At 50.7% G+C, this 57,542-nt stretch carries 58 protein-coding genes, 1 pseudogene and 1 other annotated feature (1 of these 60 running past the window's edge); of the genes and pseudogenes, 22 read left to right on the forward strand and 37 right to left on the reverse strand.

Features of this window, described 5'->3' with window-relative positions:
• Both DW922_RS08810 and DW922_RS08815 read left to right on the forward strand, forming a co-directional pair.
• A protein-coding gene (locus DW922_RS08810; RefSeq protein ID WP_118726366.1) for a putative ABC transporter permease crosses the window boundary here: on the forward strand, nt 1-321 show its final stretch. Its footprint begins 747 nt before the window's first position; only the last 321 of its 1,068 coding nucleotides appear in the window; its start codon lies off the left edge, out of view; the stop codon is at nt 319-321.
• Nucleotides 322-387: 66 nt separating this feature from the next.
• The gene (locus DW922_RS08815) at nt 388-1,350 is read left to right on the forward strand and encodes a LysR family transcriptional regulator (protein WP_118726367.1); all 963 of its coding nucleotides are present in this window, start codon (nt 388-390) and stop codon (nt 1,348-1,350) included.
• Between the two features lie 83 nt (nt 1,351-1,433).
• Here DW922_RS08815 and proS read toward each other — a convergent pair whose 3' ends face one another.
• From proS to DW922_RS08835, 4 genes are all read right to left on the reverse strand, one after another.
• Nucleotides 1,434-2,867, reverse strand: a complete 1,434-nt coding sequence (gene proS / locus DW922_RS08820; protein ID WP_118726368.1) for a proline--tRNA ligase — start codon at nt 2,865-2,867, stop codon at nt 1,434-1,436.
• Between the two features lie 128 nt (nt 2,868-2,995).
• Nucleotides 2,996-3,217 (reverse strand) — a binding site (T-box leader).
• Between the two features lie 88 nt (nt 3,218-3,305).
• Entirely contained in the window at nt 3,306-3,620 is a 315-nt protein-coding gene (locus DW922_RS08825; RefSeq protein ID WP_118726369.1) for a DUF3837 family protein, read from the reverse strand.
• 6 nt (nt 3,621-3,626) lie between these two features.
• Nucleotides 3,627-3,902, reverse strand: a complete 276-nt coding sequence (locus tag DW922_RS08830; protein WP_118726370.1) for a diguanylate cyclase — start codon at nt 3,900-3,902, stop codon at nt 3,627-3,629.
• A gap of 9 nt (nt 3,903-3,911) precedes the next feature.
• Nucleotides 3,912-5,189: an L-serine ammonia-lyase, iron-sulfur-dependent, subunit alpha gene (locus DW922_RS08835; protein WP_118726371.1), complete on the reverse strand. Its 1,278-nt coding sequence runs from the start codon at nt 5,187-5,189 to the stop codon at nt 3,912-3,914.
• Between the two features lie 184 nt (nt 5,190-5,373).
• Between DW922_RS08835 and DW922_RS08840 the strand changes: the two genes are divergently transcribed.
• The gene (locus DW922_RS08840; protein ID WP_118726372.1) at nt 5,374-6,258 is read left to right on the forward strand and encodes a LysR family transcriptional regulator; all 885 of its coding nucleotides are present in this window, start codon (nt 5,374-5,376) and stop codon (nt 6,256-6,258) included.
• A gap of 33 nt (nt 6,259-6,291) precedes the next feature.
• On the opposite strand, the gene DW922_RS08845 is transcribed toward DW922_RS08840, so the two are convergent.
• The 3 genes from DW922_RS08845 to DW922_RS08860 all read right to left on the reverse strand — a co-directional run bounded on the left by DW922_RS08845 (nt 6,292) and on the right by DW922_RS08860 (nt 8,303).
• Entirely contained in the window at nt 6,292-6,549 is a 258-nt protein-coding gene (locus DW922_RS08845) for a TIGR03905 family TSCPD domain-containing protein (RefSeq protein WP_118718792.1), read from the reverse strand.
• A gap of 103 nt (nt 6,550-6,652) precedes the next feature.
• On the reverse strand, nt 6,653-6,928 hold the full coding sequence (locus DW922_RS08850) for a type II toxin-antitoxin system HicB family antitoxin (RefSeq protein WP_118533499.1): 276 nt from the start codon (nt 6,926-6,928) through the stop codon (nt 6,653-6,655).
• Between the two features lie 502 nt (nt 6,929-7,430).
• Nucleotides 7,431-8,303: an RluA family pseudouridine synthase gene (locus DW922_RS08860; RefSeq protein WP_118726374.1), complete on the reverse strand. Its 873-nt coding sequence runs from the start codon at nt 8,301-8,303 to the stop codon at nt 7,431-7,433.
• Nucleotides 8,304-8,437: 134 nt separating this feature from the next.
• Here DW922_RS08860 and DW922_RS08865 point away from each other — a divergent pair, with 134 nt between their 5' ends.
• Entirely contained in the window at nt 8,438-9,088 is a 651-nt protein-coding gene (locus tag DW922_RS08865) for a hemolysin III family protein (protein WP_118726375.1), read from the forward strand.
• On the opposite strand, the gene DW922_RS08870 is transcribed toward DW922_RS08865, so the two are convergent.
• The 5 genes from DW922_RS08870 to DW922_RS08890 form a co-directional block, all read right to left on the reverse strand.
• Nucleotides 9,063-9,326, reverse strand: coding sequence for a GIY-YIG nuclease family protein (locus DW922_RS08870; RefSeq protein ID WP_118726376.1), 264 nt, complete (start codon nt 9,324-9,326; stop codon nt 9,063-9,065). The two genes, DW922_RS08865 and DW922_RS08870, sit on opposite strands and share 26 nt — an antisense overlap.
• 372 nt (nt 9,327-9,698) lie before the next feature.
• Entirely contained in the window at nt 9,699-11,261 is a 1,563-nt protein-coding gene (locus tag DW922_RS08875) for an SPOCS domain-containing protein (protein WP_118726377.1), read from the reverse strand.
• Between the two features lie 68 nt (nt 11,262-11,329).
• On the reverse strand, nt 11,330-11,980 hold the full coding sequence (cysE, locus tag DW922_RS08880) for a serine O-acetyltransferase (protein ID WP_118726378.1): 651 nt from the start codon (nt 11,978-11,980) through the stop codon (nt 11,330-11,332).
• A 39-nt stretch (nt 11,981-12,019) separates the two neighbouring features.
• Nucleotides 12,020-12,454, reverse strand: coding sequence for a protease complex subunit PrcB family protein (locus DW922_RS08885; RefSeq protein ID WP_118726379.1), 435 nt, complete (start codon nt 12,452-12,454; stop codon nt 12,020-12,022).
• Nucleotides 12,455-12,555: 101 nt separating this feature from the next.
• Entirely contained in the window at nt 12,556-13,521 is a 966-nt protein-coding gene (locus tag DW922_RS08890) for a D-2-hydroxyacid dehydrogenase (protein WP_118726380.1), read from the reverse strand.
• A gap of 279 nt (nt 13,522-13,800) precedes the next feature.
• Here DW922_RS08890 and DW922_RS08895 point away from each other — a divergent pair, with 279 nt between their 5' ends.
• Nucleotides 13,801-14,529 (forward strand): histidine phosphatase family protein, encoded by a 729-nt coding sequence (locus DW922_RS08895; RefSeq protein ID WP_118718783.1) that lies wholly within the window; start codon nt 13,801-13,803, stop codon nt 14,527-14,529.
• A 93-nt stretch (nt 14,530-14,622) separates the two neighbouring features.
• Here DW922_RS08895 and spoIIID read toward each other — a convergent pair whose 3' ends face one another.
• The 6 genes from spoIIID to DW922_RS08925 all read right to left on the reverse strand — a co-directional run bounded on the left by spoIIID (nt 14,623) and on the right by DW922_RS08925 (nt 18,725).
• Nucleotides 14,623-14,901: a sporulation transcriptional regulator SpoIIID gene (gene spoIIID / locus DW922_RS08900; protein ID WP_118726381.1), complete on the reverse strand. Its 279-nt coding sequence runs from the start codon at nt 14,899-14,901 to the stop codon at nt 14,623-14,625.
• Nucleotides 14,902-15,053: 152 nt separating this feature from the next.
• The gene (locus DW922_RS08905) at nt 15,054-15,227 is read right to left on the reverse strand and encodes a chorismate--pyruvate lyase (RefSeq protein WP_118726382.1); all 174 of its coding nucleotides are present in this window, start codon (nt 15,225-15,227) and stop codon (nt 15,054-15,056) included.
• Nucleotides 15,220-16,278: an FUSC family protein gene (locus DW922_RS08910; RefSeq protein WP_118726383.1), complete on the reverse strand. Its 1,059-nt coding sequence runs from the start codon at nt 16,276-16,278 to the stop codon at nt 15,220-15,222. The genes DW922_RS08905 and DW922_RS08910 overlap by 8 nt, the downstream gene beginning before the upstream one ends.
• A gap of 167 nt (nt 16,279-16,445) precedes the next feature.
• Nucleotides 16,446-17,168: an amino acid ABC transporter ATP-binding protein gene (locus DW922_RS08915; RefSeq protein ID WP_118726384.1), complete on the reverse strand. Its 723-nt coding sequence runs from the start codon at nt 17,166-17,168 to the stop codon at nt 16,446-16,448.
• The gene (locus tag DW922_RS08920; RefSeq protein WP_118726385.1) at nt 17,152-17,820 is read right to left on the reverse strand and encodes an amino acid ABC transporter permease; all 669 of its coding nucleotides are present in this window, start codon (nt 17,818-17,820) and stop codon (nt 17,152-17,154) included. The genes DW922_RS08915 and DW922_RS08920 overlap by 17 nt, the downstream gene beginning before the upstream one ends.
• Before the next feature lie 20 nt (nt 17,821-17,840).
• Nucleotides 17,841-18,725, reverse strand: a complete 885-nt coding sequence (locus DW922_RS08925) for an ABC transporter substrate-binding protein (RefSeq protein ID WP_118726386.1) — start codon at nt 18,723-18,725, stop codon at nt 17,841-17,843.
• A gap of 332 nt (nt 18,726-19,057) precedes the next feature.
• Here DW922_RS08925 and DW922_RS08930 point away from each other — a divergent pair, with 332 nt between their 5' ends.
• The 14 genes and pseudogenes from DW922_RS08930 to DW922_RS08990 all read left to right on the forward strand — a co-directional run bounded on the left by DW922_RS08930 (nt 19,058) and on the right by DW922_RS08990 (nt 33,045).
• Nucleotides 19,058-19,927, forward strand: a complete 870-nt coding sequence (locus DW922_RS08930; RefSeq protein WP_118718777.1) for a polysaccharide deacetylase — start codon at nt 19,058-19,060, stop codon at nt 19,925-19,927.
• Nucleotides 19,924-20,760, forward strand: coding sequence for a polysaccharide deacetylase (locus DW922_RS08935; protein ID WP_118726387.1), 837 nt, complete (start codon nt 19,924-19,926; stop codon nt 20,758-20,760). Before DW922_RS08930 ends, DW922_RS08935 begins: the two co-directional genes overlap by 4 nt.
• The gene (locus DW922_RS08940) at nt 20,753-22,147 is read left to right on the forward strand and encodes an MATE family efflux transporter (RefSeq protein ID WP_118718775.1); all 1,395 of its coding nucleotides are present in this window, start codon (nt 20,753-20,755) and stop codon (nt 22,145-22,147) included. Before DW922_RS08935 ends, DW922_RS08940 begins: the two co-directional genes overlap by 8 nt.
• Before the next feature lie 12 nt (nt 22,148-22,159).
• Nucleotides 22,160-22,744 (forward strand): TetR/AcrR family transcriptional regulator, encoded by a 585-nt coding sequence (locus tag DW922_RS08945; protein WP_118726388.1) that lies wholly within the window; start codon nt 22,160-22,162, stop codon nt 22,742-22,744.
• 520 nt (nt 22,745-23,264) lie between these two features.
• A complete protein-coding gene (gene putP, locus DW922_RS08950) occupies nt 23,265-24,800 on the forward strand; it encodes a sodium/proline symporter PutP (protein WP_118726389.1) in 1,536 nt (511 codons plus the stop codon).
• Nucleotides 24,801-25,069: 269 nt separating this feature from the next.
• Nucleotides 25,070-25,249: pseudogene (locus tag DW922_RS18400) on the forward strand (hypothetical protein); the annotation flags it as partial.
• Nucleotides 25,223-25,384 carry a hypothetical protein gene (locus DW922_RS18405; protein WP_347560293.1) on the forward strand — a complete coding sequence of 54 codons (162 nt, stop codon included), beginning with the start codon at nt 25,223-25,225 and terminating at the stop codon, nt 25,382-25,384. The pseudogene DW922_RS18400 and the gene DW922_RS18405, both read left to right, overlap by 27 nt.
• A 162-nt stretch (nt 25,385-25,546) precedes the next feature.
• The gene (locus DW922_RS08960) at nt 25,547-26,449 is read left to right on the forward strand and encodes a LysR family transcriptional regulator (RefSeq protein ID WP_118726391.1); all 903 of its coding nucleotides are present in this window, start codon (nt 25,547-25,549) and stop codon (nt 26,447-26,449) included.
• A gap of 202 nt (nt 26,450-26,651) precedes the next feature.
• Nucleotides 26,652-28,277, forward strand: coding sequence for a nickel ABC transporter substrate-binding protein (nikA, locus tag DW922_RS08965; protein ID WP_118726392.1), 1,626 nt, complete (start codon nt 26,652-26,654; stop codon nt 28,275-28,277).
• Between the two features lie 127 nt (nt 28,278-28,404).
• The gene (opp1B, locus tag DW922_RS08970; protein WP_118726393.1) at nt 28,405-29,346 is read left to right on the forward strand and encodes a nickel/cobalt ABC transporter permease; all 942 of its coding nucleotides are present in this window, start codon (nt 28,405-28,407) and stop codon (nt 29,344-29,346) included.
• Nucleotides 29,347-29,348: 2 nt separating this feature from the next.
• The gene (gene opp1C, locus DW922_RS08975; protein WP_118540213.1) at nt 29,349-30,170 is read left to right on the forward strand and encodes a nickel/cobalt ABC transporter permease; all 822 of its coding nucleotides are present in this window, start codon (nt 29,349-29,351) and stop codon (nt 30,168-30,170) included.
• Between the two features lie 3 nt (nt 30,171-30,173).
• Nucleotides 30,174-31,112 carry an ABC transporter ATP-binding protein gene (locus DW922_RS08980; protein ID WP_118726394.1) on the forward strand — a complete coding sequence of 313 codons (939 nt, stop codon included), beginning with the start codon at nt 30,174-30,176 and terminating at the stop codon, nt 31,110-31,112.
• Nucleotides 31,106-31,936 (forward strand): dipeptide/oligopeptide/nickel ABC transporter ATP-binding protein, encoded by an 831-nt coding sequence (locus tag DW922_RS08985; RefSeq protein WP_118726395.1) that lies wholly within the window; start codon nt 31,106-31,108, stop codon nt 31,934-31,936. The genes DW922_RS08980 and DW922_RS08985 overlap by 7 nt, the downstream gene beginning before the upstream one ends.
• Before the next feature lie 32 nt (nt 31,937-31,968).
• The gene (locus DW922_RS08990) at nt 31,969-33,045 is read left to right on the forward strand and encodes a succinylglutamate desuccinylase/aspartoacylase family protein (RefSeq protein ID WP_118726396.1); all 1,077 of its coding nucleotides are present in this window, start codon (nt 31,969-31,971) and stop codon (nt 33,043-33,045) included.
• 39 nt (nt 33,046-33,084) lie between these two features.
• On the opposite strand, the gene DW922_RS08995 is transcribed toward DW922_RS08990, so the two are convergent.
• A complete protein-coding gene (locus DW922_RS08995; RefSeq protein WP_243032159.1) occupies nt 33,085-33,870 on the reverse strand; it encodes an SLC13 family permease in 786 nt (261 codons plus the stop codon).
• Nucleotides 33,871-33,884: 14 nt separating this feature from the next.
• Nucleotides 33,885-35,039 (reverse strand): PrpF domain-containing protein, encoded by a 1,155-nt coding sequence (locus tag DW922_RS09000; protein WP_118726397.1) that lies wholly within the window; start codon nt 35,037-35,039, stop codon nt 33,885-33,887.
• Between the two features lie 250 nt (nt 35,040-35,289).
• Here DW922_RS09000 and DW922_RS09005 point away from each other — a divergent pair, with 250 nt between their 5' ends.
• On the forward strand, nt 35,290-36,201 hold the full coding sequence (locus DW922_RS09005) for a LysR family transcriptional regulator (RefSeq protein WP_118718769.1): 912 nt from the start codon (nt 35,290-35,292) through the stop codon (nt 36,199-36,201).
• A gap of 27 nt (nt 36,202-36,228) precedes the next feature.
• On the opposite strand, the gene DW922_RS09010 is transcribed toward DW922_RS09005, so the two are convergent.
• From DW922_RS09010 to DW922_RS09070, 13 genes are all read right to left on the reverse strand, one after another.
• Nucleotides 36,229-37,281 (reverse strand): NUDIX domain-containing protein, encoded by a 1,053-nt coding sequence (locus DW922_RS09010; RefSeq protein ID WP_118726398.1) that lies wholly within the window; start codon nt 37,279-37,281, stop codon nt 36,229-36,231.
• A 33-nt stretch (nt 37,282-37,314) separates the two neighbouring features.
• Complete coding sequence (locus DW922_RS09015; protein ID WP_118726399.1) at nt 37,315-38,139, reverse strand: GNAT family N-acetyltransferase; 825 nt, start codon at nt 38,137-38,139, stop codon at nt 37,315-37,317.
• 14 nt (nt 38,140-38,153) lie between these two features.
• A complete protein-coding gene (locus tag DW922_RS09020; RefSeq protein WP_118726400.1) occupies nt 38,154-38,672 on the reverse strand; it encodes a peptidylprolyl isomerase in 519 nt (172 codons plus the stop codon).
• 163 nt (nt 38,673-38,835) lie between these two features.
• Nucleotides 38,836-39,339 carry a flavodoxin family protein BilS gene (gene bilS, locus DW922_RS09025; RefSeq protein WP_118726401.1) on the reverse strand — a complete coding sequence of 168 codons (504 nt, stop codon included), beginning with the start codon at nt 39,337-39,339 and terminating at the stop codon, nt 38,836-38,838.
• Between the two features lie 139 nt (nt 39,340-39,478).
• A complete protein-coding gene (locus DW922_RS09030) occupies nt 39,479-39,733 on the reverse strand; it encodes a hypothetical protein (RefSeq protein ID WP_118726402.1) in 255 nt (84 codons plus the stop codon).
• A 2-nt stretch (nt 39,734-39,735) separates the two neighbouring features.
• The gene (locus DW922_RS09035; protein WP_118540225.1) at nt 39,736-39,933 is read right to left on the reverse strand and encodes a helix-turn-helix transcriptional regulator; all 198 of its coding nucleotides are present in this window, start codon (nt 39,931-39,933) and stop codon (nt 39,736-39,738) included.
• 111 nt (nt 39,934-40,044) lie between these two features.
• Nucleotides 40,045-40,566 (reverse strand): hypothetical protein, encoded by a 522-nt coding sequence (locus tag DW922_RS09040; RefSeq protein ID WP_118540226.1) that lies wholly within the window; start codon nt 40,564-40,566, stop codon nt 40,045-40,047.
• A 179-nt stretch (nt 40,567-40,745) separates the two neighbouring features.
• Nucleotides 40,746-42,167, reverse strand: a complete 1,422-nt coding sequence (gene mgtE / locus DW922_RS09045; RefSeq protein WP_243032160.1) for a magnesium transporter — start codon at nt 42,165-42,167, stop codon at nt 40,746-40,748.
• A gap of 547 nt (nt 42,168-42,714) precedes the next feature.
• A complete protein-coding gene (locus tag DW922_RS09050; RefSeq protein ID WP_118726403.1) occupies nt 42,715-44,010 on the reverse strand; it encodes a TolC family protein in 1,296 nt (431 codons plus the stop codon).
• Nucleotides 44,011-44,023: 13 nt separating this feature from the next.
• Nucleotides 44,024-45,298 carry a TolC family protein gene (locus DW922_RS09055; protein ID WP_118726404.1) on the reverse strand — a complete coding sequence of 425 codons (1,275 nt, stop codon included), beginning with the start codon at nt 45,296-45,298 and terminating at the stop codon, nt 44,024-44,026.
• A 77-nt stretch (nt 45,299-45,375) separates the two neighbouring features.
• A complete protein-coding gene (locus DW922_RS09060; RefSeq protein ID WP_118726405.1) occupies nt 45,376-48,390 on the reverse strand; it encodes an efflux RND transporter permease subunit in 3,015 nt (1,004 codons plus the stop codon).
• A 14-nt stretch (nt 48,391-48,404) separates the two neighbouring features.
• Nucleotides 48,405-49,772, reverse strand: coding sequence for an efflux RND transporter periplasmic adaptor subunit (locus tag DW922_RS09065; protein ID WP_347560290.1), 1,368 nt, complete (start codon nt 49,770-49,772; stop codon nt 48,405-48,407).
• Nucleotides 49,773-49,853: 81 nt separating this feature from the next.
• Complete coding sequence (locus DW922_RS09070) at nt 49,854-50,276, reverse strand: hypothetical protein (protein ID WP_118726406.1); 423 nt, start codon at nt 50,274-50,276, stop codon at nt 49,854-49,856.
• A gap of 397 nt (nt 50,277-50,673) precedes the next feature.
• Here DW922_RS09070 and DW922_RS09075 point away from each other — a divergent pair, with 397 nt between their 5' ends.
• A complete protein-coding gene (locus tag DW922_RS09075; protein ID WP_118726407.1) occupies nt 50,674-51,360 on the forward strand; it encodes a response regulator transcription factor in 687 nt (228 codons plus the stop codon).
• Nucleotides 51,338-52,822 (forward strand): HAMP domain-containing sensor histidine kinase, encoded by a 1,485-nt coding sequence (locus tag DW922_RS09080; protein WP_118726408.1) that lies wholly within the window; start codon nt 51,338-51,340, stop codon nt 52,820-52,822. Before DW922_RS09075 ends, DW922_RS09080 begins: the two co-directional genes overlap by 23 nt.
• Nucleotides 52,823-52,895: 73 nt before the next feature.
• Here the strand turns inward: DW922_RS09080 and DW922_RS09085 are convergent, their stop codons facing one another.
• From DW922_RS09085 to DW922_RS09100, 4 genes are all read right to left on the reverse strand, one after another.
• On the reverse strand, nt 52,896-54,296 hold the full coding sequence (locus DW922_RS09085) for a phosphodiesterase (protein WP_118726409.1): 1,401 nt from the start codon (nt 54,294-54,296) through the stop codon (nt 52,896-52,898).
• Nucleotides 54,297-54,342: 46 nt separating this feature from the next.
• Nucleotides 54,343-54,879, reverse strand: coding sequence for a shikimate kinase (locus tag DW922_RS09090; RefSeq protein ID WP_347560291.1), 537 nt, complete (start codon nt 54,877-54,879; stop codon nt 54,343-54,345).
• Nucleotides 54,880-55,216: 337 nt separating this feature from the next.
• Nucleotides 55,217-56,089: a DMT family transporter gene (locus DW922_RS09095; protein ID WP_118726432.1), complete on the reverse strand. Its 873-nt coding sequence runs from the start codon at nt 56,087-56,089 to the stop codon at nt 55,217-55,219.
• 69 nt (nt 56,090-56,158) lie between these two features.
• On the reverse strand, nt 56,159-57,511 hold the full coding sequence (locus DW922_RS09100; RefSeq protein ID WP_118726411.1) for an FAD-dependent oxidoreductase: 1,353 nt from the start codon (nt 57,509-57,511) through the stop codon (nt 56,159-56,161).
• Nucleotides 57,512-57,542: the final 31 nt, after the last annotated feature.

Genomic DNA, 57,542 nt, shown 5'->3' on the forward strand with positions numbered 1-57,542 from the left:
TTTGTGGAAGCTGTGGAAGCACATAAAGAAGCTGTTGCTGCGCGGAAAGAGGAACTGGCAAAGGCAATGGAATTACACAAGGAAACCGTTGCTGCACGGAAAGAAGAACTGGCTGCATCGTTCGATGCCAAAAAAGCGGCTCTGGCTGCACGCATCAGCAGTCTGAACGAAAAGATTGCCGACACGACCAGCCGTTTAAACAGCAGAAAAGCCATCGCACGTCCCTCTATCCTGCAGCGCAACCCATCTGCAGTCTCCCGGCGTTTCGCTGATGCATGGAAAGAGCTGTATAAAGAATGGGAAGATGAAAAACACGCCTAGCCGGAAGCTTTTCTCTGAAAAGTCCGGTCCAGGAAAACGCCCAGTTGCAATACCGGAGGCATTGTTATGGATTTAAAACAGATCGAATATATTGTAAAAATTGATGATGAACACAGCATTACCCGGGCTGCAGAAAAGCTTTTTGTCACCCAGTCTGCCTTAAACCAGCAGCTTCTCCGTCTGGAAAAGGAGCTGGGTGCCCCGCTCTTCCACCGCAGCAAGGTCGATATGCGTCCTACCGAAATTGGTCAGGTCTACCTCGATAATGCGCGGGAAATCCTGCGGATCAAGCAGCGGACCTATAACCTGATCAACGATATGACTGACGCTAAAAAAGGCCGCCTTTCCATCGGCTTTACCCCGGGGCGCGGCAGCGAAATGTTCACACACGTCTACCCGGCCTTCCACCAGGCTTATCCCAATGTTATCGTAGAGCCCCATGAGCTGAGTGTACGCCGTCAGCAGCAGATGATCTCCCAGGGTAATCTGGATATCGGATTCCAGACACTCTCCGAACGCCAGCGGACCGACAGTGAATACATAAAACTTGGAGAAGAAGAAATCTTTCTTCTGGTCCCAAGTATTCACCCGGCCGTGGAAAAGCTCTCTGCTACACCTGCTTCGCCGCTTCCGCATTCAGCACAGACTACCGGACCGGCAGCTCCCCCGCTCCATTCCGCCACCTATCCGCTTGCCAATCTTAACCTGTTTCAATACGAACCCTTTGTGCTGATGTACAAGGAATCCACCATCCGGGCCATCACCGATGAGATCTTCCGCAAATCCGGCTTTACCCCGAATGTACTTTTTGAAACCGCCAGCAACAACACCGTGCTCTCCATGATCCAGGCAAACCTTTGCTGCGGTGTTGTTCCGGAGCATTATGTGCGCAATCTGCCCTCCGGGATCAGCTGCTTTGCGTTTTCTTCCCACCCGTCGTGGGATATTGTGGCCAACTACCGCAAGAACGGATATTTAAGTGAAGCCGCCAAATACTTTATTGAGCTCGTGCGGGAATTCTGGAAATGACAATATTGATAACTTAATAGGCCCGTGGAGGTTGCCAAAGGCAGCTTCCACGGGCCATTGTTTTACAATTATATTGTTATATTTTAGTATGCTCTTCCCCAGTATACCATCTTCTTCGCCGGTTTTCCGCAGCATACGCACTTGTCGGACAGATTCTCCTGTGCGAACGGCATGCAGCGGGAAGTTGCTGCGGTATCTTCTTTGATCTTGTCTTCGCAAGCCTGCTCGCCGCACCACATTGCCTTTACAAAACCAGGTTTCTCGTTGATGGTCTTTACAAACTCATCATAAGTGGTTGCCACATAGGTATGGGAATCGCGGTGTGCTCTTGCACGCTCCAGCATATCGTGCTGAATGGTGTCTAAGAGCTCGCTTACCTTTGTCTCGATCTCATCCAGGGAAACGGTTACCTTCTCGTGGGTATCACGGCGAACCAGAACCGCCTCGTTATTCTCGATATCTCTCGGTCCGATCTCGACACGTACCGGGATACCGCGCATCTCAGACTCACTGAACTTCCAGCCCGGGCTCTTATCGGAATCGTCGACTTTCACCTTGAAGTTGGAAAGGACATCTCTTAACTCGAATGCTTTGTCCAGAACGCCTTCCTTCTGCTGCTGGATCGGAACGATCACAACCTGGGTCGGTGCGATTCTCGGCGGCAGGACCAGACCATTGTTGTCACCGTGCACCATGATGATGGCACCAATCATACGGGTGGTCATACCCCAGGAGGTCTGGTGCACATACTGCAGGGTGTTGTCCTTTGCTGCGTACTGGATACCAAATGCCTTTGCAAAGCCATCGCCAAAGTTATGGCTGGTACCGGACTGCAGTGCTTTTCCGTCATGCATCAGAGACTCGATGGTGTAGGTTGCCTCTGCACCTGCGAATTTCTCCTTGTCGGTCTTCTGTCCGCGGATAACCGGGATAGCCAGAACCTGCTCGCAGAAATCTGCATACAGATTCAGCATCTGGATGGTTCTTGCCTCTGCCTCTTCTGCAGTTGCATGGGCAGTATGTCCCTCCTGCCATAAGAACTCTCTGGAACGAAGGAACGGACGGGTAGTCTTCTCCCATCTTACAACGGAACACCACTGGTTATATACCTTCGGCAGATCACGGTAAGAGTGAATATCCTTTGCATAGAAATCGCAGAACAGTGTCTCAGAAGTCGGGCGTACACACAGACGCTCCTGAAGCGGCTCAAGTCCACCGTGGGTTACCCATGCAACCTCCGGGGCAAAGCCTTCTACATGGTCTTTCTCTTTCTCAAGCAGGCTCTCCGGAATAAAAATCGGCATGTAAACATTCTGAACACCGGTTTCTTTAAAACGGCGGTCCAGCTCATGCTGGATATTCTCCCAGATTGCATAGCCTGCCGGCTTGATGACCATACAGCCCTTTACGCTTGCATAATCACACAGCTCTGCCTTTTTTACCACATCCGTATACCACTGGGCGAAATCTACGTCCATGGATGTGATCGCTTCTACCATTTTTTTATCCTTTGCCATGGTTAATCTCCTTTTTTCCGGAAACGCAGGTCCATTTCTGCCTGCAGGTTTCCTGTTTTATTTTTTCATGTTCATAGGGTGCAATTTCCTATGAACCAAAAAAGCCATCCGGTCCTTTGCCATCTCTGACAAGGGACCGAATGACCAGATAAATTCGGCGGTACCACCCTGATTAGTACTTTCCTTATAAAAAGCACTCGCTCTATGCTCCGTTAACGCCGGAAACTACGCTGCAGTTCACTGCAGGACTCCAAGGCCGGTTCAGCATCCAGGGACATGAAGGTCTTGCACCAGATGGCCTTCTCTCTGTAATGTAATGGCTGCTTACTAATCCTCTTCACGGTCATTGCTCCTATGAAGCCTTAGCTATCGTCCAGATAACCAGACGCAGTTATTTTGTAACTGCACGGTTGATTTTAAGCCATTTTCCAGCCTTTGTCAAGAGGCTGGAGCTTCATATCCCAGCTGCAGGGTGATGAGCGCATCCTGCGTCACAATGTCGCTGTCAAACCAGGTATAGTTCCGGACAATTTCTGACAGATTTCCATGCTCCGCGTCATAAACCGCCTGTGGAATGCTGCCGATCAGCTGTCCCAGATTGTCCCCCTCTTTGACACCGGGGAGCGGCTGCCCTGCTTTTTTATAAAGCATGCCGATGGCACAGGTTGCTTCACAGGTATTGATCAGCCTGGAGGGAGGTGTAAACAGTGTAGATTTTAATGTTACAGATTGTACGGTTAATTCATAAACCATGTAATATCACCTCGAAGCTTCCTGTCTCCGGTTATGCCCTTTCTTCTCGTAATATTTTTTCTTTTCCTCATACATTTTTTCATCAGCTTCTTTTAAGAGCTCATCCAGTGCCGCACACTCTTCCCTCCAGACTGCACCGCAGGAGATGCTGACATGATGCTGTCTGGCATTCAGCCGCAGCTGGCTCATAAGAAATTCAAACTGCTGTTCCAGGATATCCGGATAGATCACCACGAATTCATCGCCGCATTTCCATGCAAAATCATGTAAAAAAGAAGCCATAAAAGGAAATTATTCACCAATCATGATCTTAATGATCTCGTCGTTTGTCTCTTTCATTCCCTCTTTTCCAAGACGGCCGACATTCTGCAAAGTACTCTCGATTCCCTTGGATACGATTCCGTCTCCGCTGCGGAACTGCTGTCCGCGGATGTACATATTGTAACCGAGGATTCCAGCGTCTACCGCAGATGCGATCTTTGCAGCACAGGATGCCTTTGCACCATCACACACAATGCCGGAAACAATGGCAAGTGCGTTCACTACCGTATGCTCTACCTCCTTGAATCCGCCTCCGCAAAGATAGGCGATTCCGGCCCCGGCACCAGCTCCGGCTCCAACTGCCCCGCAATATGCTGACAGACGGCCGATCGGAGTTTTTACATGAATGGTCGTCAGGTTTGCCAGTGTCAGGGCACGGTAGCGTTTCTCCTCGCTAGCCCCCAGCTCCTTTGCATAAACAATGACCGGAACAGAAGTGGTAATTCCCTGGTTGCCGCTTCCGGAGTTGATGACTACCGGCATTTCGCAGCCATTCATACGGGCATCGGAGCCTGCCGCAGCCATGGCCTTTGCCCTTACGCGGACATCGTCCCCATCCATATCCAGCAGCACCTTGCCGATATTTGCACCGTAATCATTCTTCAGTCCTTCCTCGGCAATCGCAACATTAAAAGCAATCTGCGGATTCAGGATCTCTTTGACATCGTTCACATCGACCGTAGTAGCAAAATCCCAGATATGCTCCATGTCTAAGAGCGTGCGGTCTGTCAGACCGTCCTCGCTGTCATCGGACACAGCCTCCTTACGCAGGACTTCACCGTTTTTCTCGATGAGGACAATGTTAGTATGGTAATTTGCGATGCGCACCTTTGCGTAATCTTCCCCGTGATATACGGTTACGATGATATCGAAGGTACAGCCTCCTGCCAGATGCTCCACCTCGATCGGCACGTTTTCCATGAACTGCTTCATCTGCCCGGTCTGCTCCGGGGTAACCTGTGCGATAACCTCTAACTGCTTCTCCGGGTCTCCTGCCACGATTCCTGCTGCCACTGCCGCATTGATTCCCTTCAGGTGTCCGGTGTTCGGCACGATCACGGATTTGACATTCTTAATGATGCTGCCGCTGGCCTCTACCTTTACCTTGTCCGGCTGTGCACCAAGTGTTTTCTTTGCAACTGCACCCGCATAAGCCAGTGCGATCGGTTCCGTACATCCCATAGCCGGGATCAGCTCTTCCTTCAAAATCTGGATATATGCCTGATAACGTGGATCTGACTTTTCCATCTCGTTATCCCCTTTCTTTTGTTTTATGGGCCAACCATACTGATCAGGTATGAGACCCTGCCTCTTTCATCTTACGGCTTGCCTTGTTGATAATTTTATCGTAACATAGAGTCAGGCTAATGTAAAATTTAAAGTTTTTATCATATCGTTTAAAATTTTTTAACGATCAGAAGGAGGATTTGTTATGGAATTTCGAGAGATCACGACCTTTCTCCAGGTCGCACAGCACCAGAGCTTTTCCAAGGCTGCCAGGCAGCTTGGCTATTCCCAGGCAGCCGTGACCATTCAGATCAAACAGCTGGAAAACGAGCTGGGAGTCCATCTTTTTGACCGGATCGGGAAACAGATTTCCCTGACACACCAGGGGCAGGTATTTTACCAGTATGCCATCTCCATCCAGAAAGACCTGGCGCAGGCCCGTCAGGCAGTCTCCGACTCGTCTGAATTAAACGGAAAGCTCTGTCTCGGTACCATCGAGTCCATCTGCGCTTCCATCTTCCCAGAGCTTCTTTCGGAATACCACCGGCTATACCCGGAGGTAACCATCAGTATCGTGACGGACTCTCCCGATGTGTTGCTGGAGCGGATGAACGAAAATGCCATTGATATCGTTTACCTGTTAGACCGGCGCATCTACGACAACCGCTGGCACAAGACGCTGGAGATACCAGAGGAAAACATTTTTGTTGCTTCCCCCGGCCACGAGCTGGCACAGGCAGACCGGGAGTTAGAGCTCGACGAGGTTTTGCAGTTTCCGTTTCTTCTGACTGAAAAGGATGCCAGCTACCGCCATATGCTGGAGCAGTATCTTGCTGCCTCCGACCGCTCCATCAGGCCCTTTCTGGAGATTGGAAGTACTGAATTCATTATCCATATGCTGTTAAAAAATACAGGGATTTCTTTTCTGCCGGAATTTACGATCCGGCGGGAAGTAGAGCAAAAGCGTCTGACCGCCTTAAAGGTCCGCGGATTTCAGATGCAGACCTGGCGTCAGATCTTTTACCACAAAGATAAATGGGTCACCAGGGAAATGCAGGAATTTCTGCGTCTGGCCCAGAAAATGCAATAAATGCGGTAAAAATAAGGGTTAAGATTTCTTTTATTACTTCTGGCTTTCCTCGTAGCACTGGCGTACTGCCTGGGCCAGCTGGTCTGCACAGGAGGTATCCTTAAAGCCGCAGGTATTACCATGCAGGGTATTGTAGATCTGGTCTACGGTCATGCCGTCTACCAGCTTGCTGATCGCCTTTAAGTTACCGTTACATCCTCTTGTGAATTCTACGTTTTTTACAATGTTGCCCTCTAAATCAAAAGACAGCTCTGTCGGGCACACATTGTGCGGTTTTACCGTGTATCTCATAGTTCAACTCCTCCTCTTCATTATGCTGCTGTTCACATAAGCGTGCCCAGCAACGGGGTTTTGCCGGTGATTCACATTTCAAACCGGCAAAATCTGCTGCAGATCAGTCGCTGTCTGGCAGCAGCTTGATCCGCACGATGATCCGGCGGACAAAACCACCCTCCGGAACCTCGATATCTTCCTCATGGCTCTGCGCCGGGAACTCTCCGCCCTCTTCCAGCTCTAACATCAGCCAGTTGTAAGCTGCCTCCCGTGCATCGTCCAGAGCATCCTCAAGATCTGGTCCATCGCCCTCGCAGAGCTCCAGATCCGGGAATACAATGTGGAAACCATCATCATCTTTATGCGGTGTGATCACCGCAGGATACGTAAATGTCATGTTCCAGCCTCCCGTTTTTCCTTTGTTGCTACTGTCACGCGCCGCGCAGACAGCAGTTCTTTGTTTGCATACAGCGTTGTTTCCGTACTGCCTCGTTTGTTTGGATACAGCATTTGTTTCCGCGCTGCCTCGTTTGTTTGGATACAGCATTTTTTCCGTGCTGCTCCTGCTTTCAAAGCAGTACCAGTATACGACATTTTCATTTATATGTAAATGGATGCTTCGCGTTCATGGGCAGGATTTTTACCGTTTTTACGGCATACCGATAGCATTTTTCTGAACGTTTTCCCTTGCAAAAAGCTTTTATCTTCTGTGTCTTTCCCCGGTTTCCCATGGACTCACCTGCTTTTTGATTTGTACTTCCTTTGTACATTTTCTATTGTGTCCGCGTTGTTTTTATTTTATGCAAAGGCTCAGTGAAAATCCATGACCATAGCTGTACCATACGGATTTTCCGGCTCAGGAAATCCCAGCCATGTACAGCAGCATAGCAGCCACTGTATCAGGCCTGGGGTGGAAGCCCGAAGCTGCGAAAGATCCCGCCTGATGGATTATGGCGAAACGTCATAACTTCCCCGGTCCCCGGATGGGTAAAGCTAAGCTCATAGGCTGCAAGTGCCACATCGGCCCGGACTGTGCCGGAGCGGCGTGCTGCTGCCGGATCGCGGCGTGTTCCCATACCGATGGGTCTCCTTTTTCGTCCTGCCGGTCTTTCCCCGCCCGTTTTCTGCGCACCGGAAGCTTCTGTCTGCACACAGCCGTCCTGGCTCTGCAAAAACTGGTTGCCCTGCCGGAACTTAGGATTATAACGGTTATCGCCCCAGATTGGCAGTCCATGGCCGGACATCTGTACCCGAATCTGGTGATGGCGGCCCGTGAGCAGCTCGATCTCTGCGAGTGTCAGCTCCCCATAAGGCTGCACGGTCTTGCTTTCCAGGGTGCGACAGATAAGCTCAGCACGTTTTCCACCTTTTGTCCCCATATCCACAATTCTGGAGGTATTTTCTTTCTCGTCCTTCAACAGATAATCCACATACTTTTCCACATTATCCACAGGTTTTCCACAGAGCACCGTAAGATACTTTTTATGCATCTTTCCCTCCGCAACCTGCTTACTTAGCGCCGCTGCCGCCGTTTTTGTCTTGGCATACACCATGACACCGCTCACGGGCTTGTCCAGTCTGTGGATAACTCCCACATACGGCTCCACAGGCTTTGTGGACAAGTTGTGCTTATCCACCGGTTTCTTTGTGGATAAGTAGCGCTGGATCTCACTCACCATGTCTGCATCAAAACCACGGCCGGACTGGGACTCCACCCCAACCGATTTCCATACTACTAAAATCTCTTCATCTTCATATAATAGATTCAGCATGCTCATTCCCCTTTTATTTTGGCTTTCAAAGTTTTTCCGAAAATACCTTGCATTTTCTTTGCCGGAGCTGTATAGTATATAAAACAGTTATATGTAGTTTTGAAAACTACTTGTTTAAAAAAGGAGGTATTTTCATGACTCTGAAGATTAAAGATCCGGGCAGTGCCCTGACTCATTTTATCGCCATGATCCTGGCCTTGTGTGCCTCTTCCCCACTGATCATGAAGGCAGCCCGGGAGCCCGGCGCTTCCCATGTACTGGCGCTGTCCATCTTTATTACCAGCATGGTGCTCCTCTATGCGGCAAGCACCATTTACCACACACTGGATATTTCCCCAAGGATCAACCGGATCCTGCGCAAGGCAGACCACATGATGATCTTCATCCTGATCGCCGGCACCTACACACCTGTCTGCATGCTTGTGTTAGGTGACCGCACCGGCTGGATCCTGCTGGCCCTGGTATGGGGGATCGCGATTCTTGGCATTCTCATGAATGCACTCTGGATCAACTGTCCGAAATGGCTTTCTTCCCTTGTTTACATTGCCATGGGCTGGGTCTGCGTGCTCGCTTTCGGAAAGATCATCGCTGCACTCCCACGGCAGGCATTTGGGTGGCTGCTTGCCGGTGGCATCATCTATACCGCCGGTGGCATTATCTATGCCATGAAGCTTCCATTCTTTAACCAGAAGCACCGCTTCTTCGGCTCCCACGAAATTTTCCACCTGTTTGTGATGGGCGGCAGTCTTTGCCACTATATTATGATGTATGCATTTGTTGCCTGACCAGCTCAAGCTTTTCTTTCCTGCTTAGCTGCTTGATTTCCCATTCCCGCCGCATGGCCTCCTGCCTGGTGCTGAAGCTTTCATAGTATTTCAGCACCACCGGCCTGCGGCTTTTTGTATATTTGGCTCCCTTTCCCGCGTTGTGGGCTGCCACACGGCGGTCAAGGTTATTGGTCCAGCCACAGTACAGGGTTCCGTCGGCACATTCCAGGATATACGTGTAATTCTGCTCTGTCATAAAGTTTCTTTCCTAAAATTATTCATGATCCGGTACCATCGTACCACAAGAAGCTGCTCCATGCAATCTCCCGGCACGCTATACAGGCAGCGTCTGCTGGCTGCATGGACTTCCTTTTGCCAGAAATCTTCCTTCTCATCCGCACGCTATGTAGGCGGCGTCTGCTGCTTGCAAGTACAGCATACGCCGCCCAGGTTTCCCTGATCTATGAAAAGCACCGGCCTGATGCAAAATGCCAGGTTAACCCGCACCAAAAGCTTTCCTGCTTTCTAACCCTTATACCATAGCATACGCAGTTTTCCGGATTTTGTGCATTCCATATCAGATTTCAGATCAGATTTTATTTTTGTTTACGCGCTGCGCAAATATCATTTAGATTTCTTTTACCAGGATCAGGCAGTCTCCGGGACTGATCTCTGCTCCCGGTATCTCGTTTGCCGCAAGGATAGACGCCTCTGTCGTATGAAAGCGTTTTGCCACATCCCACAGGGTATCTCCCGGCTGCGCGATATAGCCGGTGATCCCCGGCATTGCCTTCATTTTTTCCATATCTGCCGGGAGGGTCTGGACATGCCGGATCACCTGCCCCGCTTCCGGCTGCAGTACAAACAAATCCAGCAGGATCACTGCCCGCAGCTCCGCCTGTCCGCCTCCTGCCATCACAGCAGTAAGCTGCTCCAGCCCCGGATCCAGATACCAGATGCTGTCCTCCCGGATCCCGGGCACCTCCGCTTCATAGTGAAATGGCACCATACGGGTAACAGCCTGCACCGGACGGGCATCATCATCTGTGAGGTAAAGAAGCTTTACCTCCAGCACGCCCTCGATCGCCAGGGCATTCTCCTTGCTTTCCACGCTGTCCAGTTTGACACTGCCGCTGCTGTGGCAGATCTGCAGGACTCTTGGCTCATTTTCTATCCTGGTCTTTTCTGTTACCTTACATTTCCCTAAATTGCGGGTCAGGATCCGGTCAAAAACAGCATCCGCCGTATCCAGGACCAGTTCCCGGTTTGTGGCATACAGGTCCGCAAGCAGATTGAACTCCTGCTCTCCGTACAGCCGTACATCCAGCTCTATCACCGCATCCACGGAAAGCTCCCGCATCTCCCCGTCGTAATCCGGTTTTTCCGCCAGCTCCCGGTGTACCAGCTTCAGCCCGGTCACCGGGATCATCTGCGCAAAAGACCCCTGCATTTCAATTTCCCCCGAAAACGGAATGCTCTCCTCCACCCACTGCACCATACCGCTCTCGCCGCCCTCGTAAAGTGCGAAGACCATCAGCGTACCCTCTAAGTGGATCTGGCCATCTAACGGCTTTGTCTGGCAGCCGGAAAGCTTCATTTCTGTCCACAGCATCCGCTCAATGGCCGGTTTGCTTCCCGGAAGGGTGATATCCTGCTTTAAACGGTAGGTATCCTTCCTGCGCAGTGCAATGGCCGCCACTAAACGCTGCTCCATTTTCACCTGAAGATGCACCCCCTCATCCGGGTCCGTATCCTTGATCCCGACAGCCACCTCTGTATCGTACAGGCTTTCTGCCTTTACCTCCAGCGTCACGATGGCCTTGATCCCAAGCTTTCTGGAATGGATCATCTCCGTGTTCAGATCATCCAGCTGCGGGGAAACGCTGACATAATCCTTCTCCTCCAGTTCCGGCACGTTGATGGTCTCTTCAAACGGGATCATTCCCCCTAACGTCTGCAGACCGCCCTCCTCCTTGCGGTAAAGCACATGAAATTCCAGCTTTCCCCTCACCGTGACCCGCTCCCGCTGCACCTTTACAGGCTCCAGCTGGAGACTGCCACAATCCAGGATGATTTCCCCAACGTCACTCATAGTATCCGGGACAATAAAATCATCGTCCAGCGTCACCTGTGTTCCTGTCTGGCCCTTCAGCCGGTTTCTGTGCAGGTTCTGTTTTTCCAGCTCCAGCATAAAAAAGCACCCACCTTCCTTTCCATAAGAAAACCCTTTACAGAAAGTCTATGTGGATGCTTTTCTTTTTATGATCTTTCCGAGGTTTCTGCCACCTCACCTCTTAAACGCTCCAGCTCCTCTTCCAGTTCCCGGATACGCTGCTCCATTTTCTCAAAATGCTCCATGGTCGCCGCCTTTTTCCGGTTTTCGACCGGGACACCGGCAACCTTCACCGGCTGCGCAGGAATGCCCACTGCCGTAGTATCGTTATCCAGCGGTTTTAAAAGGACCGCATTGGCTGCAATGTTACAGTTATCTCCCACCTCGAAGGCGCCAAGGATCTTTGCGCCGCAGCCCACCGTTACATTATTCCCAAGGGTAGGATGACGCTTTCCTTTATTCAGACCGACACCGCCCAGGGTAACACCCTGGTAAATGGTGCAATTATCTCCCACAACCGTGGTCTCTCCGATCACCACGCCGCAGCCATGGTCGATGAGGATTCCATGGCCCATCTGGGCTCCGGGATGGATCTCGATCAGAGTGAAGAAACGGGCAATCTGGGAGATCAGACGGGCGATAAAAAACATATGATGCGTATAAAACCAGTGCGCAAACCGGTGCCAGATCAGGGCATGGACTCCCTGATAAAGCAGCAGCACCTCCAACGCACTTCTCGCCGCCGGATCGCGCTCCTGCACTGCCTTTACATCCATCCAGATATCCTTTAAAATCATAAGTTCGTCCTCCGCATGTATTCTGTCTTGTATTTTAGGTCACGACTGGAAAATGACCGGATGTTCCAGATACTCGGTTTTCACAACCACATACGGGTAGGACTTCTCCACTCCCGTCTCCTCCCCAGACTGTGGACCGATCAGCTCTGTGTCTGCCACGATCGCATTTTCCGTCAGGTACAGCTCCTTCACTGCTATGCTGTAGCCCCCGCTTTCCTGCTCCCCGTAACCAACCACTATGTAAAGATTCTGGTCATCGGTATAGGTCAGCTTAAACGGTGCTGTTTTTTTCTCCCCGATCACATTCTTCAGTTCTTCCGGCAGATCTGCCTCTCCCACTACCGTAAACTCCAGATCCCGCACTTTTTCCAGTTCATCCTTCTCCACGCTGCAGGCCGTCAAAAAACGAACTACAAATACCCACGTTAACAGAGCAACGACCAGCAACACTTTTCCGCCTGTTTTCTTTCCCATAACAGCCTCCCCAGAAAAATTTGTCTACTACTAAACTATGTTTTCCGGGGAACTTCTATGCATTGCTTTCGTCTAAAATAAGCGTTCTATTAATGGCCGTACTATTTCCGGTTACCAGTCTTGACATCCACCTGGTTGCGCATCTTGTCCTTCTCCCCTGCCAGGTACTTCTCTAGGTTTTCCCCAGTAATGCGTACGATACGCTCAAAGGTTTCCTGCAAATGGAACTTTCCGGCACTGTGCGGGGTAATGATGGTGCGTGGCGCATCCCACAGCGGATAGTCAGCCGGAAGCGGCTCCGGCTCCGTTACATCCAGCGCACAGCCAGCCAGGCTCACACCCTCTCTTAAGACCATGTCTAACGCATCGCAGTCCACCGCGTCCCCGCGTCCTGCATTGATCAGATAGCTGCCCGGCTTCATGAGACGCAGTCTGCGCTCATCCATGATATGATGGGTTGCCGGGGTACTCGGTAAAATAAATACTGCAAAATCCACCTTCGGCAGGACCTCATCTAACTGATCCATAGTGTAGATCTCATCGATAAAATCCGGCTTGTCCAGCACATTGCGGCGGATTCCGATGACACGGCTGCCCAGCGCCTTCATACGCTTCGCATACTCGCTTCCGATATCGCCAAGACCTGCAACCAGCGTCGTGGAATTCCAGATAGAGGTTACACTTCCCTCCTCTTTCCACTCATGCTTGACCTGATTCTTCATATATAAATCCATCTTGCGGCAAAGCATCATGGACATCGCCACCATATGCTCGGAAACAGACAGGCCATACGCACCGGTCGCACAGGTTAAGATGGTATCCGGCCCGATGACACCCGGCTTGCAGTACTGGTCAGAGCCCGCGGAGTTTAACTGCATCCACTCCAGATGATCGTTCTGCTTCACCAGCTCCGGACTGATATTGCCGAAAATGATGTCGGCTGCTTTGACTTCCTCTGCCGTGGCAGTTTTGATCGTGGTGTAATGGAACTTACAGTCTGCTCCGATTTTTTCGATATATGTTTTATGGTTATCACCAAACGGCATTGCTACTAAGATATTTTTCATGCTGGACTCCTCCGTATTGAGATATTGTTGCAAAATATTTTGTTTCTCATTTTAGACCAATTTAAGAAAATACACAAGAAAAAACGACAAAATCTACTGCCAGAACTCTATCGGACGCAATTTTCCGTTTTGAAACTCACTATCCATGAACTATAACGCTTGTCTCAGCAAATACACGATGGTAAAATAATAAAACAAAAGCATGTAAAATGACGCTTGGCGAAAACGTAACTGTGATGATACAAAACAGTTACAACAAAACACGGAAAGGACCTCCCCATGAAACTTCTGATTGTAAGACACGCTGACCCAGACTATTCCATCGACTCCTTAACACCGACCGGCTGGAAAGAAGCAAAACTGCTCGCTGACCGGCTGGTCCGCACCCCGGCCGATGCCTGCTATGTTTCCCCGCTTGGCCGGGCAAAGGACACTGCTTCCCTGACCTTGGAAAAGCTGGGGCGCACAGCTACAACACAGGAATGGCTGCGGGAATTTTCCCCGCGCATCGTAAAGCCTGGCATGGACCGCACCTCCTGTATCTGGGACTGGCTTCCGGAACTGTGGACAAAGGAACCTCGTTATTACGATCCGGAAGAATGGTATCATACCGATGCCATGCGCTCTGTAAATGCAGAAGAAGAATACAAATGGGTCACATCCGAATTTGATCATCTGCTAGCTTCGCACGGTTACGAACGGGAAGGCTTATACTACCGTGCAGTCCGCCCAAACCGCGATACCATTGTGCTGTTCTGCCATTTCGGCGTAGAATGTGTGCTGTTAAGCCACCTGATGCACGTCTCCCCGATGCCGCTCTGGCACAGCCTGTGCGCGGCACCGTCCTCTGTCACGACCATCTATACCGAAGAACGCAGACAGGGGATCGCAAGCTTCCGCGTAAGCGCATTTGGTGACACCTCACACCTTTATGCGGCTGGTGAAGATCCATCCTTTGCGGCACGGTTCTGCGAAACCTGGGACAATAAAGAAGAGCGGCATGACTGAACATACCGCTCTTCTTCCTGCTGATCCTTCAACTGGTCCATGGCTTTCCGACAGCTTTTTCTGCTTTTTCACCATTGTGGCTCTCTGAAACGATCACCTTGTTTCTTCCCGGCTGCAGATAGCCACCCGGTGCTGGTACTTTTCCCGGGTGGCCATGCCGCCGCGGATATGCCGTTCCGACTTATTGATGTTTAAAACGATCCTGGCCCGGGCTGCTAACGCCGGGTTTATGTATTCCAGCCGGTCCGTGACATCCTTGTGGACCGTGCTCTTGCTTATCCCGAATTTCTTCGCAGTCTGCCGCACCGTGGCATTGTGGTCTATGATGTAATTGGCGATGGCAATGGCCCGCTCTTCAATATAATCCTTCAAAGGAAAACCCCTCGGAATTCTTTTTTACAGTCTATGAAGAATCCTGAGGGGTTATACTATTTATTCTCTTGAAATTGATGAAAACCACATATGTGCTCTGACAAAAAATTGCTGCCGGTCTGTTTCAGACATTCCAAAGCCTTTGCGGTTATCTACACCATACTGTACTCCAGCATTTCATATGCCACGCGGCAGCCTTCGCTGATCTCAGCCGGAAGCAGCGCCCTGGCCACGCATTTTTCTTCCGCAGACGGGTCATCCACCCGCTGCAGATACGCGTAATCTCCATCAATTTTTGCTACGGTGTACTCCACTCTCTCAAACATAACTTTCCCTCCTTTTCATCTCCCGGCCAAAGAGCCGGTTTAAAATCTGGTCGCATAACATCGTGTAGCATGCTGCTCCCACATTCGTGCCGATTCTTAACACAACCGCACCTGCCAGTCCAAAGATTCCAGACGCAATATAAAGGGCTCCAAATGTGTTAAAAACAGTCTGCCACGCATATCCGGCAGAATAACCAACACCAATTCCTCCCAGGATTCCCAGATACGGGTGCAGGGACTCCGGTAGCAGGAAATACAACGCCACAAATACGGCACAGCCCAGAATATTATACATTCCGCGGGTCTTCGCTCTTGGCTTCATGTCGCCGGAAAACGGCAGACATACGGACATGCAGGCAATCCCTGCCCACATGGCTCTTGGAAGCCCCAGAAGGTTCATGACCAGAAGTGCCGTTGATACCGTTAGTGTCATGCGGATATACCACCAGCTTCTTGCCGAACGGATGTGAAACTCCCGGAACAGATCCAGAAAGCTTCTGCGGTACGGGCGCAGCTTCTGGTTCTTGTAAAACACAGCCATGCAGACCAGCATTCCTGCAAATAAGCCAAGTACCCGCTTCTGGTAATCGGCCCCGCTTACATCGTATCCCTGCAAAAGCAGGTAACTCAGCACAAACGTGGAATGGTTTGACATGATCACGTTATGGCAACCAAGCACCATCAGGATCATGATACACGCACAGTTCACAAAAAATGCCGCTCCCGGTGCCATCATATTCGAAATACGCGGTCCTGTCATCAGCACCGCAAAGATCAGACCGATGCAGATCAGACCGTGCGATGTGCGAATCCCAAAATCTGCCTGGCGCAAAACCAGAAGCGCCAAGAGCACGACCACTCCCACAATACTGTTGGCTGAACCAAACAGCATGCTGAATGCAGTCACCACAGCAAAACAAAATGCCACCACAAGATACACTTTCACATTATAAATAAGGATATGGCGTCTTTTTTCCTCTTTGTTTTCCGTCCGCCGGATCAGATTTTTAGAGCCTGCGGAGCTTAATTGTAATTCCTGGTAAACGGTCATAACATCCCTTCCTTTTCTCTGAATTCGTATTAAGAACTATAGCCTGTGCTGGCCGGAATGTCAAATACTTTATAATAATATTATTAACGTATTAGGGCCGTTTGAGTTGCCTTTCGGCAGCTCAAACGGCCCTTGTCATATATTTAAATTGCTATATTGTTTGCAGGTTACAGAACCTTCTCCAGGAAGTTCTGTGCACGCTCGCTCTTCGGATTCGCAAAGAACTCGGCCGGATTGGTATCCTCCACGATCTGCCCGTTATCGATAAAGCAGATCCGGTCAGATACCTCACGCGCAAAGCCCATCTCGTGGGTGACAAGCGCCATTGTGATACCGGTGTGGGCCAGGCCCTTGATAACCTCCAGAACCTCTTTTACCATTTCCGGGTCCAGTGCACTGGTCGGCTCATCAAACAGCATGATCTTCGGCTCCATCGCCAGCGCTCTTGCGATCGCAATACGCTGTTTCTGTCCGCCGGAAAGCTTGCCCGGATAAGCATCGGCTTTCTCGGTCAGTCCTACCAGCTTTAACAGCTCCATGGCCTTTTCCTTGGCCTGGTCCTTCGGCATTTTGTTGACCTTTACCGGCGCATAGACCATGTTTTCCATAACCGTCATGTGCGGGAACAGGTTAAAATGCTGGAACACCATACCAATGTCCTTGCGGATTTTCTGGATATCTGTCTTCGGTGTGGTAATGTCCTGTCCCTCAATGAACACCTGCCCGCTGGTCGGACGCTCTAACAGGTTCATACACCGCAGAATGGTGGATTTACCGGAACCGGATGGACCGATGAGGGTAACCACCTGGCTCTTTTCAATCTTTAAGTTGATACCTTTTAATACCTCGAGAGAGCCAAAGCTCTTATGTACATCATAAAACTCGATCACTTCGGTTCACCCACCTTTCTATCCAGCTGGCAACCATGGATAAAAGCATTACCAGCACATAATAAATGACTGCGATCACCAGGTACGGCTCGAAGAAACGGAAGGTCAGTACCGTAATCTGGTCTGCTGCACGCAGCAGCTCCACCGCTCCGATGTAAGAAAGGATGGAGGACTCTTTTAATAAGGAAATTGCCTCGTTTACCAGGCTCGGCAGAATGTGTTTGACTGCCTGCGGAAGGATGATATCCTTCATCATGTCGCGGTAACCGACACCTAAAGACATAGCCGCCTCATACTGGCCGCGGTCGATCGCATTGATTCCACCCCGGAAGATCTCAGAAATATATGCAGCTGAATTCAGCGAGAACGTCAGTACGCCGGACTGCATCGTGGTAAGGGTCATGCCCGTCAGCTGCGGAAGACCGAAGTGAACGATACAGAGCTGAACCAGAAGCGGGGTTCCACGGAAAATGGAGGTGTAAAAATTTCCAAACCAGACAAGCGGTCTGCACTTGCTGATCTTGATCAGGGAAAGCAGTACACCCAGAAGGAATCCGAACACCGCCGTGATCGCCGTTATTTTTAAAGTAGTCAGCGCGCCATGGTATAAGAACGGCCAATACTGCCAGACGCTGCTAAAATCAAGCTTCATATGTTTTCCTTTCTTTTGCTTTAATCAAGGATGAACTGCTCACTTAAATGCTCTGCGATGATCTTGTCCAGCTCACCGTCAGACATCATCTCCTTCAAAGTATTGTTGAAGGTCTCATAGTACGGGGATTCTTTCGGGAAACCAATTGCGAAGCAGTCATCGGTCTTGTCCAGAAGGCTCATCTTTAACTCATCGTTGTTCTTTAAGAACTCGCTTGCACCGGCACCATCGATGATGCAGGCATCTGCACGTTTGCTCTTAACCTCCTCGATGCAGGCCGGGCTTCCCTGAATACCAACTGCGTTTACATCCGGGATGCTCTCTGTTACCTGCTGGTAGTTGGTACCGAATACATATGCTACATTTTTGCCCTGGAGGGAATCCAGATCCGGGTAGTCATCCTCTGCGCGGTAAACGATCGCATTTCTCGGATAGAAGAAGATTTCAGAGAAATCCAGAGTCTTTTCACGTTCTTCGGTCGGTGCCATACCGCCGCTGCAGAAATCGATCTGGCCAGCCTGGATCGCTGCCATCAGGCTCTTGAACGGCATATCTACGAATTCAACGGTTCCGCCGTTTTTCTCTACGATCTCGTTTATGATATCGATGTTCATACCTACGTAGGTCTTGGTTCCGTCCGGAGCCATCTCGATGGACTCAAACGGTACGAAGGTTGCGGAACATCCAACCTTTACGGTCTTTCCTGCGAATGGGTTATCTGCAGATACCTCAGCCTCGCTGCTCTCTGCCTCACTGCTTTCCTCTGCGGTAGTCTCCTCCGCGCTGCTTGCTGCCTGCGCCTCGGTTGGTGCCGCGGTGGTCTCAGCTGGCTTGCTGCTGCCACATCCGGTCATAATAGTTGCTGCCAGCATTGCACCGGCTGCCAGAAGAATATGCTTTTTCATAATAGAGTCCTCCTCATTTGTGTGTAAATATACATTGGTTTCCGTCTGTTTTTCATCGGAACCATGCATAAAAATTAACATTTCGACTGATTATATCACGTTTAACTGACGTTTTCAACCAAATTCCTGCATAATATTCATAAGTTTCCATACTTAATATTCATAAGACTATTCACACCCGGTTATACCTGTCCAGAGCAGTTGACATTGCCATTTCTCCTGTTTATAATCGAATTACGTGTAAGACGATCTTCCTATATAAATGCAGCGGGATCCCCCTTTGGGATCACAACACTGCCCTGCTTTTTAGGGCGATTGGAAAGGAGCAAAAAATGTATACTGCAGATGGAAAGACAAACGGACCAGCCTTTTCCTGGCCGGATGGCAAACGCATCGCTGTCATGGTTACGTTTGATTATGATGCTGAATTTTTACGGATGTCCCGGGCGAAAAGTAAGGGAACCTCCATTGGTTTTACGGATTTTTCAAGAGGCCAGTACGGCCCTCACGAGGGACTGGCCAGGTGTCTGGATATGTTAGACACCATGAATATCAAATCGACCTTTTTTGTACCTGGTGCTGTCATTGAAACCTACCGGGATACGGTAGAAGAAATTCACCGGCGCGGCCATGAGCTGGCCTGCCACGGCTACCAGCACGAATCCAGCCCGGAGCTGACCCGGGAAGAAATGGAAGAGATCCTGGATAAAAGCGAAAGCCTTCTTTTTGATATCACTGGGAAAAAGCCGGCCGGACACCGCGCCCCGGAAAGCGTGCTTCAGGACTTTATGCCGGAGCTTTTAGCGAAGCGCGGATACCTTTACAGTTCCTCCATGAAGGACTGCGACTGGGCTTATCTCTGGGAAAAGGATGGGAAGGAGCTTCCCCTGGTCGAGCTTCCAAACGATATTACCATGGATGACTTTACCTATTACTATTTCACATTCAGCGATCCGGCAGTCCGCTGTATGTACCCGAACCGTGAGGTTTACGGCAACTGGAAGCAGGAATTCGATGCGCTGGCCCTGGAGGGCAATAAGATCTTTATCTTAAAGCTGCATCCACAGATGATCGGCCGCGCCAGCCGCATTGGCATGGTTGGCGAGCTGATCGCCTACATGCAGGACCATGGTGCATGGATCGCTACCTGCGAAGAGGTAGCGCGTTATGTACAACAGCAGAATGGAGGAAACAAAGCATGATGAACTGGCCTGATAAAAAACGGATTGCCGTCATGATGGCATTTGACCTGGATGCAGAAACCATGTGGACCACACACGGAGATGGAAGCACCGCCCATATGACCAACCTCTCCCGCGGCGCCTATGGCCCCAAACAGGGCGTTCCGAGAATCCTCGATATGCTGGACAGCCACCAGGTGAAGGCAACCTTCTTCATTCCCGGAGTTGTAGCTGAGCATTACCCGGAGGTCGTAAAAGAAATCGCCCGCAGGGGACACGATATCGGATTCCACGGCTATCTGCATGAGGAATCCACAAAAACCACTTATGAACAGGAAGACGCCACCATGTGCCACAGCGAAAAGATCATCTACGATCTGACCGGCCAGAAAATTGCCGGACACCGGGCACCCGGCGGTGTGATCCACGATTACAGCCTACGCCTGTTTCTTGAACACGGATATATTTACAGCAGCAACTGGCGTGACAGCGATGGGCCATTCCTTCACCAGATTGACGGAAAAACAGTTCCTCTGGTTGAGCTTCCGAAGGACTCCATCTTCGATGATACTGCCTACGATTTTTACACGGACGCTGCCCCGGAACGCTACGGCTTAAAATCTCCGGATGAAATGTTTGAGATCTGGAAGGACGAATTCGACTCCCTGGCTGTGGAGGGCCGCATGATCAACTTCGTCCTGCATCCACAGTTTGTCGGACGCGCCAGCCGGGTACAGATGCTCAGCCGCCTGATCGGCTACATGAAATCCCATGGTGCATGGATCGACACCAACCGGGCTGTAGCCTCCTGGGTCTTAAAAGAAAACGGCTTCCAGGTACCGGAGCATGAGTAAGCAGACACCCGACATTCTTTCCGCACAGGCCCAGAAGCATATTAATCTTACTATCTTAAAACTGGCATGGCCTGCGATCTTGGAACAGTTTCTGATCTGCATGGCTTCCCTGGCAGATACAGCCATGGTTGGCTCCATCGGCGCTTCTGCCACAGCGGCAGTTGCCGTCAATATTTCCAGCATCTGGCTGATCAACGGCTTCATCACCTCCTTAAGCGTAGGCTTTTCTTACCTGATCTCCCACGCTGTCGGCTCCGGAGATGAAGCCCGATCCCGCCAGATCACCGCACAGGGACTGGTGTGCTCTGCCATACTCGGCCTGCTGCTTGCCCTGGGTGTAGAGCTGGTCTGCCACCCGCTTCCGATCTGGCTTGGTGCCGCACCGGAGGTCATTCCCCAGGCCCAGCGCTATATGCAGATCATCGGTTACGGCCTGACCGCCCAGACCCTCTCGGTGGTGCTTTCCGCCATTTTCCGCTCTGCCGGAAACACCCGGATCCCGCTGGCCGCCAACTTGACCTCTAATGCCGCAAATATCATCGGAAACTTCTTCCTGATCTACCCGGCGCGTACCCTGTCCTTTGGTGGTCATACCATTTCCGTCTTTGGCGCCGGGCTGGGTGTTGCCGGGGCAGCCTGCTCCACCATGCTGTCCCAGATCTTTCTGCTGGTCATCCTGCTGGTATTTTTGACTACAGCAAAAACCCCGGTCCGTCTGAACCTGCTCCGGGCCGGTTACCGGATTGAAAAGCAGGTGCTCAGGCAGCTCTTCCACATCAGCATTCCGGTGCTTCTGGAACGCCTGACCCTGACCTCCGGACAGGTCGCCCTAACCGCCATGATCTCCGGACTTGGCACCATCTCCCTGGCCGCCCATTACTTAACCAACCAGACGGAGGGGCTTCTTTACCTGCCTGCATACGGCTTTGCCTACACCGCCACCGCCCTGGTCGGACAGGCGCTGGGGGCCGGACGAAAAGATTTCGCAGACCGCTTTGCATTCCGTATCTGCTGGATCGGTTCTGCTGTGATCATCGCGGCCTGTGTGCCGGTTGCCATGTTCTCGCGGCCCATCATCAGCCTGTTCAGCCGGGAACCGGAGGTGATCGCACTAGGAAGCCAGACCTTATTTATCGCCGCAGCTACGGAAATCTTTTTCAGCTTTACCGTCATCGCAGGCGGGATCAGCCGTGGTTCCGGCGATGTCCGCTTTTCCCTCCTGGTCAGCATCATCGGCATGTGGGGACTGAGGATCGGGCTGGTATGGCTGGCGATCCATCCGCTCGGACTGGGTGTTGCCGGCGTATGGCTGGCGATCGCTGCAGACTGCTTTATCCGCATGGTGCTGTGCATCTGGCGTATCAAAAGCAGAAAATGGAGAAAATGACAGGAGAATATTATGGCAAAGAAAAACGCACGAAATACCCGCGGCAAGATCGTAAATGCCGCATGGAAGCTCTTCTATGAGCAGGGCTATGAGGATACAACGGTAGAAGAGATCATCGACCTGTCCGGCACCTCAAAGGGGTCCTTTTACCACTATTTTGACGGTAAGGATGCGCTTCTCTCCACCCTGAGCTCCCTGTTCGACGAAAAGTACGAGGAGCTGACACAGGAGCTCACGCCGGAAATGACTGCCATGGACCAGCTCCTCTTCTTAAACCAGGAGCTGTTCCGGATGATCGAAAACAGCATTTCCTTAGATCTTCTGGCGCGGCTTTATTCCACACAGCTTACCACCAACGGGGAAAAGCATCTGCTGGACCATAACCGGATCTACTATAAGCTTCTCAAAAAGATCATTGCCAAAGGGCAGGCAGACGGCCAGCTCAGCACCCGCTCCAACGTCAACGAGATGGTAAAGCTTTATGCCCTCTGTGAGCGTGCCCTGCTCTACGACTGGTGTCTCTGCTCCGGCGAATATTCCCTGGTGGAATACGCCGCAAAGGTAATGCCTGGATTTTTAAGCAGCTTTCAGCCTTAACCGGTTGGAGGCTTTTTTTATTTCATAGGAAAGTGCGTCCTATGAAACCAAAAACGCTCCGCGAGGATCGCACTGCGGCGGAAAGGAATCATGTCGCCATTGCGACCCGCCGCAGGCGGAGAATCCTGCAACGCAGGATTCTTTCTTATATGGCATATTGAAATGACATCCATGGCGCATCCGATGATCGTAAGGCAATTTCTGTTTCGCATACTGAAAATTTTTCTATCAGGCTTCAAATGCTTCGGTCTGCAAAAATATATCTTTTCGTATGTTTTCTATTTTTATAATTCGTCTAGTTTATTTTTCTTTTATTTAAGCTATTTTTATTTATTATACATTTCAATCGTACAGTATTAATTCTATACATTATTCTGTATTGTAGTCTATTATAAGCTATGCTATAATCATCCACATCATGTTGCTGGAGACAAGCACGCGAACGACACAGAATATGAGCACTATTCACGGATAGGGATTACGTTCACGCAGACAGCAACAAAATGAGGAGGAAAAGATTATGTTATCAGGACAGGCTGGAATCCTGGCTGCCATCGTGATCTATCTTGTCGCAATGGTATACGTTGGATTCTATTTCAGCAAACAAGGCAGCGGTGATTCCGCTGATGATTTCTACTTGGGCGGCCGCAAGCTTGGACCGTTCGTCACCGCCATGAGTGCAGAGGCCTCTGACATGAGCAGCTGGCTCTTAATGGGTCTGCCGGGTGTCGCTTACCTTACCGGTATCGCAGACGCAGGCTGGACCGCCATCGGTCTTGGCCTTGGAACCTACCTAAACTGGCTGATCGTGGCACAGCGTCTTCGCCGTTACTCCGTTGTGTGCAATGCCATCACAATCCCGGACTTTTTATCCAGACGCTACCATGACCATAAAAATATCCTGATGTGCATCTCCGCGATCATCATCCTGATTTTCTTTATTCCGTATACCGCATCCGGCTTTAAAGCCATCGGAACCCTGTTCTCCAGCCTGTTTGGCGTGGATTACCATATGGCCATGATCGTCGGTGCGATCGTCATTGTCGGCTATACCGTTATGGGCGGTTTCCTGGCGGTATCTACCACCGACCTGATCCAGAGTATCGTTATGACGATTTCCCTGATCGTGATCGTGTTTTATGGCATTCACATGGCTGGCGGCTGGGATGAGGTCGTAAACAATGCAACCTCCATGGCTGGTTACCTCTCCATGACACAGATTCACGACCGTGCAAGCGGAAGCGCTGCTCCGTACAGCCTGCTGACCATCGTTTCTACTCTTGCATGGGGGCTTGGCTATTTCGGGATGCCGCATATCCTGCTCCGTTTCATGGCGATCGAGGATGAGAAAAAGCTGGTCCTCTCCCGCCGGATCGCAACCGTATGGGTGCTGATCTCCATGTGCGTTGCCATCCTGATCGGTATCATTGGTTACGCCGCTTCCGTAGCCGGCGCGATCCCGCTCTTTACCCAGAGCTCTGAGTCCGAGACCGTTATCATCCAGTTTGCGCATCTGTTGGGACAGCACAGCTTCCTGCTTTCTCTGATTGCGGGTGTCGTACTGGCTGGTATCCTTGCATGCACCATGTCTACTGCAGACTCCCAGCTGTTGACCGCAGCTTCCGGTGTTTCCCAGAACCTGTTACAGGATTTCCTAAAGATCAAGATGAGCACCGCAGCTTCCATGATGGCTGCCCGCCTGACCGTTGTTGCCATTGCCGTTATTGCGATCTTCCTGGCATGGAACCCGGACAGCTCCGTATTCTACATCGTATCCTTCGCATGGGCCGGTTTCGGCGCAGCATTCGGACCGCTGATGCTCTTCTCCCTGTTCTGGAAGCGCACCAACCTGCAGGGTGCCCTGGCTGGAATGGTAGCCGGAGGCGTGATGGTCTTCGTATGGAAGTATCTGGTCCGCCCGATGGGTGGCACCTGGAACATTTACGAGCTGCTCCCGGCATTCGTTGTATCCGCACTCGCCATCGTGATCGTATCCCTGGCAACCAAGGCTCCGTCCGAAGAGATCTGCAGGGAGTTTGATTCTGTAGGGAAATAAGAAATAAAATCTCCGAAAAGAGTGATTGACTTTCAAAAAAACTTTGCTATAATAAAGCACATATTTATTTCGTTCGTATATCACAAGTGCAAGAACAAGGGCGTTCCGGTCTATGACTGGAGCGCCCCTTTTTGTATATCGGAAATAAATATAATAATCCCCATTACAGTTAAGGAGGCTGGTTGTATGAAAAAGCTGGAAATCATCATCAAACCCGAAAAGCTGGAAGACTTGAAAAGTATTCTGTACCCAACAAGGAGGTCACGATTATGGAAAACATCTTAAATGAAGTATTTGGCATCTGGTTTCTGATCGGTGCATCATTTGTATTTTTTATGCAGGCAGGATTTGCCATGGCAGAGCGCACCAATTTCTTATCTTACTGCATCTACTCCGGCATTATTTCTGCTGTTGTTTATCCGATCGAAGCGCACTGGATCTGGACCGGCGTAACCATGTTCATCGTCTTCAAGGTAATCGATAAAATCTTCGGACTGCGCGTCGCCGATCAGGAGCAGTTAGATGGACTGGATATCCATGAGCATGGTATGAATGCATATTATGGGTTCCGGATTGACAAATAGAAATCGTATAATAAATGAGTTTTTTTCTCAATATGAGTTATTTTCAGGGAGACACCACCGTCCGGCGGTTGTCTCCCTTCTTTTTTTCTGCTATAGTGGTTAGCATATACTTACTTTTATTTAATACACCAATCTGCGCACGCATCGCATACGGAGGTTTTTATGGAACTACGACAACTGGAATATTTTATGATCACCTGTGAGAAAGGCAGTTTTAACCAAGCCGCAGAATGTCTCTACACCACCCAGCCCAATGTCAGCAAGGTGATCAGTTCTCTGGAAAAGGAACTGGGGCGCCCGCTTTTTGAGCGCAGCAGCCGCGGGATCCGCATCACCCCCTATGGGGAAGCTGTGCGGGAATATGCCCAGAATATTCTTCACAATGTCAGCCTGATCGATTCCCTGAGTGACCACAACCAGGGAAAGAAATTCAGCCTTGCCACATATCCCAGCAATATGATTTCCCGTCTTCTCACCGATTTTTATAAAGAAATGGGCAGCACCTACATTGTGGAACACTCTGAGGGAACGGTGGAAGAAATCAGTAACCGGGTAGCACAGGGGCTTTCTGAGATTGGCATTGTCTATATCGCGCAGAAACAGCTGCACCAGTTCCAGCATATCCTTTCCCACAAAAAGCTGAAATTTATCCCCCTGGATGTGAAAGAAGCCTGTGTCTATGTTGGTCCGCATCATCCGCGCTACCACGATGAAAGCATTGATTTTCAGGAGCTCTCCAGCCTTTCTTTTGTGCGCGGTGTCCGTGACTTTTTCTCGGTCGAGCACCATTTAAGCCATGTCAGCCTGGGAGCGATCAGCACGGAACAGCTTCATTATTCTGTCTATACCAACAGTGACCACCTGACCATCAACCTGTTGATGAACACCGATGTCTGCAGTCTCGGCATCAATTTTCTCCATGATCAGTACAAGCAGTACGACGTGCAGCAGCTTCAGATCAACAACTGCGAGCCGTTTCTGCTGATCGGCTACATCTGCTCGGAGGAAGGAAGCTTAAGTGAAGCTGCAAAGTGGTTTATCCGCAATTTTCAGGCGATCCTCTAACAAAATTTCTTCTGGTTATAACAATTTAGAATGACTAAGCCCCTCCAAATTCATCAGTAGTAAGCAATAGCTAACCTGTGTTATACTTCCAGACGTCCGCACAAGCCGGACCAATCGAAACCTTGTTGTTTGTGTTGCTGTTATCCTATACCAAATAGTGACACGGCAATTATTTATTTTTTTATACAGGAGGAAACTGATTATGAAAAAAAGATGGGGCACCCTGCTTCTTGCAGGTCTCTTAGGCACCGCCGTATTAAGCGGCTGCGGTTCATCCGCGTCTGACTCTGCATCCACCACTGCTGCGGATTCTTCCGCAGAGACAACGGGAACTGCTGATACAAAAAAAGAAGACCTGGTCTTTGTAAACTACCGCGATATCCGCGATTTAAACCCGCATTTATATGCCGGCGAGATGTACGCACAGGAAATGCTCTACGAGGGTCTTGTCAACATCACCGCCGATGGCTTTGAAGGCTGCCTGGCAGAAAGCTGGGATGTCAGCGAGGATGGTAAGATATACACCTTCCACATCCGCCCGGGTGTCACCTTCTCCGATGGCGAGAAATGTGACGCGTACGCAATCAAGGCAAACTTCGATGCAATCCTGGAGAATAAAGACCGCCACACCTGGCTGGAGATGATGCATCTGTTAGTCGGCGTAAGCGCTCCGGATGAAAATACTTTTGTGATCGAACTGTCTGAGCCGTATTATCCGCTCTTAACCGAGCTTGGAGTTACCAGACCGTTCGCCATGATCTCCCCGAAAGCCATGAAAGACGGAAGCACCAAGGACGGCGTGGAGGCTTACATCGGTACCGGCCCGTATGTGCTGGATGAGTTCGTGACCGACGAGTATGCCGTATTCAAGGCAAACCCGACCTACTGGGGCGAGCAGCCGGCGATCAAAACCATTACCGTAAAGGTTATCCCGGATAACCAGACCCGTATCCTGGCACTGGAAAAAGGCGAGATCGATATGATCTTCGGAAAGAATATGATCGATGCAGATGCGATCAACCAGTATTTAGACAGTGATAAATTCACCGTGGAGCTCTCTGATCCGACCTCTACCAGACAGATCGTCCTGAATACCACCTCTGACATTCTCTCCGAGAAGGAAGTCCGCATTGCCCTTCAGCATGCGACCAACAAGCAGAATATCTCTGACGGTATCTTTTACGGTCTGGAAAAACCGGCTGATACCTTATTTGCCACCACAGTCCCATACTGCAACATCGATCTGGAGCCGTATGCCTACGACTTAACCCTTGCCGGACAGATTCTCGATGATGCTGGCTGGAAAATGGGTTCCGGCAATGTCCGTGAAAAAGACGGCAAGCAGTTAAACATTGACCTGCTCTACAACAGTGACAGTGTAACTGAGAAGTCCATTGCTGAGTATCTGCAGAGCGAATACCAGACCATCGGTGTTTCCTTAAATATCCACGGCGAGGAGGAACAGTCTTACCGCGATAACATGAAGGCCGGTAACTTTGACATGGTGTTCAACATCTGCTGGGGTACCCCGTACGATCCGCAGTCTTCCCTTGCGGCAATGCGCGCCCCGGTATACGGTGACTATGCAGCACAGCTTGGTCTTGAGGACAAGGCTGAGATTGACTCTGCCATTACCGAAATCCTCATCACGACTGATGAGGCACGGCGTCAGGAGCTTTACACCTACGTGCTGACCCATCTGCATGAAGATGCGGTCTACATCCCGCTGACCTACGAATGCAACAAGGCAATCTACCGCTCCGATATGAAAGGCTTCCACTTCACCCAGACTCAGTACGAGGTTCCGTTCCAGGATTTCTCCTTCTAAGGCGGATGAAAAAGCTTCAAATCAGCGAAACCTATACAGGAAGCCGTCTCCTTTGAGGCGGCTTTCCTTGCATTGCATGTTGTGTCTTTGTGACTGACATATCTGTTTTTCCATGGGAGGTATTATCTTGAAACCATATATCATAAAACGGATCCTGTCTGCGATCCCACTTCTTCTTATTATATCATTTGTATGCTTTGTATTTATCAACCTGATCCCGTCTGACCCGGCGGAGGTTGCCCTGCGTGTCCGCCAGGTTCCGATCATCACAGAGGATGCCATTGCCGAGGTCCGCGCAGAACTGGGTCTCGACAAACCTTATCTGGTGCGCTACTTCACCTGGGTGCTTGACTGCCTGCGCGGCAATTTCGGCATCAGCTACGTCAATCCGACCCGTACCGTTGCCGGAGAACTGCTCCGCTGCATGCCTGCCACCCTGCAGCTTGCCGGAGCGTCCCTGGTCATGGTGATTCTCTTAAGCCTGCCGATTGGCTTTCTTTGTGCCGTATACAAAGATGGCTGGTTTGACCGGATCATGCGCGGCATCGTCTTTATGACTACCGCTATGCCTGCTTACTGGGTTGGACTACTCTTGATGTGGCTGGTTTCCATTAAGCTGGATCTTCTGCCGACCAGCGGAAACGGGACCCTGAAACATCTGATCCTGCCCGCTTTCACCGTATCGTTAAGCTATATTTCCACCTACATCCGTCTGATCCGCAACAACATGCTGGAAAACATGAAACAGGATTATGTACTCTACGCCAATGTGCGCGGACTTCCGCAGAAATCCATCCTGGTAAAACATATCCTGAAAAACTCCATGCACACCTGCATCGTCGCCATCGGTATGAGCATCCCGCAGCTGATCTCCGGAACCATTGTCGTAGAAAACGTGTTTGCGTGGCCGGGACTTGGAACGCTTTGCATCAGTTCTATTTTCAACCGCGATTACCCGGTCATCCAGACCTATGTACTTTTGATCGGTGTTTTATTCGTTGTATTTAATCTGCTGTTCGATATCCTTCAGACAGTGTCGGATCCACGTATGAGAAAGGAGAGTCACTAATCATGCTTCATCGTTTTCTTCATAATAAAACGGCCGTCGGTACGGTCAGCCTGGTTCTGATCGTGGCCCTCATCGGAATTTTTGCCCCGGTCATTGCCCCGCACGACCCATATGCCACCAACATTCTCAACAAATTTGCGCACTTCAGCAGGGAATATCCGCTTGGAACGGACAATCTGGGACGCTGCATTCTCTCCCGCATGATCTACGGCATCCGGCCGACGCTGGGTCTGGCTGTCCTTACCATGCTTGGCACCATCGGCCTGGGCGCCCTGATGGGACTTTTAGCCGGATATTTCCGCGGGATCACGGAGGAGCTGATCATGCGCGTGGTTGATGTAATGCTTTCCTTTCCGAGCCAGATCATGGTATTTGCCGTTGTGGCACTCCTTGGCATCAACGTGCAGAACGTGATCCTGGCCAATGTCTTCATCAAGTGGGCCTGGTACGCCCGCATGATCCGCACCGGTGTCATGCAGTACCGCGACCGGAACTTTGTCCAGTTTTCCCGCTGCATCGGCACACCGGAACGTTTCATCCTCTTCCGGCATCTTGTCCCTTCCATCGCGGCTGACCTGGCTGTGCTTTCTTCCCTCGATGTCGGCTGGGCCATCATCAACATTTCTACCCTGTCCTTTCTGGGACTCGGTGTCCAGGCTCCTACCCCGGAATGGGGTGCCATGCTCAGTGAAGCGAAAAATGTCCTGACCAGCAATCCGGCGCAGATGCTGGTGCCGGGTATCGCCATTGTCATTCTGGTATCTGCCTTTAACCTGATGGGCGATGCCATCCGCGATGTGCTGGATCCAAAGGAGGTGTTGTAATCCATGTCTGCGATCTTAAAGGTTGAAAATTTAAATGTAACACTCACCCAGCGTAAAAGTTCCAAAAAGCTGGTGGAAGAGGTAAGCTTTGAGGTTCGTCCCGGCGAATGTCTGGGCATTCTCGGAGAATCCGGAAGCGGAAAAAGCATGACCGTAAAGTCTGTGCTCGGTCTGCTGGACAAAAATTTCCAGATTTCCGGCCGTGCCATCTTCGACGGGCAGGATCTTTTGCGGGAATCCAAAGAAGAGCTGCGCCGTCTGCGCGGCAGCCGTATCACCATGGTGCTGCAAAATCCCATGACCTGCTTTGACCCGCTCTACCGCATCGGAAGCCAGATGGCAGAGACCTTCGCCACCCATACCACATGGAGCGCACAGGAAATCCGCTCCCACTCTCTGGAAATTCTGGCGCAGATGCGGATCCGAAACGGGGAGGAAGTACTGGAAAAATATCCGCACCAGCTCTCCGGAGGTATGCTGCAGCGTATCATGATCGGCATCGCCATGGCCTTAGAGCCGGAACTTCTGATCGCCGATGAGCCTACCACCGCCATTGATGCGATCACCCAGTATGAAATTCTAGAGGAATTTGTCCGGATCAAAAAAGAAAAGCATACCGCCATGCTGTTTATCACGCATGACCTGGGTGCGATTTCAAAAGTGGCTGACCGCGTTCTGGTCATGAACAGCGGACATATCGTGGACAGCGGGACCTTCGAACACATTCTCATGCATGCCAACGATCCATATACCCGGATGCTGGTAGAAAAACGTTCTGCCGTGATGCACCGCTACCGCCAGGTTTTGCACGGAGACCCAATTTTGAGCCAAAACCAGACCCTGAATAGAAGCCAGGTTTTGAATGAAAAAGGACTTCTGAATGAGAAACAGTTTCTGGACGAAAGCCAGATTTTGAATAGAAAGGAGAATGCCGCATGCTAGAATTAAACGATATCTGTGTCAGCTTCCGCAGTGAACGCCAGGAAAAACTCTTCGGCACCAGCCGTGACCAGATTCTCTTTGATGTATCCCTGAGCGTTCCACAGGGGACCTGCCTCGGCATCCTAGGCGAATCCGGAAGCGGAAAATCCACCCTGGGCCGCGTGATCTGCGGGCTGTTAAAACCAGACCGCGGAGAAGTACGGATCCACGGCACCTCTGTCTATGCTTCCCGGAGTGGACGCAAGAATCTCCAGAAACGCTTAAGCGTCGTCTTCCAGGACTACACAACCTCCGCCAATCCACGGTTCCGGGTAAAAGAGATCATTGCAGAAGGACTTGCAGCAAGGGAACGGAACCAGAAAAACAACGGCGGCATTGCAGGCATCACGAATACCGCACAGCCTGGCACTCCGGCAAAATGGAACCGGCAGGAAGAAACCAGCCATCTTTTAGAGCTTGTCGGTCTCAATGCCTCCTATGCGGACCGCTACCCGCATGAACTCTCCGGGGGACAGCTACAGCGTGTCTGCATTGCGCGGGCGGTGGCCTGCCAGCCGGAAATCATTCTGTTTGACGAGGCAATTTCTTCCCTCGATGCGCACACCCAGGTACAGATCATGGACCTGCTGCGCGACCTGAAAGAAAAGCTTGGCCTGACCTATATTTTCATCACACACGACCTGACTTCTGTGACCTATCTTTGTGATGATGTGCTGTTTCTTTATCATGGTCATGTCACAGAGCACATTCCGGTATCCTGCATTGCGGAAACAAAGGATGCGTATGCGCAAAAACTTTTGAGCTCTATCATTGAATTTGAGTAATGATAAATGTAGCAAAAGGAGATCTTATATCTATGAGACTGTCTGACTTAAAAGCCGGCACCGGAATAAAACAAACACTTCTGCTGCCTGTCACCAGCCCCTATCCCATCCAAATGACCGTCATCTGCGGCAACCACCCCGGAAAAACGCTGGTGGTTACCGCCGGAGTACATGGCTGCGAATACGTCGGCATCGAAGCACTCCGCAGCCTTGGAAACGAATTAGAGCCTGACAATCTTTCCGGGCGCCTGATCCTTCTGCCTCTGGTAAACCCGGAAGGCTTCTATCATGGCGCAAAACAGATCATTCCATCCGACGGCCAGAATCTAAACCGGATGTTTCCCGGAAGTAAAGAAGAGACCTTTTCCAGCCAGCTCGCAAAGATTCTGGAGGAAACCCTGTACCCGGAGGCAGATTTTCTGATGGATCTGCACGGTGGAGATGTCAACGAAGCATTGACTCCGCTGATTTTCTTCCCCACGGCAGTGCCGGAAAAGCTTGCAACGCAATCTGCTCTGGCCGCAGCCGCCCTCTCGGTTCCTTACCGGGTTGCTTCCACCTCAAAAAACGGTCTCTACAGCTGGGCCGCACAATGCGGGATCCCGGCCCTGCTGGTAGAGCGCGGAGAGCGCGGGCTGTGGAGCACAGAGGAAGTTGCTGCATGCAAACATAATGTATATGAGATGATGGAGCATCTCGGGATGCTTCCTGTCACACAAGCAACCGATAACCAGCAAGAGCAGACATCGCTTCGTACAAAAGCGTTTTCAAGACCAACTGAAATCAACGACTCACGTTCTGCAGAAGCACATTCTGAACAAACCGAAATCCGCGAAACACTTTATGCAGAAGCGCCTTCCGAACAAACCGAAATTCGCGAAACACTTTATGCAGAAGCGCCTTCCGACGGTTTCTGGTATCCTGCCATGAAAAAAGCCGGAAAAACCGTTCCAAAAGGTGCCCTGCTTGGCATTCTGAACGATGTTTCCGGCAAAGAAATCTTTCGCTGCATTGCCCCGTTTGACGGTGTCATCCTCTATTTCACCTTAAGTCTCGGTGTAAAATCCGGGGATCCGCTGGTCGCATTCGGAAAGTTGGAGCATATTTAGTTGCTGGGCACGCATGCGTGAACAGTAACCATATTGGATTTAAAAGAGTCCGCCCAGTCCAAATACTCCGACTGCTGCCATAACCACGTTGACACATACATTGGCTACGGAAAGCAGGAACAGGGTGTAGAACATTTTGTTCATTTCCTCGGTGGTGGTCTCACGGGCTGCGGAGTAGGAGGACATGATGATGGCACCTCCGGTAGAAAGCGGGCTGATGGCTGCTGCGAAGGAGGTTGCGGTGATCGCTGCGATCAGTTCTACATAATTCACTCCGGCGAAGCGCTGGCAGATTTCCGCGGAGATCGGGTACAGGGTTGGCATCACCACAGCGGTGGTGGAGCTTACCCAGGACAGGATTCCGGAGGTGGCTGCCATGATTGGAGTTGCGGTATGCTCGGTCATGAAGGAAGCCAGCGTGTCGGAAATCAGGTCAATGCCGCCTAAGAGACTGATCATGTTGACCAGTACACCTACACCGCAGATCATGATCAGGGTGCCCCACGGGATGCTCTTGATGGCTTTCTTCTCATCAGCACATCCAAGCAGAATCAGAACCGCTGCCATGACAAACAGGAAGGTAACACCAACCAGCGTCACAAACATAGAACTGGAAAAGCCTTTTGCCACGTCACTGGCTTTTAACAGCCGCATGGTATCGCCGGATTTGATCTGCAGCTCCACTGCCATTCCCAGAAGCGCCAGCAAAAAGGCGGCTCCGATGGAAAAGAATCCGATATTTATTTTCTTTACAAATCCAACTGCGATTACCATGATTAATACCAGCAGAGAAAGCTGCGGTAAGATTGCCCGAATCATTTCCATAGTATATCCCCCCATTATCTTCTGACTGATGCAACGCCTTCCATTAACAGGTTGGCTGTGCGGAATCCAAATGTATCTTCAATAACCGGCTCCTTCTCCTCTGGCCGGTAATCCACTCCACATTCCAGTACTCCGCCCGGATGTCCAATGCGGATAAACTGGGTATCGGTGTCCGGATTTAAGACCTGCGCTACCACGCTTCCCGGCACAACTGCTGCTGCCGCCGTGCACATGGCTCCGGTCATCGCATAACTCGGATGTGTTTTCTGCATCGACATCATCCGGGAAAGCAGGTCAATTTCTTCTTTCCGGATTGTTGTTCCATCTGCAGTTTCGTAAGTATCCGACTCTGCCACAAAGGTCATCTTCGGAATACCAGGTGTTTCCCATGCTGATTTCTTATAATCATCGATCAGACCAAGTTTCACTGCCGCAAGTCCCCGCACCGTTTCCAGAAGTTCCAGCTTCGCTGCATCCGCATTTAATTCATTCGGATTTTCTTTTCCGGTCAACCCCAAATCCTTTGCTTTTACAAAAACAAGCGGATTCGCCGCATCAACAATGGAAACCTCCACCTCACCGAAGTCCGGCACCATCAGCATATCCACTGCATTTCCGGTTGGAAGCAGACCTTTTCCTAAGGTTCCGGCTGGATTTATAAATTTCAGGCGGATCGGTGATGCCGTTCCTGGAACTCCGGCAATCTGAAAATCACCTGTATAATTCACGCCTTCATCCGAGGTCTTCACATCTGCCGCAATGATTTTTCCCGTATTGGTGTTGTAGATCCGCACGGTAGTCTCGTTCTCTTTCGGTGTGACCAGACCTTTTTCCAATGCAAACGGGCCAACACCGGAAGAAATATTTCCGCAATTTCCTTTGTAGCTGACGATCGGCTTATCAACCGATACCTGTGCAAAGGTATAATCCACATCTGCATCTGCTCTCTGTGAGCTCTTTACGATCGCAACCTTGCTTGTTACTGACTGGGAACCGCCAAGCCCGTCGATCTGTTTGGCATCCGGACTTCCCATGAGACGAAGCAGGATTTCATCCCACGCTTCCTTATCTTTTGGGAGATCGGATTCCAATATGTAAATTCCTTTGCTGGTACCTCCCCGCATGATCGTCACCGGGAGCTTATATACCTGTTCGTTCTGATTCTGCATTTCGTTTCCTCCATCACCTGTGTGTGAAGGCGGCTGGCCATGCCGCCGGTTTCTTAACCGGTACCGTTTTTATGGTTTTATCATAGCATGAGGCCAACTGTAATACAAATTCATAATTTTCATTCAAACTATTCCACGCATCTATAGTTCATGGTATGATATGCATATCGGGTCGCAAGCAGTTCCTAAACAGATTGCAAAACCGAAAACACGATTCTATGACCATGTTAAATAATTTTGGGAGATTTTTATGGATTTTAAAGACTTATCTTATGTCCTGGCGATCGCCAGATATCAGAATATTACCAAGGCTGCGAATTCTTTATATGTAACCCAGCCGACACTTACAAAATTTCTCCAGAACCTGGAGGCAGAGCTTGGACAAAAGCTGTTCCGAAAGCTGGGACACCGTTTTGTTCTCACCTATGCCGGGGAACGCTATGTAGAAAAAGCTTCCGAGATCCTGAACCTGAAAAAAGAGCTGGACCAGGAAATGAACGACATCGTAAAGAACAATTACGGCTCTTTAAAGATTGCCTTTCCGACCATGCGCGGCACCTACATGCTTCCCTGTACCCTGCCGATTTTCAATTCCTTATATCCCAACGTACGGCTGGAAATTCTGGAGTCACATTCCTATTTACTGGAAGATATGCTGCTGAATGCCGAGGCCGATCTCGCATTTTTCAATCTGCCTGTAAAAAGCCCGGATATTGATTACGAGATCATCAGCCACGAGGAACTGCTCCTGATCTTGCCGCATCATCACCCGCTTGCGGAAATGGGTGTACAAAAACCCGACTGTAAATATCCATGGATGGATCTTAAATATTTAAAAGACGAGCCATTCCTGTTCCAGACTCCGGGACAGCGGACCCAGCAGACAGTAGACCAGCTTTTTAAAGCGGCCGGGATCACCCCGATCATAAAGCTACAGACCAGCAACATCGCCGCAAAGGTCCAGCTGGTAGCAAAAGGCTACGGCTGTGGTTTTGTGACCGAAACCCATTTAAAGCACATCCAGCCGCCGCCTGACATTGCCTGCTTTTCCGTCGGCCCGGAAACCTGCACCACCGTTGATTTTGTGGCAGCCTACCGACGCGGCAGTTATCTGCCGTACCATGCGCAGGAATACATTAAAATTGTAAAAGATTTCACCTGAGACATGACAGGTGAAATCCTTTTGTTGTTAATTTTCATCCAAAACTGTTCCAGCGCAGAGAAACAGCAGTCCTTTTTTCAATGCCTTAAGTTCCTCTATGTTGATGCAGCTGTTCAGCTCTTTCTTTTCGATTTTTTCAATGCAGGTCTGGTAATCCATCCACCTCACGCTCTCAACTTCCTCTTTCGAAAGCTTCAGGTTTTCTTCCTGAAGCTTTTCTCCATCGTACAGATAAACCGCGCTGATCTCGTGATTTTTAAACGGCTGTCCATGAAAAACTTCTTCGCTTTCTGACTGATGCATTTTAACAAAATGGAGTTCTTCTTCTGTTGCCTCGATCCCCAATTCTTCGTTCAGCTCCCGAATTGCTGTCGGCAGATACTCCTCTCCCGCTGCCACATGCCCGGCTGCGGAAATGTCATAACATCCCGGGTAAGAATCTTTATGCTCACTCCGTTTCTGAAGAAGCACCTCCCAGCTGTCCGAGGGACCACGGCGCACGACCCAAACATGAGCAGTTCCGTGCACACTTCCATCGCGGTGGACAACTCCTCTTTCTCTTCGCACTCCGGTTTTCTCCCCTGTCTTCTCATCGAGCACATCAAGAAGCTCCATCTCCTGGCCATCCAGAGAAGCCGAAACAAGCTTATCGTGACCGTCATAGACAAGCTTGAGCGAGAAGAAATCGGTGCGTTCATTCAGAAGACGGAAAAAGATCTTATCGCCCTCCCAGATGTTTAGCTTCACTGCTTCTTCTTTGTCGACCCATGCCAGCTCGCCTTCATTGCATGCGATCGGTTCGCCGGTAAAGGCATCTGCCGTAAAGAGCGACATATATTCTGTCACGCCGTTTCCGGAGACAAAGGTCACAATGGCACGGTATTTCCAGGAGGTCAGCGTATAGCCGGTCTCCTCCCAGACTTCACGGAGCAGACATTCTTCCGGGCTTTCATCTGCCTCAAAATGACCTCCGACTCCGATCCATTTGTCTTTGTTTACATCATTTTTCTTCACGGTACGGTGCAGCATCAGATACTGCCCGTCTTTTTCGATATAGCATAGCGTACTTAGTGAGATCATTGTTTTATGAATACCTCCACAGATAATAAAAACTTATTTTCCACTCAGATAATACTTTACCTGCAGCTTCCGAAGCAGCTGGACCGATGCCGTATTTTCTCCTGCCACGCAGGCACACACCGGACAATCCAGCTCATCCCTGGCATAAGCAAGGATCGCACGGCATGCTTCTTCGGCATAGCACTGACGGCGGTAGGGGTGAAAAACATGGTAGCCGAGTTCCAGAAATTCCCTGTCTTCCATTCCCTTGGCATCTGGAAAGTCATTTTCGGAGTCCACTCTACTTTTCGGTTCGAAGTCATTTCCGGTTTCCGCAACTTTTCCCAGTTGTTCTTCCGGTGCACTTGCCCTTGCAAAATCCCGTTTCTTCGCATTGGATAACCCGGCTTTTCCGATGATCCTGCCATCTGTTTTTCGCACCAGCGCCCAGATTCCATACTCATAAAACCGGTACTGGCCTTTGATATAGGCCTTCAATTTCTCTGTATCGTAAAAAATCTGATCAGCATCCCGTTCCTCCTGTGTAAACCAGGCATCCGGTTCCTCTGGCATACCGGCAATGTCTTCTACGGTAAATTCCCGGATAATCAAGCGGTCTGTTTCTGTGATGATCCAGGGCAGACCGATGTGGCGGAGCACAATGCGTTCTAAATATTCCGGGCAGATGGCATCCGGCGTTGCCAGGTACTCTGCATCCCAGATGTCATCTTCCTGACTTCCTCCACCATGTTCTTCCATGTGTATCAGACCAACAAAAGCTCTCCCTGCTGCTTTCGCGGCAAGGAGAGCTTTTCGTTCGTCAGAAACCACAACCGGATATGCTGTTTTTCCAATCCAAACCGTGTATTCCTGTGTCATATCATTCCTCTAACTTAGCACTTCTCCGGCTCGTCGTACGCTTCACCGAAAGTATCAACCGTCATGCTCTTGATCTTCTGCTCTTTGAGCGGTCTGTCGCTGTAGTCGGTGCGGGTCTCGGCAATCTTGTTTACGACGTCCATGCCGTCAATGACCATACCGAATGCTGCGTAAGCGCCGTCTAAGTGCGGAGCATCTTTGTGCATGATGAAGAACTGGGAACCTGCGGAGTTCGGCATCATGGAACGTGCCATAGAAAGAACGCCTGCGGTATGCTTTAAGTCATTCTGGAAACCATTCTGGCGGAACTCGCCCTTGATGGAATAGCCCGGGCCGCCCATGCCGTTGCCGTTCGGGCATCCGCCCTGGATCATAAAGCCTTTGATGACTCTGTGGAAAATGAGTCCGTCATAGTAGCCTTTCTTTGCCAGGCTGATAAAGTTCTTTACGGTATTCGGAGCAACCTCCGGATATAATTCTGCGCGGATCACGCCGCCGTCTTCCATCGTAATGGTAATCTCTGGATTTTTCATGGATCAAATCTCCCTTCGTGTAGTGCGTTTGGTGTCACAACGCAAACGCTAAGATGGGAAATATTATATCATAAATTCCTCTAATACGCAAATATCCAACTCATGAGGCATGTTCCGTTCTGTATACACGGGTAGTTACCGTTCAGGCAGGTGAACGAGGCCTTCACCCTGTAATCATCCTCCGCAGTCTTTCCAGATCCTCCTGATCCGGGTGGGAAAGCGCCTGATCGAAGTTCTCGATCAGCGCATCCAGATTCGGCTTCGTATCCGGCATCTCCTTCATCTTCACATAGTGGTCCCGCACCGCCTGCGGCATCCTGCCCTGGCACATGTACTCTCCGACCACCGTGTTACTTGCGTCGATGGCCGTGCGGACATTCGCGAGAATCTTCTGATAGTATGCTTCACTGCCGCCGAAGCCCGCGGTGCCAAACAGGAAAATCTTTTTGTTCCGAAGTCTGCCCAGCAGCTCCAGGCACGCCTGATCCGCCGTGCCCTTGTCCGTCCAGAAACCCACATAGATCATCTCTGCATCCGGATCTGCGGATTTCGCCTCCCCGAAGTACGCACACCGCGCGTCCGGCAGTGCCCCTCGAATCATATCCGCGAGCTTCCTCGTGTTGCCCGTCCGACTGCTGAAAATGATGGCATATCTCTCTTCGCTCATCGTCCTGTCCTTCCTTTCATTCTCTTCATTCAATGTCTGCATCCCTCTGCTTCATCGGATGCTTTCTCCTCGTTCGCTTACATGATCGTCTTCATTTTTCGACATCATCCAGGCATTCCGAGCCTCGTTCATCCCTGTTTCACACTTCCAGTATCGCCTTGATGCCTTTTGCACTTCGCATCGCCACGTCCCGGAAGTGATTTCCGGGGTTCAGCTCCCAGCGCACATCCACGCCGAGCTCCTGATAGTGTTGAAGGATCGCCTCCGTATTTTCCTGCACGGTTTTCAGCACCGCATTGAAAACGATCAGTGGCCGGTCTTCTCCCTGCGCCGGATACAGCGTAAGCTCCTTATAAGGAGTCTCTTCCTTTATTTCAAACACTTTTGAAGCCACCTTCACGCCTCCTCCCAGAACAGGTCATCCAGTGTTCGGTTCAGTGCCCTGCAGATTGCGATGCAGAGTCGGATCGTCGGGTTATAATCGCCCTTTTCGATGGCGTTGATGGTCTGCCGCGACACGCCGACGAGATCTGCCAGCTGCTGCTGTGACAGGTCCAGCGCCGCCCGTGCCGATTTCATCTTCAGGTTCTTCATTTCAGCAGACCTCCCACCGATCGACACCGTTTTTCGCGAATTTCATCTTCCCGTTTTCCATCCCACCGCGTCTCTCTCGCATATCGATATAGAATTTCATCATCCGGTTTTTCATTCCGCCGAACCTCCCCGTTTATCCACCCACGCTTTCAGTAGCAGGTTCACAATGATCAGCGCGAAGAACGCGAAGATCAGCAGATAGATGCCGCCATCCCAGGTGAGGACGCCATCGACGATCACGTCGCCAGCATTGGCATGTCCCCGGAAACCCAGGTACTGCATCACCATCACCGCCACCATGAGCACGATCGCGGCGTTCGAGCCCGACGTCTGCCGGATACCCCAGTACGCATCCTGCCAGATATCATAGAGGATGACCACCAGACATCCCACCATAAGGCAGGCCATCATGAGGAGTGAAAACTCGATCGGCAGTGCACCCACGCACTCCTCCCACAGCACCGCTGCCGCAAGCAGTGCGGCCAATGTCAAAAAGCCGTAGCGAAATGCCCTCCCGCGGATCAGCTCCTGCCGCTCATCATAGCCACTGTAGTCCTTATCCTTCTTAAACATAATGATCTTAAATACCTGAACCGCGATAAATGCAGCCGTAAATGCGAAAATATCTGACATATACACCGACCTCCTTCCAACAATATGTAAACTATATCTTACATCTACAGTATATATCAGAGGCGTCATTATGTCAAGAATACTTTACATTTTCGAAGCACCTCAATACAAGCCACAAAAAAGCTGCCCCGGCACATGCAGATGCACAGGCCAGAAACAGCTTTTCAAGTCTTATTCTTTTAATCCGCTAAATGCAGCATCTCGATCAAAAAGATCCAGGTCAGTCCGTAGTAAGAAACCACCGCTACCAGGTCGTTCACCGTTGTGATGAGCGGACCAGATGCTACGGCCGGGTCTACGCCGAACTTTTTAAACATGATCGGGATCACCGTACCGGATACACTGGAAATGATCATGGCCGCAAGAAGTGCCACGCCGATGCAGCCGGAAACTGCGAATGCAAAAAACGGAGTCATTCCCTTTGCAATCGCGATATAAGCACCGATCGCAACGAAAGAAAGAATGCCAAGGATCAGTCCGTTGCACATGCCGACTCTCGCTTCCTTAAATACCAGGCCAAGTTTCTGCTTGCCATCCAGGTTCTCATCCATCAGCACACGGATGGTCACTGCCAGGGACTGGGTGCCGACGTTTCCGGCCATGTCCAGAATCAGGGACTGGAAGCAGATCACAATGGTCAGCTGCGCTACCACACCCTCAAACAGACCAACCACACTGGAAACCACAAGACCAAGGCCAAGTAAAATGATCAGCCACGGCAGACGCTTGTGCACGCTCTGGCGGATCGGCTCGTTTAATTCCTCCTCAGAAGCAAGACCTGCTAACTTTGCGTAGTCATCGCCCATCTCATCATCGACAACCTGAACGATGTCCTGCGCAGTGATGACACCAAGGATCTTGTTGTTCTCATCCAGTACCGGGATGGAATCCTCGGAGTAGTCCTTCATGCGCTCGATACAGTCTTCGATCATCTCACGGGCATACACATATGGGTAAGACTCCATGATGATATCATCCAGGCTGCTGCCCTCTCGGGCAATGATCAAATCCTTTAAGTCGATTGCACCGCAGAACGTGTGCTGGTCATCGGTTACATATAAGGTAGAAATATTATCGTTTTCTGCCGCCTGTGCAACCAGCTCCCGCATCGCTTCACGGACACTGATTCCAGCTTTGATCTCAATAAAATTCATGCTCATGCGGCTTCCGATCTCATCTTCATCGAAAGACTCCAGCATGGCAATGTCGCGCTTGGATTCATTGTCAATCAGGTCAATGAGCATATTGCGCTCCGGCTTTGCCAGGCGCTTAAGCAGCGCTGCTGCCTGATCAACTTCCATGCAGGAAAGAACCTCAACCTTCTTTCTTGCATTCAGTTCCTCAAAATAAATTTCTGCGTTATCCAGATATTCAAAAATATCAGAAAGCTGTTCCGCGTCTAAAATGCGGTATAAACGCTCTCTCTCATCTCTTGTCAGCACCTCGAAAGAGGATGCGATATCATTCTCATGGTAGTCGGAAATCCGGTCCTTTAATACACGCGGGGATACGTTGCTCCGCATGATCTGCTCCAGTTCCGTCTGGTAGTCACGTACCTGAACTGCCACGTCTTTGTTCTCGTTCTCGTTCATCTTTTCCATGCCTGCTCCTTTCTCTGCCTGCGAAAAAGTCTTTCTCTTTCTCACAGCGTTTTGTTCTCACGGCTGTCATCCGTGGAACCGGAGCATTTTTGATCTGCGCAAACCTGCTGTATTTTTCCAGAAAAATCTCCTGTATTCTTCACGTTTTCTTAACAATAGATTCAAAAAACAAGAAAGAAAAACAGCAGCGTGTTTCCGCAAATAAAAAATGCCATTACCGGTTTCATCTGAAAATGGGCAATGGCAGACACACGCAAATACAGCCTGATCCGTGCAGTACACCTGGGATGCAGGGACTACCGATCAGACAGTTTTCCTATCAAAATCTAAACTCAATTCGTGTGAGAAAACGGACAGCGGATTCAGACAGGCTGTCGGTCTTCTTTTCTCTTCCATTGCCGCTCATTCGCTTATAACTGTCCGCGACGTCCATTTCCTCACCTCCTTATAAGTGCACGATCAATAAATTCCTTCTAAACTATACTACAGCATTTTTTTTGCGTCAACCACAGAATTTTTAATTTGATAAATTTCTTGCTATCGCATCCTAGGACACGCCTTTCACGGTCCAGTTATACGTCTCCCACGCCTGATTGAGTTGAACCACTGCGCTCTCCTTTGCATCCAGCGCACTGTAATAATCCGCTACGCCCTGCAGATAATCACTCTGGGAAAGCATGCCGGCCTGCTGTTTTTTCTGCAGGAATGCGTACGTGACAGACGCACTTTCATAGGCATCTTCCGCTCCTTCATACTCAAGCTTTGCAGCCTTTAACTGATCATACAGGCTCTGCATCTGAGAACGCACCGTTCCCTCGGCCTGACTTTCCTGATTGGATTTGACAGATATTTCTGTTGCGGTTCCCGCACTCTGGTGGCGGGTATTCTGCACACTGGCGCTGTTACCGATGGCCTGCTCCACATCCGTATTGAAATCCACATCGTCGATGGCAGAAAAATCCGGAAGCGGCACGCTTCCGATGGTGATATCTGCACTGGTATCCAGGCCCAGGGCAGAAAGCAGGTTAAAGCGGGCATTTGCCGCCTGCTGCTGGTAGGATTCATACCGGTTTTTTGCGCTTGCCATGGTGTCGGCTGCCGCCATCACATCGGCTGCCGTTGCCATGCCTGCACTCTGTTTTTTTAACGCTGCCTGGTAGCTGCTCCGGGCTGCCTCGTAGTTTTTCTGTTCTGCCTGCGCCTTGGTGTTCATCTGGTTATAGGTACGCATCAGGCTCTGCGCTGTCAGAATGTAGCTGTCTATCGTCTTCTGCCTGCTTACCGACTGCGTCTTCGTTTCCAGGGATTCTAGCTGTTTGGTGATCTGGGAAATGGACATGCTGAGGCGGGAAGCATTCATTTTGTAAACGGCCTTCGTTTCTGCGTCATCCTCATACTTCTCCTGCATGAATTTCATGTAGTCCCGCTCGGTTTCCAGGGTGGAAAGCATGTTCTGGTAGGTTTCCTTGTTGCTGGTATAGTTTTCCAGGGAATTTTTTAAATTCCGGTTGTTCTGCACCAGTTGTTCCAGGTTATTGTAATCTACCGAAGTTACAGACTGAGTGGTCTGTTCTGCATTTTGTTCTGCGGTTTCTGCACTCTGTCCGGAAGCAGTCTCTGCTGTCTCTTCTTCCGCAGTCTGGCCGGAATCTGTCTCTGCAACCTCTGCCCTCGCAGAAAGAGAAGTACAGGGAAGGCTGAGCATACCAAAAGCAATCGCAAGAAGCAGTGCAGCCCGGATGCCAACCTTTTGGGGCATATGGAATCCCTGCTTCGCCTGCCGCTTCCAGCTTTGCGGACAAGACAACTCAGGCAAACGATTTTCATTTTGTTTTCTCTTCATAAACCGCTCCTTCCTACTCTGCCGATGCCAGTCCGTTCACGGCCCAGTCATAATCATTCATGGCCTGTAGCAGAGACAGCTTCTGGGTCTGGGCTGTTACCTGGGCTGTGGTGTAGGATGCCTTCTGATTCTCATAGGTATTTTTTGTAATGGTTCCCGCTGCCAGCTTTGCATCGGCAGACTTCATGGAAACCTCCTGCAGCGCCAGCGCGGACTGGGCCTGCTCGTAACCGGACTGAGCAAGAAGCAGGGAATCATAGGCAGATTTCACACTGTTGGAGATGGTTTCCTTCTGATTCTTTTCGGTCTCGCTCAGCTTCTCCTTTACGCTGTCTGTTCTGGCGTTGGTGAGCTGCTTTTTCGTCAGGCGGTAGGCATAGCTGTTCTCCAGAGCTGTCTGGATATCTGCGCTCACATCAATGGCCGCGATCTTGCTCTGATCCGGATCGGCCAGTTCCGCAATCTCCACATCCGCGCCGTAGCCCCATCCTAACATCATGCACAGGCTCTCCTTTGTGGATGCCAGATTACTCTCAGCAGTCACCAGCGCCGCCTCTGCATTGGAAACGGCTTCTTTTGCGCTTAATACCTTGGCCTTGGTAGACATGCCTGCTGCCAGACGGTTCTGTTCAGACTGGCAGGAAAGCTTTGCCTGCTCAATGCGAGCTTTCTGACTGTCCAAATTGTAGTACTGGGTCCAGTAGGTGATCATAAGACCCTCCGCCTGCCTGGCAAGCCGTGCCTCGGCCTGATCGTACTGGATCCGCATGGTTGCCTGGTCATCGGTATTTTCATCGCCCTGCTCCATCAGACTCTTAGCCTGCTGCTCGTTCCGGAGTGCGGCAGCCACCCCGCTTCCGTAGTTCTCACTGTCAGAATCCGGATACTCAATGCTGGAATAAATCTCATTGGCACGGTCATAGTACTCCTGTGCCACATCATCGCGGTTTTTCGTCAGGTAATCTTTATAACTGATCGCGTTCTGGATGACGGTCGGGTTGTATTCATGGATCAGGTCCTTGATCTCATCAAATTCCAGCTTGTTGTCCTTCAGTGTTGCCCACTTTTCTGCCGAGTAGGCAAATTCCGGGCTCTGCTGGGCGAAAGCCGGAAGCGGAAGTGCTGCAGTGACAAGAGCCGCCGCCAGGAAACTCCCCGCCAGCTTTCTTCCGGTCCGTGTCCAGTGACCGCCTGCATTCTGTCTGCATGATCCCTGGGCAAACGGCCTTTTGCCTGCACGGTGCACGGTTCCAAAGCCAGCGCACCGTTTTCTATTGTTCGGAAGCATTCTATCTCCTCCTTTTTTCGAATAACAAACGCAACTATTCTGTACATAGTCACGAATCTATTTTCAACGATCTAATCCTAAATATCCAGCACCTTCAGCTCTTTCTTTCCGTTCATCAGTGCGTAGTAAACCGGCAGGATGAACAGTGCCACTGCAACACCAACAGTCAGACCACCGATGTTTACCACCGCAAGACCCTGGGTGGTAGAACCGCTGCTTCCGAATGCCATGGCCATCGGCAGCATGGAAAGAATGGTCGTTAAGCTCGTCATCATGATCGGGCGCATACGGGTCGCACCTGCCTCGATCAGTGCTTTTTTCAGCGGCATCTCCATACGGTACTGGTTCACGGTATCGACATACAGAATACCATTGTTTACGACGGTACCAACCAGGATCAAAAATCCCAGGATGGAAGTCATGGACATGCTGACTCCGGTCAGCTTCAGAAGTCCAAAGGAACCAACCAGGCTGAACGGGATCGTCGTCATGACCATGAAAGAGAACTTCGGGGACTCAAACTGCGCGGACATAACTACGAAGATCAGGAATACTGCTACCGCGATCGCATTGTACAGTCCTGAGAATTCCTCCTGCATCATACGGTCTCTGGAGTTGGTACCGCGGGTAATGGTTCCGGTTAAGTTCGGGCTGATGACCTCATTATCGATCTGGGTCTTCACGGCAGCGCTGGAAGCATTATCTACATAATCTGCGCTGATCGTGATCTGGTAGGACTTATCTTCTTTCTCGATGGAGGATGGGCTGTCCTTGTAGTAGATCTCAGCGACATCAGACAATGCCACATAACCGCCGGACGGCTTCTTTAAAATCATGCGCTCTAACTGCGGCACGGTCTTATACTGGTCCTCTGGATACTCTGCCTTGACGCTGATCTCCTGTCCGTCGACTTTTAAGGTAGTGACTTCTTCGCCGTCCAGCATCTGCTTCACCATAGTACCGATCTGCGCTGCAGTCAGTCCTTCCGCAGAGGCAGTGACCGGATCTACCTTTACTGCGACAACCGGTGCCGTGTTTTCAATACTGGAGTGGACATTCTTCACATCGTCTCTTGCAATCAGCTCGCTTACGATCTCATTGCTGACCTCCTGAAGCTCATCGTACTGGGTTCCCTTCAAGATGACCTCGTAGCCGCGGGACCGTCCCATCATGCTCATGGAGGTGGATGCCTCTACGGTAATGCTACAGTTTTCCAGGTCTGCCATCTCATCTTCCCACTGGCTTACAACGTCATCGGTGGACATCTTCCGGTCATCCTTTAAGTAAGCAGTGATGGTACCCTCATCATTATTGTAACGTAGCATGTAGGAATCCACATCCTCATGGGCTGCAACAATTGCCTCAGCCTGTGCAAGGATCGCATCGGCCTGCTCGGTGATCAGTCCCGGCCGGGTCTCAATGCTGACTCTGACCGTACCGGTATCGTCAGCCGTCATCAGCTCAGTCTGCATGCCACTTGCCAAAAATACAGTGGCAACGATGATGCCGACCGATGTAAGCATCACGATTGCTTTATGGTTTAACAGTACCGGCATCAGCTTCCGATAGCCATCCTGCAGGAAAGCCAGCGGTCGGGAAGCCGGAGCAGAAGTGCGTTCTTTCGGCTTATACATCATGTAGCACAGCGGTACGATCGCGATCGCAGACAGCAGGGATGCACACATACAAAATACGATCGTGTATCCCATGGCGCCGAACATCTGACCGCTCATACCATTTAAGAATACTAGCGGAATAAATACAACACAGGTGGTAACCGTGGAACCTACGATGGACGATACCACGATGTTCGTTCCTTCCAACGCCGCCTTTGCATAACCAAGCGCTCCTTTGTCTTCCTGCTTATCCATGGCTCTGAAACAGCTCTCCAGCACAACGATGGAGTTATCGACCATCATGCCGACACCAAGAACCAGTCCGCTCATGGTAATGATGTTCAAAGTAAATCCGGCCCGCGTCATAACGATCAGGGACAACAGAATGGAAGTCGGAATGGAACTTCCGACGATCAGGGATGCCTTGAAATCGCCGAAGAACAGGAAGATGATGATCATGGAAATGACAACCGCCATAACCATGGTCTCTGCCACATCCTTAAGAGAATCCAGGATGGAATCCGCCTCATCTCGCGCCACGGTAATGGTCAGGTTCTCATCATCACCCTCCAGGCTTTTGATGACCTGCTTAACCTGTTTAGAAAGATCCATGGCCGTGCTGCTCTGCTGCTTGGTTAAGGAAATGGAAATGGTCTCCTCGCCATTATAGCGGGATACGCCGCCCTTCTGCTCCTCTGCATAGGAAACCACGGCAATATCCTCGAGGTAAACAATCTTATTGCCGGATACAGTGATCGGCATTTCTAAAAGCTCATCCAGCGTATCGTGCTCCGTTAACGTGGAAACGGATAAATCCAGATTGCCGGACTCTGCGCTTCCGGACGGGTAGGACAAGTTTGCCGCGGACATTGCGGACTTGATGTCGCTGATGCTGACGTTATACTGGTCCATCATATCGGACATCAGCTCGATTTTTATGTACTCGGAGGAACCACCCATGGTGGATACCTCTGCCACCGTTGTCAGTTTTTCCAGCTCCGGCACGATTTTCTGGTCTACATAATCATAGAGATTTTCCTGGGACGGGTTTGCAACGGTAAGCATAATGCTGGCCTGCGCGTTGTTGTTCATCTCCATGACGGTCGGCTCTACGTCATCCGGCAGATCCCGGATGCTGTTTAAGCTCTTGGTCAGGTCGCTGTAGGCTTCATCCATATCCGTGTCGTAATCATACTCCAGCATGATCATGGAACGGCCCTCACTGGTGGTGGAACTCATGCTCTTAACACCCTCGAGCATGCTGACCTGGTCCTCAATGAGCTGCGTGACCAGTTCATCCATATCCTCCGGGCTGGCGCCGGAATAGTTTGCCATAATGATCATCATCGGCTGGTCCATATCCGGCATCTGCTCCAGAGTTGCATTAAATACAGAAGAAATACCGAACACGATCAGGCATAAGAGCGCCATCAGGACTGTGACCGGACGCTTCAGTACAAATTTAGTAACTCCCATTTACGTCTGCCTCCTTACTGTGCTTTCGGTGCGCCGCCCTGACTGTTTCCGTTTGCAGGTGCTGCGGCCTGGTTCTCACTGCCTGCGTTCCCTGCCTGCTCCGGATTCTGGCCGTCCTGGTCAGCCGGTGCTGCCTCTGCATCCTGTTTCTCACCACCTGTTTCTGCTGCTCCCGGCTTCTGACCGTCTTTGCCTGCATCTGCTGCTCCCGGCTTCTGGCCATCTGCGTTTCCTGCCTCTGCCGGAGCGCCGCCTGCTGCACCAGAAGCTTCTACCTCTGATTTCAAACGGATATCCGCACCCTCATACAGGTTGGAACTCCAGGTGCTGACTACCATATCGTCTGCGTTCAGGCCAGAAAGGATCTGCGCATTCTCGGAATCGTAAATGCCAACCTCAACGGAAGTCATCTTCGCTTTGCCGTCTTCATACAGATACACATACGCGTTCCCGCCGCTGTAATAGATTGCATCAACCGGAACCAGCATTGCATTTTCTGCACGCTCGGTCACCAGTTCAATCTTCACAGTACTGCCGATGGCGATCTCATCGCTTCCAGTCATATCGCCCTTCACCTTAAAAAGTCCGGTGGAAGCATCAACCATGTTGCTGATCTCGGTGATGTTTCCGGTATAAGTAGTTCCATTCTTGGAAATTTCCAGTTCATCACCAGTCTTTAAGTTCTGCATCATGCGCTGGGTCACATAAAAAGTAATGCTGTTTTGACCTTCCCCTGCGATAACGCAAAGCTGCGCAGACTGGTTTACACGGTCATACACATCCACATCGACGCTCTCCACGCGTCCTGCGATCGGTGCGCTGATGGTGCTGTATTCCACCTGTTTCTCATACTGCAGCTTTGCCGATTCATACTGAAGCTCGGCAGATTTCAAATTATTCTGGTACTGCTCATATTCCTGGTCGGACAGATCGCCGCTGCCATATAAGATCTGCATTCTGTTTAAATTGCTCTGTGCCTGGGAAAGATTGACCTGTGCGGAATCCATGTTGTTTTTTGCAGATTCCACCTGCTCTGTGTTAATTTCCATCAGCACCTGCCCCTGACTGACGATGTCACCAGCCTTCACATTCACTGCCGTTACATCGCCGCCTGCCTTGGCATAAACATAAACAACATCAGCCGCTTCCACAGTACCCGTCAGACTGGAGGTGACCGATACGTCACCGGTCGTTGGATTTGCCGCATTGACGACGGTTACGTTCGATTCCTGCTGCATTCCGCCGGGGCTTCCCATGCCGCCGGGACCTCCATGCCCGCCTGTACCTGCGCTGCCTCTGCTGCCCAGGAAAAATGCTGCGCCCGCCAGGATGATCACCGCTGCGCCTGCTCCTGCCACGATCTTTTTCTTTTTACTCATCATGATGCACTACACTCCTTCACCGTTTTCTTTTTTATGTTCCATGTTTCGTTTCCGATCTATTTTGCAGCTGTTTTCGAATTTCTAGGTTTTCCCTTCCCACAATATCACGGCCAGCACAATAGCTCCGGCTACCAGAAAGGTCCATCCCGCAATATATGCCAGATGCAGATTCCCGGCAATCGGTTCCGAAAGGATGTCGCTTTCTTCCAGAAAAGAAGCTGCCGCTAACATCCAGATTCCCGGATGATACAGCCAGCGGAAGGTCCTGAAAAATTCCGACCGTTCTACCCCCGGGCGAAAGCAGGAAATCCACACTGACATACCAAGGCCGCCGACAAGCAAATAAATCAAAGCGTTTACCAGGGCCCGTACCGGGAACGTCCGGCTAAGCATTCCACCTGCCCCAAGAAACAGGAGAAGCACCAGACAGATTCCGGCATATCCCAGAACTTCTTTTTTTAAAATTTTGCCATCCGGCGGTCTGGCCGAAGATTTCTGTCCCATGTGCGTTCTCCTTTCCGTGTCCATCCCAAGATTGCATCTGCATACTGCGTATTTCCATTCTCTGACATGTTAAACATCCTAAAAAACAAATGTGAGAAAAATGTGAGAAATTCCGCATATTTCTGTGAGGAATATTTCAGACGCCCCGGAAAAATGCTATAATATAACGAGCGCAAGAGAGCCAGGAACGTGCTTGCACGATCATGGCGAACGGCGAGGCAATCGAGTGACGCAGTCACGAGAACGAGCGCAAGAGAGCCAGGAACGTACTTGCACGATCATGGCGAACAATGAGGCAATCGAGTGACGCAGTCACGAGAACGAGAAGAAGAAAAGCCATTCACTGTTTCCAGTCCTGTCTGGCAAACCTTGAATGGAAAAAGAAAGGGGAATTTTTATGCCGCATATCCTCATTACCGACGATGATCCGCACCTGCGCCGTCTGGTGCGTACTTACGCAGAACTGGAAGGCTACGACTGCACCGAGGCCTCTGATGGTGCCGCCGCTGTCACCGCACTGAAACAGAATCCGTATGATCTTATGCTCTTAGATGTTATGATGCCGGGACCGGATGGCTTTGAAACCCTGGAAGCGATCCGCCGCTTCAGCCAGGTGCCGGTCATCATGCTGACCGCACGGGACGAAGAATACGATAAACTAAATGGCTTCCAGCTTGGTGTCGATGACTATGTTGCCAAACCATTCAGCCCAAAAGAGCTCATGGCACGCATCGGTGCTGTGCTCCGCCGCACCCAGACGCGCACGGAAACTCCCGCCCTGCAGGAGATTTCCTTTGGCGGGCTTTCCATCTTTCCAGACTCCCACATGGTTACGATAGACGGGCAACGCGTGAGTCTTCCGCCAAAAGAGTTCGATCTGCTCTTAAAGCTGGCACAAAACAAACACATTGTCTTAAGCCGCGACCAGCTGCTGGAAAGCGTCTGGGGATACCAGTACTGCGGGGATGGGCGCACCGTAGACACGCACATCAAATCCTTACGCGAGCACATTGGTGCCTACCGGAAGCTGATCCAGACTGTATGGGGAGTGGGGTATAAATTTGAAGAACCAGATAAAAACTAGATTTGCGGCCCTGAAAAACCGGATGGTCTTCCGGCTCTGGGCTTTTATGATGATCCCTGTCATGTTCGGGATCGGCTTTATGTGGGTAGTACAGATTTTTCTTTTTGAGCAGAACTATGCCAATGCCTCTGTCAATGAGGTGTTGAACCAGCTGTCTCCGATTATGGAGGACCTGCGCTGCCGCGACATCGGAGAAGATGAAAAGTTTTTATCCTTTATCAGTCACATCAATGCGGGTGGTGATCTGCTTTTAACCTCCACAGATGGCACACTTGTAAAAATGTATTCCTCCGGCCACCTGGTGCAGCCGCAGGAATGGGAAACAAAATTAAAATCGCCCAGGCTTCTCAGCAAGAACTCCGGGCTGGAAGAACTAATAGCAGGCCGCCCTTACAAGCATATCGAAAAAATGCACGGACAGATCATCGGCTATGAGCTGGGATTTCCGGTCACTTACCACGGCGAACGCAATTACCTCATTTTACGCAATGCCCTTATGACCCGGACGGTGTTAAACTTAAACCGCTCTCAGCTCATCGTCTTAAGCATTCTCCTAACCGGCATTGCTTCCGTGCTTGCCGCAGTTTTATCAAAACAGTTTACCCGTCCGATCTTTCAGATCAAGGAATCGGTCGATAAGCTGACGCAGAATGAGTTTGACATTGGACCGGACCTGGACCGGCAGGATGAATTAGGACAGCTTTCGCAGTCCGTTGGCAAGCTCGGCAAAGCACTGCAGCGGCTGGATGTGCTGCGCCGGGAGGTCATCGCCAATGTCTCCCATGAGCTCCGCTCGCCGCTCGCCCTCATCACCGGCTATGCCGAGATGGTGCGCGACATCACCTGGAAGGACGAGGCTATGCGCAGCGAAAACTTAAACCTGATCATCAGCGAATCCAACCGCATGAGTGAGATGGTAACCGATATTCTCGACTACTCCCAGTTTTCAGCAGGCTACAGCAAGCTGAAAAAAGACTGGTATGACTTAAAAGATATCGTCAATGCAGAGCTCACCCGCTGCCGCCAGGCCGCCGCTGAGCACCACATCACCCTGACGCTTCAGGCACCGGAAGCAGAATTAAACTTCGAAGTCGATGCCTTGAAAATGAGCCAGGTGATGCGCAATCTCTTAAACAATGCCATCAACCACACGCCGGAAAACCGGGAAATTTTCATCCGGCTGGTGCCAAAATCACAGGTTCCGCTTTCCAGTCCTGTGACTGCTCTGCAGACCGATCAGGATTTCTGCCTGGTCGAAGTGATCAATCCGGGGGAGCCGATTCCTGAGGAAGACCGGAAGATCATCTGGGAGCGCTACCAGCGCAGCCAGCACCAGAGCGGCCGCCACCTTGGGACCGGAATCGGACTTTCTATTGTCAGCACGATCTTAAAGGCGCACGATATGCCTTACGGCGTGAACTGTAAGGACGGCTACAATATCTTCTGGTTTTTATGCCGGTAAACTTTAATAGGGCCGTGTGAGTTGCCTTTTGGCAACTCGCACGGCCCTTGTCATATACTTAAATGGTTATTCTCTACCGTTTCAATTTCTCGCGCTCCTGGTCCAGCACTGCCTTTGTCTCTTCCATGGACTTTCCAAGCACGCTTGCGAGCAGCTCCTGCGGGATCGTCGGGGAATAATAAAAGCCCTGCTGGTAGATACATCCGAATTTTTCGAGAATATCTAACTGGCGCTGTGTCTCCACACCCTCCGCGATCAGGCGCTTGCCAAGCTTGTCCGAAGCCTTGATCAGGCATTCTACGATCGGCTCGGACTTCGGGTTGGTCTCAAGCTCCCACATAAACATACGCTCGAACTTTAAGGTATCGACCGGAAGCTCCAGGATCTTGCTGATACCGGAGTAGCCGGAACCAAAGTTATTTAAGATCAGCTCCACGCCCAGCTCCTTTAACTGCTGCATCACGATCTCGATGATGACTGGAGAGGTGGTAAGCGCGTATTCATCGATCTCCACCGCCAGCTTTCCGGACGGAATCTGGTATTTCTGGATCATGCTCTGAACCGTGTCTACGAAATTTTCCTGGATGATCAGGACCGGGGAAACCGGAACCGCTATGGATTCGTATTCCACACCCTTTCGCTCCAGCTCTGCGATTTCCTGTGCCACACGCTCCAGCGCGTAATATTCCACACTGCTGATCTGGCCGGTATCCTCGGCGATCGGCACAAACTCAGCACTTCCGACCATGCCGATATCCTTCACAAACATGCGCATGTAATATTCCGCACGGACAAAACATCCTTCTTTTGTATTGTAAGTCGGCCGGAACCGGATCTCCAGCTCATGGTTTTCCAGCGCTGTGCTGATATATCTGGCAATGGCCTGCTTGCGCAGATAGGTGGCATGCAGCTTACTGTCATAGACCGCATACTGGTTGATGCCGGTCTCTGCTGCCTTGCTGACTGCCAGATCAAGATATTTTAACAGCTGGTCTGCACCCTCCGCATAACCCGGGTAAGAGCAAAGTCCGATCTGGCAGGAACACATACAGTCTATTCCGTCGATCTTCCAGCTCTGGGAAAAGCGGTCCAGGATTTCTTCTGCCAGGCGCACTGCCTGTCCCTGTGTCCGGCCCTTTAAAATCGTGATGAATTCCACGCCTACATACCGGTACACAATGCACCCGGTTTCTTCCTTCAGATATTCCAGAATCTCTTTTAAGAGTTCTTCACAATAGGCAAAACCAAACAGCTCATTCATGCGCTTGAAGTTCTCGATATAAAACTTCATGACTACGCCCTGTCCCTCGCCGGTCAATGCACGCTCCAGCTGGTGACGGCAGACCATGCGGTCGCCACCAAGACCGGTGTCGCCCAGGTCCGAGGCTTCTGCAAGCGGTTCTGCAGCAACCGTTTTTTCCATCGGCTCTGCTTTACTTTCTGTATTTTGTTTCTTTCTTCCAAATAGGCCCATAACCAAATCCCCCTTTTTCTGTGAGCAATTTGTATTTTATATTACGCTACACAAGTGCACGTTCGATCTCCGCACAGATTTCCTCCGGAGTTTTATGATCGGTCGCCACCACAATGTCGGCTGCTGCCTCATAGAGTACCCGGCGCTTTTCCTGCAGACTTGCAATGTATTCCACATTCATGTGGCCATTTAAGACCGGACGGTCACTGCTGTCCTTGACCCGCTCATAAACGGTCGCGGGAGATGCCGTCAGAAGGACCACCTTTCCGCTCTTTTTCATAAGCTCCTGGTTTTCCGGCCGTACTACAATGCCGCCTCCGCAGGAAATGACTGTGTTTGCTTTTCCCTGCAGTCCGGCCAGCATTTCCGTTTCCAGACGCCGGAAATGATTTTCCCCGTATCTGGAAAAAATTTCCGTGATCGCCATGCCCTGTTCTTCTTCAATTTTCTGGTCCATCTCCACCAGTTCCAGATCCAGCTGGCGCTTCAGCTCTGCCGCAATGGTGCTCTTTCCTGCTCCCATAAACCCGATCAGAAAAATGTTGCAGCCGGGTTGTCTGCTTTCCTGTGCCATCTCCATCATGTCCTCCGCTTGTAACATTTATCGTAACTGTCCGCAGATGCTCACAACTTCCTGTAACACAATTTCGGACATAAGGGAAAGCTGCTTTGCTCCCCCGGAGGCCCGGAATCTTACTCTTGTAACTGCTGTTTGTGAAACCATGCAATTACGTTTTTCGTAAATGCGCAGACCTACTGAACAGTTATCTTTTTTCTTATATGCAATTATAGCAGTAGTTCTGTTTTTACGCAATCGTTTTGTCCGGGTCTGTCTATGCGAAACCCGACAAAAGCAGACACAAATCTGTCACTGTTTCCTGCAAAAAACGTATTTCTTTTCCGTTTTCAGGCAGAATAGGTTACTTTGCCTTAGACGGCAGGAAGGTTACTACCACACCCGCGCAGATCAAAACAGCACCGATTACGAAAGATGGCGTGATCACCTCATGCAAAAGCAGCACGCCCATGACTGCAGATACCAGCGGCTGCAACGGGTAAAACATGGAGCAGGTGCTGGCATTTAAGAGCTGCAGGCTCTTATTCCAGCAGGTGTGCGCCACCGCGGTTCCAAACACTGCCACAAACAGGCAGGCACCGAGCGCTACCGCCGTCGGATGGCTTCTCGTCACAAACACGTTCTCGATCACGGCCGCCGGAATGTTAAATACCAGTGCGATCGCCATGCCGTAAAGCGCAGTCTGCACCGGATCATAATATCCGGAAATCTTGCGGATGGATACCGAAGCAGCGGACCACAGGATCACAGAACCAATGGAACACAAAACACCCATCATATTGATTTCCATGCTGCCTTTTCCCAGAATGATATAAACACCGATCAGGGACACCACAATGCTGACTACATTTTTCCAGGTAATCTTCTCCTTTAAGAACAGTGCCGCCATAACTGAGATCACCACCGGGTTTAAGGAGTTGATCAGGGATGCCATAGAGCCGGATAAGAGCGCTGTTCCGCCAAGCTGCAATATGATAGAAAGAAAATATCCAAGTCCGCCTAAGACCAGCAGATATTTCCAATGCTCCCGTTTTACCTTTCTCGCTCCGCCCTTCAGCTTTAAAATCCCATAAAGGCACAATACCGATACCGCATACCGGCACAGGCCAACCGTTACAGGTCCCATCACCGCCAGCGCATACTTACTTACAATATAAATACTGCCCCAGCAAAAAAATGTGATCACCAGAAATAAATATCCTGCATTTCGTTTCATCTTCTTCAAGTCCTTTCTCATCCTGTCATTTTTATATCGATACAGATTACGCGTGTGTACCCAGTAACCTTATATCAATGCCCCTTGCTTAAGCAGCTCCCTCCGGACTGCACCGGCAAAATCCGCCTCAGCAGTCTTCGCCTGAAGTGGCGCAGCCATGCTGTCCGCTGTCTGCAATGCCGCAGCCACATGCTCCTTTGCCCGAAGCTCCGCAGCCGCACGGTCCTTCGCTTGAAGTGCCGCAGCCACACCGGCTGCATGTCCGGTTGCAAAGCATGTCCCCATGACGCGCACTGCGGCAAAAGCGGTATCGTCTGCCCAGATCATCCGTCCGGCACCGTACAGATTCTCAAGCGTTTCCGACTGGAGTGCTCCCAGAGGAATGTCAAACCAGTTTCCCTCTTTCACCTCCAGATAGGTAGCCATCTGGCTGATATCCTTATGGATCTCCGGCTTCCAGCCACCGCGCGCGATCCCGTCTGGCCGTTTGCGGCCGGAAAGCACATCCTCTCCGGTCAGCATGGTCCTTCCCACCAGCTTTCTGGTCTCCCGAAAGCCAATGGAAGGTCCGGTCATGACCAGCTCGCTATGCTCCATGCCCGGCATATAGCGCTTCATGGCCGCCGCATAGCTGACTGCCTGCTTTCTCAGCTCCTTCTCCATCCGTGTCAGTTCCCGGGCAGATAAGCCCGTTGGCATTACACTCGGGATCAGTGCACAGACCACATCTGAGCCTTCGCGGGTCAGCAAAAAACCGCTTTCCCGCACAAGATGCTTCATGCCGTCTGCCCTTGCCAGCTCAACTGCGCGTCCTACCGCAGCCGGAGACATATCCTTTGTAATATCCACTCCACTTAAGCGGAACGGGAGAGATGCCGCCTGGACATGTCCGTCCAGACCGCCCCACTTTACCCTGGCACCAGCCAGGCGGGCCAGGTTCGCATCGCCGGATGCATCGACAAATGTCTTTGCCTGGACAGTAAACACGCCCTCATCGTCCATACAGCGGATCCGGCAGATCTGATTTTCTTCTACGTCTGCACCGGCCAGCTGGGCATGAAGCAATACTTCCACATGGAGTCTGTCAAGAAGCGCATCCAGCGCACATTTTAAATACTCCGGCTCAAAAGAAATGTTCCAGTTGCCGGAAGCAGAAAGGCGGTTCTGGGCCGGTGCACCAAGCTCTTTTAATGCTTCCAGGACCAAGCTTCCAGCGCCCTCCACCACCCGCACCGGATGCTTCCCGCAGGTCGTAAATCCACAGAAAGCCCCGACTCCGGAATGGGTTGCCTCGCCGCCCAGATAAGAATTCCGCTCGATCAGAACGGTTTTCGCGCCAGCCTGGACCGCACCAATCGCTGCTGCACAGCCAGCTGTGCCGCCGCCAGCAATTGCTACATCATACTGCTCCAAACGTTCCATATCCACACTCCAAAAACTGTTATTCTGCGCC

It is taken from the genome of Clostridium sp. AM42-4 (assembly GCF_003480105.1).
Lineage (GTDB): Bacteria > Bacillota > Clostridia > Lachnospirales > Lachnospiraceae > Brotaphodocola.

Coding starts and splice junctions, on each gene's coding strand:
- DW922_RS09095 (WP_118726432.1), bottom strand. CDS start 56,089: ATGAAACGAAATGCAGGATATTTATTTCTGGTGATCACATTTTTTTGC.
- opp1C (WP_118540213.1), top strand. CDS start 29,349: ATGCTTCATCGTTTTCTTCATAATAAAACGGCCGTCGGTACGGTCAGC.
- DW922_RS09035 (WP_118540225.1), bottom strand. CDS start 39,933: ATGAAGAACCTGAAGATGAAATCGGCACGGGCGGCGCTGGACCTGTCA.
- DW922_RS09040 (WP_118540226.1), bottom strand. CDS start 40,566: ATGTCAGATATTTTCGCATTTACGGCTGCATTTATCGCGGTTCAGGTA.
- DW922_RS08930 (WP_118718777.1), top strand. CDS start 19,058: ATGTATACTGCAGATGGAAAGACAAACGGACCAGCCTTTTCCTGGCCG.
- DW922_RS09085 (WP_118726409.1), bottom strand. CDS start 54,296: ATGGGCCTATTTGGAAGAAAGAAACAAAATACAGAAAGTAAAGCAGAG.
- DW922_RS08825 (WP_118726369.1), bottom strand. CDS start 3,620: ATGGTTTATGAATTAACCGTACAATCTGTAACATTAAAATCTACACTG.
- DW922_RS08835 (WP_118726371.1), bottom strand. CDS start 5,189: ATGGAAAAGTCAGATCCACGTTATCAGGCATATATCCAGATTTTGAAG.
- DW922_RS08985 (WP_118726395.1), top strand. CDS start 31,106: ATGCTAGAATTAAACGATATCTGTGTCAGCTTCCGCAGTGAACGCCAG.
- cysE (WP_118726378.1), bottom strand. CDS start 11,980: ATGATTTTAAAGGATATCTGGATGGATGTAAAGGCAGTGCAGGAGCGC.
- DW922_RS09020 (WP_118726400.1), bottom strand. CDS start 38,672: ATGAAAAATCCAGAGATTACCATTACGATGGAAGACGGCGGCGTGATC.
- DW922_RS08945 (WP_118726388.1), top strand. CDS start 22,160: ATGGCAAAGAAAAACGCACGAAATACCCGCGGCAAGATCGTAAATGCC.
- DW922_RS09050 (WP_118726403.1), bottom strand. CDS start 44,010: ATGAAGAGAAAACAAAATGAAAATCGTTTGCCTGAGTTGTCTTGTCCG.
- DW922_RS08845 (WP_118718792.1), bottom strand. CDS start 6,549: ATGAGATACACGGTAAAACCGCACAATGTGTGCCCGACAGAGCTGTCT.
- DW922_RS09100 (WP_118726411.1), bottom strand. CDS start 57,511: ATGGAACGTTTGGAGCAGTATGATGTAGCAATTGCTGGCGGCGGCACA.
- DW922_RS08960 (WP_118726391.1), top strand. CDS start 25,547: ATGGAACTACGACAACTGGAATATTTTATGATCACCTGTGAGAAAGGC.
- DW922_RS08870 (WP_118726376.1), bottom strand. CDS start 9,326: ATGACAGAGCAGAATTACACGTATATCCTGGAATGTGCCGACGGAACC.
- DW922_RS09070 (WP_118726406.1), bottom strand. CDS start 50,276: ATGGGACAGAAATCTTCGGCCAGACCGCCGGATGGCAAAATTTTAAAA.
- DW922_RS08920 (WP_118726385.1), bottom strand. CDS start 17,820: ATGAAGCTTGATTTTAGCAGCGTCTGGCAGTATTGGCCGTTCTTATAC.
- DW922_RS08990 (WP_118726396.1), top strand. CDS start 31,969: ATGAGACTGTCTGACTTAAAAGCCGGCACCGGAATAAAACAAACACTT.
- DW922_RS08865 (WP_118726375.1), top strand. CDS start 8,438: ATGACTCTGAAGATTAAAGATCCGGGCAGTGCCCTGACTCATTTTATC.
- DW922_RS08980 (WP_118726394.1), top strand. CDS start 30,174: ATGTCTGCGATCTTAAAGGTTGAAAATTTAAATGTAACACTCACCCAG.
- DW922_RS09015 (WP_118726399.1), bottom strand. CDS start 38,139: ATGACACAGGAATACACGGTTTGGATTGGAAAAACAGCATATCCGGTT.
- DW922_RS09090 (WP_347560291.1), bottom strand. CDS start 54,879: ATGATGGAGATGGCACAGGAAAGCAGACAACCCGGCTGCAACATTTTT.
- DW922_RS08840 (WP_118726372.1), top strand. CDS start 5,374: ATGGAATTTCGAGAGATCACGACCTTTCTCCAGGTCGCACAGCACCAG.
- DW922_RS09065 (WP_347560290.1), bottom strand. CDS start 49,772: ATGATGAGTAAAAAGAAAAAGATCGTGGCAGGAGCAGGCGCAGCGGTG.
- DW922_RS09005 (WP_118718769.1), top strand. CDS start 35,290: ATGGATTTTAAAGACTTATCTTATGTCCTGGCGATCGCCAGATATCAG.
- mgtE (WP_243032160.1), bottom strand. CDS start 42,167: ATGGAAAAGATGAACGAGAACGAGAACAAAGACGTGGCAGTTCAGGTA.
- DW922_RS08940 (WP_118718775.1), top strand. CDS start 20,753: ATGAGTAAGCAGACACCCGACATTCTTTCCGCACAGGCCCAGAAGCAT.
- DW922_RS09010 (WP_118726398.1), bottom strand. CDS start 37,281: ATGATCTCACTAAGTACGCTATGCTATATCGAAAAAGACGGGCAGTAT.
- DW922_RS09000 (WP_118726397.1), bottom strand. CDS start 35,039: ATGCAGAATCAGAACGAACAGGTATATAAGCTCCCGGTGACGATCATG.
- DW922_RS09055 (WP_118726404.1), bottom strand. CDS start 45,298: ATGCTTCCGAACAATAGAAAACGGTGCGCTGGCTTTGGAACCGTGCAC.
- proS (WP_118726368.1), bottom strand. CDS start 2,867: ATGGCAAAGGATAAAAAAATGGTAGAAGCGATCACATCCATGGACGTA.
- DW922_RS08885 (WP_118726379.1), bottom strand. CDS start 12,454: ATGGGAAAGAAAACAGGCGGAAAAGTGTTGCTGGTCGTTGCTCTGTTA.
- DW922_RS09060 (WP_118726405.1), bottom strand. CDS start 48,390: ATGGGAGTTACTAAATTTGTACTGAAGCGTCCGGTCACAGTCCTGATG.
- DW922_RS08830 (WP_118726370.1), bottom strand. CDS start 3,902: ATGGCTTCTTTTTTACATGATTTTGCATGGAAATGCGGCGATGAATTC.
- DW922_RS08890 (WP_118726380.1), bottom strand. CDS start 13,521: ATGAAAAATATCTTAGTAGCAATGCCGTTTGGTGATAACCATAAAACA.
- DW922_RS08935 (WP_118726387.1), top strand. CDS start 19,924: ATGATGAACTGGCCTGATAAAAAACGGATTGCCGTCATGATGGCATTT.
- DW922_RS08925 (WP_118726386.1), bottom strand. CDS start 18,725: ATGAAAAAGCATATTCTTCTGGCAGCCGGTGCAATGCTGGCAGCAACT.
- DW922_RS08895 (WP_118718783.1), top strand. CDS start 13,801: ATGAAACTTCTGATTGTAAGACACGCTGACCCAGACTATTCCATCGAC.
- DW922_RS08860 (WP_118726374.1), bottom strand. CDS start 8,303: ATGCTGAATCTATTATATGAAGATGAAGAGATTTTAGTAGTATGGAAA.
- DW922_RS08815 (WP_118726367.1), top strand. CDS start 388: ATGGATTTAAAACAGATCGAATATATTGTAAAAATTGATGATGAACAC.
- DW922_RS08905 (WP_118726382.1), bottom strand. CDS start 15,227: ATGTTTGAGAGAGTGGAGTACACCGTAGCAAAAATTGATGGAGATTAC.
- bilS (WP_118726401.1), bottom strand. CDS start 39,339: ATGAGCGAAGAGAGATATGCCATCATTTTCAGCAGTCGGACGGGCAAC.
- nikA (WP_118726392.1), top strand. CDS start 26,652: ATGAAAAAAAGATGGGGCACCCTGCTTCTTGCAGGTCTCTTAGGCACC.
- DW922_RS09075 (WP_118726407.1), top strand. CDS start 50,674: ATGCCGCATATCCTCATTACCGACGATGATCCGCACCTGCGCCGTCTG.
- putP (WP_118726389.1), top strand. CDS start 23,265: ATGTTATCAGGACAGGCTGGAATCCTGGCTGCCATCGTGATCTATCTT.
- DW922_RS08875 (WP_118726377.1), bottom strand. CDS start 11,261: ATGCTGGAGCTGGAAAAACAGAACCTGCACAGAAACCGGCTGAAGGGC.
- DW922_RS08910 (WP_118726383.1), bottom strand. CDS start 16,278: ATGACCGTTTACCAGGAATTACAATTAAGCTCCGCAGGCTCTAAAAAT.
- DW922_RS08995 (WP_243032159.1), bottom strand. CDS start 33,870: ATGGAAATGATTCGGGCAATCTTACCGCAGCTTTCTCTGCTGGTATTA.
- DW922_RS08850 (WP_118533499.1), bottom strand. CDS start 6,928: ATGACATTTACGTATCCTGCGGTGATCACACCGCATAAAGATGATGAT.